General features: G+C 47.2%; 55 protein-coding genes, 2 tRNA genes and 1 pseudogene (2 of these 58 cut by a window edge). 13 read left to right on the top strand and 45 right to left on the bottom strand.

Features of this window, described 5'->3' with window-relative positions; all coding sequences use genetic code 11:
- Positions 1 to 86: the beginning of a DEAD/DEAH box helicase gene (locus EYC62_07475; protein TAH33139.1), read on the bottom strand. Its footprint begins 1,642 nt before the window's first position; 86 of the gene's 1,728 nt are visible here — the first part of the coding sequence; its start codon is at positions 84 to 86; the stop codon falls past the left edge of the window.
- A gap of 101 nt (positions 87 to 187) precedes the next feature.
- On the opposite strand from EYC62_07475, the gene EYC62_07470 reads away from it, so the two are divergent.
- The 3 genes from EYC62_07470 to EYC62_07460 all read left to right on the top strand — a co-directional run bounded on the left by EYC62_07470 (position 188) and on the right by EYC62_07460 (position 4,854).
- Entirely contained in the window at positions 188 to 898 is a 711-nt protein-coding gene (locus EYC62_07470) for an alpha/beta fold hydrolase (protein ID TAH33138.1), read from the top strand.
- Positions 899 to 1,008: 110 nt separating this feature from the next.
- Positions 1,009 to 4,209: a PAS domain S-box protein gene (locus EYC62_07465; GenBank protein TAH33137.1), complete on the top strand. Its 3,201-nt coding sequence runs from the start codon at positions 1,009 to 1,011 to the stop codon at positions 4,207 to 4,209.
- A 93-nt stretch (positions 4,210 to 4,302) separates the two neighbouring features.
- Positions 4,303 to 4,854, top strand: coding sequence for a carboxymuconolactone decarboxylase family protein (locus EYC62_07460; GenBank protein ID TAH33136.1), 552 nt, complete (start codon positions 4,303 to 4,305; stop codon positions 4,852 to 4,854).
- 54 nt (positions 4,855 to 4,908) lie between these two features.
- On the opposite strand, the gene EYC62_07455 is transcribed toward EYC62_07460, so the two are convergent.
- The 4 genes and pseudogenes from EYC62_07455 to EYC62_07440 form a co-directional block, all read right to left on the bottom strand.
- Complete coding sequence (locus EYC62_07455) at positions 4,909 to 5,397, bottom strand: hypothetical protein (protein ID TAH33135.1); 489 nt, start codon at positions 5,395 to 5,397, stop codon at positions 4,909 to 4,911.
- A gap of 1 nt (position 5,398) precedes the next feature.
- Positions 5,399 to 6,031 (bottom strand): hypothetical protein, encoded by a 633-nt coding sequence (locus EYC62_07450; protein ID TAH33134.1) that lies wholly within the window; start codon positions 6,029 to 6,031, stop codon positions 5,399 to 5,401.
- A complete protein-coding gene (locus EYC62_07445) occupies positions 6,024 to 6,713 on the bottom strand; it encodes a hypothetical protein (protein ID TAH33133.1) in 690 nt (229 codons plus the stop codon). Before EYC62_07445 ends, EYC62_07450 begins: the two co-directional genes overlap by 8 nt.
- A gap of 528 nt (positions 6,714 to 7,241) precedes the next feature.
- A pseudogene (locus EYC62_07440) lies at positions 7,242 to 7,421 on the bottom strand (helix-turn-helix domain-containing protein).
- A gap of 112 nt (positions 7,422 to 7,533) precedes the next feature.
- On the opposite strand from EYC62_07440, the gene EYC62_07435 reads away from it, so the two are divergent.
- Positions 7,534 to 8,151, top strand: a complete 618-nt coding sequence (locus EYC62_07435) for a helix-turn-helix transcriptional regulator (GenBank protein ID TAH33132.1) — start codon at positions 7,534 to 7,536, stop codon at positions 8,149 to 8,151.
- On the opposite strand, the gene EYC62_07430 is transcribed toward EYC62_07435, so the two are convergent.
- Positions 8,148 to 9,767 carry a hypothetical protein gene (locus tag EYC62_07430; GenBank protein ID TAH33131.1) on the bottom strand — a complete coding sequence of 540 codons (1,620 nt, stop codon included), beginning with the start codon at positions 9,765 to 9,767 and terminating at the stop codon, positions 8,148 to 8,150. The genes EYC62_07435 and EYC62_07430 overlap by 4 nt on opposite strands.
- Before the next feature lie 173 nt (positions 9,768 to 9,940).
- Here EYC62_07430 and EYC62_07425 point away from each other — a divergent pair, with 173 nt between their 5' ends.
- On the top strand, positions 9,941 to 10,672 hold the full coding sequence (locus EYC62_07425) for a J domain-containing protein (protein TAH33130.1): 732 nt from the start codon (positions 9,941 to 9,943) through the stop codon (positions 10,670 to 10,672).
- A gap of 83 nt (positions 10,673 to 10,755) precedes the next feature.
- Here the strand turns inward: EYC62_07425 and EYC62_07420 are convergent.
- The 12 genes from EYC62_07420 to EYC62_07365 form a co-directional block, all read right to left on the bottom strand.
- Positions 10,756 to 10,832, bottom strand: a tRNA-His gene (locus EYC62_07420).
- A 115-nt stretch (positions 10,833 to 10,947) separates the two neighbouring features.
- Entirely contained in the window at positions 10,948 to 11,970 is a 1,023-nt protein-coding gene (locus tag EYC62_07415) for a ribonucleotide-diphosphate reductase subunit beta (GenBank protein TAH33129.1), read from the bottom strand.
- A gap of 39 nt (positions 11,971 to 12,009) precedes the next feature.
- Positions 12,010 to 12,363, bottom strand: coding sequence for a DUF3192 domain-containing protein (locus tag EYC62_07410; protein TAH33128.1), 354 nt, complete (start codon positions 12,361 to 12,363; stop codon positions 12,010 to 12,012).
- 277 nt (positions 12,364 to 12,640) lie between these two features.
- Positions 12,641 to 14,590 carry a ribonucleoside-diphosphate reductase subunit alpha gene (locus EYC62_07405; protein ID TAH33127.1) on the bottom strand — a complete coding sequence of 650 codons (1,950 nt, stop codon included), beginning with the start codon at positions 14,588 to 14,590 and terminating at the stop codon, positions 12,641 to 12,643.
- 409 nt (positions 14,591 to 14,999) lie between these two features.
- Positions 15,000 to 16,163, bottom strand: coding sequence for a rod shape-determining protein RodA (gene rodA, locus EYC62_07400; GenBank protein ID TAH33126.1), 1,164 nt, complete (start codon positions 16,161 to 16,163; stop codon positions 15,000 to 15,002).
- A 54-nt stretch (positions 16,164 to 16,217) separates the two neighbouring features.
- Positions 16,218 to 16,850 carry a hypothetical protein gene (locus EYC62_07395; GenBank protein ID TAH33125.1) on the bottom strand — a complete coding sequence of 211 codons (633 nt, stop codon included), beginning with the start codon at positions 16,848 to 16,850 and terminating at the stop codon, positions 16,218 to 16,220.
- Positions 16,851 to 16,928: 78 nt separating this feature from the next.
- Entirely contained in the window at positions 16,929 to 18,866 is a 1,938-nt protein-coding gene (mrdA, locus tag EYC62_07390; protein ID TAH33124.1) for a penicillin-binding protein 2, read from the bottom strand.
- The gene (mreD, locus tag EYC62_07385; GenBank protein ID TAH33123.1) at positions 18,867 to 19,406 is read right to left on the bottom strand and encodes a rod shape-determining protein MreD; all 540 of its coding nucleotides are present in this window, start codon (positions 19,404 to 19,406) and stop codon (positions 18,867 to 18,869) included. It abuts the gene before it with no gap.
- A 38-nt stretch (positions 19,407 to 19,444) separates the two neighbouring features.
- Positions 19,445 to 20,314 (bottom strand): rod shape-determining protein MreC, encoded by an 870-nt coding sequence (gene mreC, locus EYC62_07380; protein ID TAH33122.1) that lies wholly within the window; start codon positions 20,312 to 20,314, stop codon positions 19,445 to 19,447.
- A 97-nt stretch (positions 20,315 to 20,411) separates the two neighbouring features.
- Positions 20,412 to 21,287 (bottom strand): amino acid ABC transporter substrate-binding protein, encoded by an 876-nt coding sequence (locus EYC62_07375; GenBank protein TAH33121.1) that lies wholly within the window; start codon positions 21,285 to 21,287, stop codon positions 20,412 to 20,414.
- 15 nt (positions 21,288 to 21,302) lie between these two features.
- Positions 21,303 to 22,343, bottom strand: coding sequence for a rod shape-determining protein (locus EYC62_07370; GenBank protein TAH33120.1), 1,041 nt, complete (start codon positions 22,341 to 22,343; stop codon positions 21,303 to 21,305).
- Positions 22,344 to 22,519: 176 nt separating this feature from the next.
- Positions 22,520 to 24,079 carry a 2-isopropylmalate synthase gene (locus EYC62_07365; protein TAH33119.1) on the bottom strand — a complete coding sequence of 520 codons (1,560 nt, stop codon included), beginning with the start codon at positions 24,077 to 24,079 and terminating at the stop codon, positions 22,520 to 22,522.
- 260 nt (positions 24,080 to 24,339) lie between these two features.
- Here EYC62_07365 and EYC62_07360 point away from each other — a divergent pair, with 260 nt between their 5' ends.
- The 4 genes from EYC62_07360 to EYC62_07345 all read left to right on the top strand — a co-directional run bounded on the left by EYC62_07360 (position 24,340) and on the right by EYC62_07345 (position 27,957).
- Positions 24,340 to 24,918 carry a hypothetical protein gene (locus EYC62_07360; protein TAH33118.1) on the top strand — a complete coding sequence of 193 codons (579 nt, stop codon included), beginning with the start codon at positions 24,340 to 24,342 and terminating at the stop codon, positions 24,916 to 24,918.
- Between the two features lie 143 nt (positions 24,919 to 25,061).
- Positions 25,062 to 26,723, top strand: coding sequence for a SulP family inorganic anion transporter (locus EYC62_07355; protein TAH33117.1), 1,662 nt, complete (start codon positions 25,062 to 25,064; stop codon positions 26,721 to 26,723).
- A 150-nt stretch (positions 26,724 to 26,873) separates the two neighbouring features.
- Complete coding sequence (locus EYC62_07350) at positions 26,874 to 27,434, top strand: response regulator (GenBank protein TAH33116.1); 561 nt, start codon at positions 26,874 to 26,876, stop codon at positions 27,432 to 27,434.
- A gap of 1 nt (position 27,435) precedes the next feature.
- Positions 27,436 to 27,957: a hypothetical protein gene (locus tag EYC62_07345; GenBank protein ID TAH33115.1), complete on the top strand. Its 522-nt coding sequence runs from the start codon at positions 27,436 to 27,438 to the stop codon at positions 27,955 to 27,957.
- On the opposite strand, the gene EYC62_07340 is transcribed toward EYC62_07345, so the two are convergent.
- The 5 genes from EYC62_07340 to EYC62_07320 form a co-directional block, all read right to left on the bottom strand.
- Positions 27,954 to 29,039: a PDZ domain-containing protein gene (locus EYC62_07340; protein TAH33114.1), complete on the bottom strand. Its 1,086-nt coding sequence runs from the start codon at positions 29,037 to 29,039 to the stop codon at positions 27,954 to 27,956. The two genes, EYC62_07345 and EYC62_07340, sit on opposite strands and share 4 nt — an antisense overlap.
- A gap of 112 nt (positions 29,040 to 29,151) precedes the next feature.
- On the bottom strand, positions 29,152 to 32,619 hold the full coding sequence (locus EYC62_07335) for a hypothetical protein (GenBank protein TAH33113.1): 3,468 nt from the start codon (positions 32,617 to 32,619) through the stop codon (positions 29,152 to 29,154).
- 60 nt (positions 32,620 to 32,679) lie between these two features.
- On the bottom strand, positions 32,680 to 33,447 hold the full coding sequence (locus tag EYC62_07330) for a hypothetical protein (protein ID TAH33112.1): 768 nt from the start codon (positions 33,445 to 33,447) through the stop codon (positions 32,680 to 32,682).
- A 358-nt stretch (positions 33,448 to 33,805) separates the two neighbouring features.
- Positions 33,806 to 33,880 (bottom strand) — tRNA-Lys (locus tag EYC62_07325).
- Between the two features lie 84 nt (positions 33,881 to 33,964).
- The gene (locus tag EYC62_07320; protein TAH33111.1) at positions 33,965 to 34,522 is read right to left on the bottom strand and encodes a ubiquinol-cytochrome C chaperone; all 558 of its coding nucleotides are present in this window, start codon (positions 34,520 to 34,522) and stop codon (positions 33,965 to 33,967) included.
- 167 nt (positions 34,523 to 34,689) lie between these two features.
- Between EYC62_07320 and EYC62_07315 the strand changes: the two genes are divergently transcribed.
- Positions 34,690 to 35,265 (top strand): outer membrane protein assembly factor BamE, encoded by a 576-nt coding sequence (locus EYC62_07315; GenBank protein ID TAH33110.1) that lies wholly within the window; start codon positions 34,690 to 34,692, stop codon positions 35,263 to 35,265.
- A 7-nt stretch (positions 35,266 to 35,272) separates the two neighbouring features.
- Here the strand turns inward: EYC62_07315 and EYC62_07310 are convergent, their stop codons facing one another.
- Positions 35,273 to 36,163 carry a hypothetical protein gene (locus EYC62_07310; GenBank protein ID TAH33109.1) on the bottom strand — a complete coding sequence of 297 codons (891 nt, stop codon included), beginning with the start codon at positions 36,161 to 36,163 and terminating at the stop codon, positions 35,273 to 35,275.
- A 118-nt stretch (positions 36,164 to 36,281) separates the two neighbouring features.
- A complete protein-coding gene (locus EYC62_07305; protein ID TAH33108.1) occupies positions 36,282 to 38,387 on the bottom strand; it encodes a sodium-translocating pyrophosphatase in 2,106 nt (701 codons plus the stop codon).
- Positions 38,388 to 38,600: 213 nt separating this feature from the next.
- Between EYC62_07305 and EYC62_07300 the strand changes: the two genes are divergently transcribed.
- Complete coding sequence (locus EYC62_07300; protein ID TAH33107.1) at positions 38,601 to 38,858, top strand: hypothetical protein; 258 nt, start codon at positions 38,601 to 38,603, stop codon at positions 38,856 to 38,858.
- 1 nt (position 38,859) lies between these two features.
- Here the strand turns inward: EYC62_07300 and EYC62_07295 are convergent, their stop codons facing one another.
- The 12 genes from EYC62_07295 to EYC62_07240 all read right to left on the bottom strand — a co-directional run bounded on the left by EYC62_07295 (position 38,860) and on the right by EYC62_07240 (position 48,609).
- Positions 38,860 to 39,393, bottom strand: a complete 534-nt coding sequence (locus EYC62_07295) for a hypothetical protein (GenBank protein TAH33106.1) — start codon at positions 39,391 to 39,393, stop codon at positions 38,860 to 38,862.
- The gene (gene thiL, locus EYC62_07290) at positions 39,394 to 40,362 is read right to left on the bottom strand and encodes a thiamine-phosphate kinase (GenBank protein TAH33105.1); all 969 of its coding nucleotides are present in this window, start codon (positions 40,360 to 40,362) and stop codon (positions 39,394 to 39,396) included.
- Between the two features lie 50 nt (positions 40,363 to 40,412).
- A complete protein-coding gene (nusB, locus tag EYC62_07285; protein TAH33104.1) occupies positions 40,413 to 40,901 on the bottom strand; it encodes a transcription antitermination factor NusB in 489 nt (162 codons plus the stop codon).
- A gap of 11 nt (positions 40,902 to 40,912) precedes the next feature.
- A complete protein-coding gene (gene ribH, locus EYC62_07280; GenBank protein TAH33103.1) occupies positions 40,913 to 41,368 on the bottom strand; it encodes a 6,7-dimethyl-8-ribityllumazine synthase in 456 nt (151 codons plus the stop codon).
- On the bottom strand, positions 41,365 to 42,516 hold the full coding sequence (ribB, locus tag EYC62_07275) for a 3,4-dihydroxy-2-butanone-4-phosphate synthase (GenBank protein ID TAH33102.1): 1,152 nt from the start codon (positions 42,514 to 42,516) through the stop codon (positions 41,365 to 41,367). The genes ribH and ribB overlap by 4 nt, the downstream gene beginning before the upstream one ends.
- Positions 42,517 to 43,110, bottom strand: coding sequence for a riboflavin synthase (locus tag EYC62_07270; GenBank protein ID TAH33101.1), 594 nt, complete (start codon positions 43,108 to 43,110; stop codon positions 42,517 to 42,519).
- A 125-nt stretch (positions 43,111 to 43,235) separates the two neighbouring features.
- Positions 43,236 to 44,336 carry a bifunctional diaminohydroxyphosphoribosylaminopyrimidine deaminase/5-amino-6-(5-phosphoribosylamino)uracil reductase RibD gene (ribD, locus tag EYC62_07265; protein TAH33100.1) on the bottom strand — a complete coding sequence of 367 codons (1,101 nt, stop codon included), beginning with the start codon at positions 44,334 to 44,336 and terminating at the stop codon, positions 43,236 to 43,238.
- Between the two features lie 154 nt (positions 44,337 to 44,490).
- On the bottom strand, positions 44,491 to 45,042 hold the full coding sequence (locus EYC62_07260) for a hypothetical protein (GenBank protein TAH33099.1): 552 nt from the start codon (positions 45,040 to 45,042) through the stop codon (positions 44,491 to 44,493).
- A gap of 136 nt (positions 45,043 to 45,178) precedes the next feature.
- Positions 45,179 to 45,634 (bottom strand): transcriptional repressor NrdR, encoded by a 456-nt coding sequence (nrdR, locus tag EYC62_07255; protein ID TAH33098.1) that lies wholly within the window; start codon positions 45,632 to 45,634, stop codon positions 45,179 to 45,181.
- A gap of 9 nt (positions 45,635 to 45,643) precedes the next feature.
- Positions 45,644 to 46,951, bottom strand: coding sequence for a serine hydroxymethyltransferase (locus EYC62_07250; protein TAH33097.1), 1,308 nt, complete (start codon positions 46,949 to 46,951; stop codon positions 45,644 to 45,646).
- Positions 46,952 to 46,976: 25 nt separating this feature from the next.
- Positions 46,977 to 47,423, bottom strand: coding sequence for a ribose 5-phosphate isomerase B (rpiB, locus tag EYC62_07245; GenBank protein TAH33096.1), 447 nt, complete (start codon positions 47,421 to 47,423; stop codon positions 46,977 to 46,979).
- 88 nt (positions 47,424 to 47,511) lie between these two features.
- Positions 47,512 to 48,609 (bottom strand): branched-chain amino acid ABC transporter substrate-binding protein, encoded by a 1,098-nt coding sequence (locus EYC62_07240; protein TAH33095.1) that lies wholly within the window; start codon positions 48,607 to 48,609, stop codon positions 47,512 to 47,514.
- Positions 48,610 to 48,728: 119 nt separating this feature from the next.
- Here EYC62_07240 and EYC62_07235 point away from each other — a divergent pair, with 119 nt between their 5' ends.
- The gene (locus EYC62_07235; protein TAH33094.1) at positions 48,729 to 49,667 is read left to right on the top strand and encodes a TerC family protein; all 939 of its coding nucleotides are present in this window, start codon (positions 48,729 to 48,731) and stop codon (positions 49,665 to 49,667) included.
- On the opposite strand, the gene EYC62_07230 is transcribed toward EYC62_07235, so the two are convergent.
- The 7 genes from EYC62_07230 to EYC62_07200 all read right to left on the bottom strand — a co-directional run bounded on the left by EYC62_07230 (position 49,668) and on the right by EYC62_07200 (position 55,439).
- A complete protein-coding gene (locus tag EYC62_07230) occupies positions 49,668 to 50,369 on the bottom strand; it encodes an ABC transporter ATP-binding protein (protein ID TAH33093.1) in 702 nt (233 codons plus the stop codon).
- Positions 50,362 to 51,156 carry an ATP-binding cassette domain-containing protein gene (locus tag EYC62_07225; GenBank protein TAH33092.1) on the bottom strand — a complete coding sequence of 265 codons (795 nt, stop codon included), beginning with the start codon at positions 51,154 to 51,156 and terminating at the stop codon, positions 50,362 to 50,364. The genes EYC62_07230 and EYC62_07225 overlap by 8 nt, the downstream gene beginning before the upstream one ends.
- Positions 51,153 to 52,418: a high-affinity branched-chain amino acid ABC transporter permease LivM gene (gene livM, locus EYC62_07220; protein TAH33091.1), complete on the bottom strand. Its 1,266-nt coding sequence runs from the start codon at positions 52,416 to 52,418 to the stop codon at positions 51,153 to 51,155. The genes EYC62_07225 and livM overlap by 4 nt, the downstream gene beginning before the upstream one ends.
- Before the next feature lie 2 nt (positions 52,419 to 52,420).
- The gene (locus EYC62_07215) at positions 52,421 to 53,332 is read right to left on the bottom strand and encodes a branched-chain amino acid ABC transporter permease LivH (GenBank protein TAH33090.1); all 912 of its coding nucleotides are present in this window, start codon (positions 53,330 to 53,332) and stop codon (positions 52,421 to 52,423) included.
- Between the two features lie 103 nt (positions 53,333 to 53,435).
- Positions 53,436 to 53,915 (bottom strand): MarR family transcriptional regulator, encoded by a 480-nt coding sequence (locus EYC62_07210; protein ID TAH33089.1) that lies wholly within the window; start codon positions 53,913 to 53,915, stop codon positions 53,436 to 53,438.
- A 164-nt stretch (positions 53,916 to 54,079) separates the two neighbouring features.
- Positions 54,080 to 54,550: an SsrA-binding protein SmpB gene (smpB, locus tag EYC62_07205; protein ID TAH33088.1), complete on the bottom strand. Its 471-nt coding sequence runs from the start codon at positions 54,548 to 54,550 to the stop codon at positions 54,080 to 54,082.
- Positions 54,525 to 55,439, bottom strand: coding sequence for a 4-hydroxy-tetrahydrodipicolinate synthase (locus tag EYC62_07200; protein ID TAH33087.1), 915 nt, complete (start codon positions 55,437 to 55,439; stop codon positions 54,525 to 54,527). The genes smpB and EYC62_07200 overlap by 26 nt, the downstream gene beginning before the upstream one ends.
- 48 nt (positions 55,440 to 55,487) lie before the next feature.
- Between EYC62_07200 and EYC62_07195 the strand changes: the two genes are divergently transcribed.
- Positions 55,488 to 57,473, top strand: coding sequence for a hypothetical protein (locus EYC62_07195; GenBank protein TAH33086.1), 1,986 nt, complete (start codon positions 55,488 to 55,490; stop codon positions 57,471 to 57,473).
- On the opposite strand, the gene EYC62_07190 is transcribed toward EYC62_07195, so the two are convergent.
- A protein-coding gene (locus EYC62_07190; protein TAH33085.1) for a PAS domain-containing sensor histidine kinase crosses the window boundary here: on the bottom strand, positions 57,470 to 57,671 show its end. Its footprint extends 1,328 nt past the window's final position; 202 of the gene's 1,530 nt are visible here — the last part of the coding sequence; its start codon lies off the right edge, out of view — the gene reads right to left on this strand; its stop codon occupies positions 57,470 to 57,472. The two genes, EYC62_07195 and EYC62_07190, sit on opposite strands and share 4 nt — an antisense overlap.

Genomic DNA, 57,671 nt, shown 5'->3' with positions numbered 1-57,671 from the left:
TCTTGAACAGGTGTCGGTGTGGTGTATCCGGATTCGGCCACGGCCTTTAAGACCGCATCACTTAAGCCCAAATTAGCAAATGGCATGAGATTCTAGTTTACAACTCGATATTGTTTTTATTAAGCTTGTCGAACTTATAAGGAAAATATGGCCGATTGTGAAGCCATAAAGCGTAAGGCGGGTTAAAATGACCAAAAACATATTGTTTATTCCGGGACTGCTGTGCGATCAGCGGCTGTTTGCCGCCCAAATCGCCCATTTAACGGATAAAGGCGCGAATTGCGTGGTGGCCGATATTACCGGTTTCGACCGTACGGTGTCGCTGGCGGAATCGGTTATTAAAAGAAACCTTTCTACCGCTACGAACTGGGCTGTGGTTGCCTTGTCCATGGGCGGGTATGTCGCGTTCGATTTATTGCGCTTAGCAAGCGATAAAATATCCCGTTTAGTATTAATGAACACTTCCGCCCGAGCCGATACGGACGAACAAAAACAAGTCCGTCAGGGATTGATAGAATTAGCCGATAAAGGCCAATTTAACGGGGTTACTCCGCGATTGTTGCCGCGCTTGCTGCATCCCCATAATTTATCCAATGACAAGCTAACCAGTTTGGTTAGAACTATGGCAGAAAGTGTTGGAAAAGAATCTTTTATTCGTCAGCAAACCGCCATTATGCATCGCCCGGATAACAGATCCTTGCTGCCCACCATCACCCAACCCACCATGATTATAGCCGGAGAAGGCGATATTATTACCCCGCCCGAAATCTTACGAGAAATCAGCGGGTCTATCAAAGGTGCTAAATACACCCAAATTCCAAATACTGGCCACTTGCCACCATTAGAATCACCATTACAAATCAATCATTTATTAGATGATTTTATCTTAAAAAGTTAATTTTATGCTGTGTTATTAATATGTTGACTCCATTTCGATATCCATTTAGAATACATATGGAATATTGTGTCCGAAACCTGCAAGGCCTGAATTAGGGTAGAGATACGCTTATGCTGGATGGACCATATAAAAATTATAACGATTTAGGAGCAAGGGTGACGGTCGCTACTTCAGGACCACTCAAAGCATTCGAAGGCATGTGCCAATTGGTGCGCGATCCAATTATGTTGGTCGCAACCGAAACACGCGCACCCTATACCCGCGCCCGGATCGTATCGGTAAATAAAGCCTGCGAAGATTTAATCAACTTTACCGCAGGCCGTTTATATAATCAGTCTTTGCATCAATTGATTGCCGATCTTGAAGATCCGGTCAACACCACCTGGCAAAATTACAATTTCGATTTGGAAGAGCCGTGGCAAGGCCCATTGATCCTTCGCACGCGCAGCAGCGCGACCATCGCTGTGGATGCCTCGGTCAGTAAATTAGGCCACGATCATGGCGAAAATTTCTTTACCTTGCGTTTTATCAAAAAGGACGGCAACACGGCTAAAAGCCAGAATGGCAATGGCAACGCGCTTGGCTCCCCCGCCCCAAATACCGGTTTGATTTTCGGCGATGTGCCGCCTGTAACCATTGCCCCGTCACAACCTTCATTGCCGTCCGTGCCGCAGTTGCCTTCCTTGCCGCCAGTATCCATAACCCCCGTTACCATTCCATTTGAACCTTTTGATCCTTTTGCCAGCAGCCCTTACCCTGCTGCACCTGCACCAGAACCAACACCAGCACCGGCGGCAATGGTAGATTCATTCGCATCGCTGCCGACTGACGCTGCCGAAGCGCCAACGAGTCCGCCAGCCCAAGAACTGGATGCCGAATCAAGCCAGAACGAAGATTATGCAAGACTGGAAGCCGTATTGCGATACACGCCAGCAGGAATTTTCCGCGTTGCCGTCACATCGGAAAAAGATTTTGTTTATATTTCCGCCAATCAAAAATACGAAGATATGGCTGGCCAAACTACCGATACTATTGCCGGCAGACGTCCCGAAGATATTATGCCCACCGGCCAAGCGCAGAATATCCGTAAATATTATGTTCAGTGTTTGGAAACGCGCAAATCGACCATTTTTGAAGAATATATGGATCTGCCGATCGGCAAACGCTGGTTCCAAACCACTTTGGTGCCATTGGCGGACGAAAGCGGCGATGTGGTTGAACTGGTTGGCGTGTCGTTCGATGTTACCGATCGCAAAACCACTGCCGATGCCTTGGCCGGAAAAATTTATCAGCAAGCCGCCATTGCGGAATTAAGCCAATTAGCCTTAACGCAATTGGATTTAAAAATCATGCTGGGCAAGGCGGTTGAAATTATTGCCAATGCCCTGAACGTGCCATTCTGTAAAATTCAAGAATACTCGTCCAATGAGCAAATGCTGATTTTACGCGCCGGTATCGGTTGGCAAGACGGTTTGGTTGGAACACATAAAAGTTCGATTTGGGACAATACCCAGGCCGCCGCTGCTTTAAAATCCCTGAATCCGGTAGTGATCGAAAATTACGACCAAGATCAGCGGTTTGCCATTTCTCCATTGCTTAGCGAACATCAAATTAAAAGCGGCGTGGCGGTGGTTATTTCCGGCCTGAATGGCCCATACGGCATTCTGAGCATTCATAGCGCCGAACCCGCTATTTACGATGAAGACGAAGTATATTTTCTACAGTCCGCGGCGGATACATTAGCCAGCGCGATTAAAAACAACCTTGCCGAACAGGCCTTGCGCGAGAGCGAACGACTAGTTTCCTCGATCCTGGAATCGACACAGATCGGCATTGGCGTCAGCGATCAAAGCGGCCGTTTTGTGCGTGTAAACCAGGCCTTCTGCAAAATTTTCGGCTATGAATCCAAAGATTTATTGGGCCGCGAATTTACGATTTTATTGCCATTCGCCGAACATCAGCGCGCCAGACAAATTTATGCTCAATTTATGAAGACCGGGGCCGAAATGCCCGGCGAAGGCACTTGTCTGCGCAAAGATGGCCGTCCAGTTGATGTGCAAATTACCGCCGGCCGATTGCAGCGCGCCGATGGCAGCATGTTGCGCGTGACTACGGTCGAGGATATCACCCAACGTAAAGTCATAGAAAACAGCCTTAAACTGTTCCAATTGGCGGCGTTGAATTCGCATGACGGCATCGTCATCACCGAACCAGGCCCAATCGATACGCCGGGCCCTAAAATTATTTTCTGCAATGCTGCCGCCAGCACCATTACCGGTTACGCACAGAACGATATTCTAGGCGCTACTTTGAAAATATTCCAAGGGCCGGAAACCGAAGATATTCGTTTCCGCGATATTCAATCGGCGATGCGTCAGCGCAAGACAGCCGATATTGAAATCATTCTGCACCGCAAGGATCAAACCCCATATTGGGCACAGGTCGGCGTTGTACCCGTGACCGATCAGCAAGGCCGCCACATGAACTGGCTGATTACTTTCCGCGATATCACCGAACGCAAGGAAAACGAACGTCTGCTGGAAGTCGCGCGCGAACAAGCCGTCACCGCCAGCGAAGCAAAGTCGGACTTCCTTGCCGGTATCAGCCATGAAATCAGAACGCCGTTAAATGCGATTATCGGTTTCGCCGACGTATTGCGCCGTGAAATTTTTGGACCATTGGGCCATGAACGGTATCGTTCTTATGCCGAAGATATCCATGATTCCGGCCGTCATTTATTGCAGTTGATTAATAACACGCTGGATTTGTCGAAAATCGAAGCGGGCGTTTTGGAATTGCATGAATCCGAGGTTCCAATCGATGCAGTTGTCCGATCGTCCGTCGCCTTGATGCGCGATTCGGCGCAAAACGGGCAGCTGACGATCAGTGTTGAACTGCCGGAAAAACCGCCGGTTGTGCGCGGCGATGAAACCAAGATCAAGCAAATCTTGCTTAATATGTTGTCAAACGCGATTAAATACACCCTGCCCGGCGGCAAAATTACCGTGCGTGCGTTTGTAGAACCGCGTGGCCTTGCGTTGCAAGTGCAGGATACCGGCGTTGGCATCCCAAAAGCGGAATTGCCCAAAGTCATGCAAAAATATATGCAAGCGTCGAACGAACAAAACAAACATACCACCGGTACCGGGCTTGGAATTCCTGTCACCAAATCTTTGATCGAGTTGCATCAAGGCATTTTGGACTTGAGCAGCGAAGAAGGCGTTGGCACGACGATTACCGCCGTATTCCCGAACGAAAGGCTGGTGGATTATCAATCCCGCCCCTTTCCCAGTCATAAATTAGCGTCGTAACAAAGACATATTATTTTTTTATATCTTTCCCTTGCCAGGGCCGGTTTAATCACTACATTACAATCATCTTTATCCCCAATTACGGAGAATCCTATGGCCCGTTTAAAATATAACGATCTCAATTCCGCTCCTGAAAAATCCAAACCGCATTTAGAAGCCACGCAGAAAAAATTGGGGTCGATTCCCAATATCTTTAAATCCATGGCAAATTCGCCCGCCGCGCTTGGAACTTATGGCGCAATCAACAACGCCTTGGCCGAATCGCAATTAACTCCGCAGATCAAGGAATCGATCGCCTTAATTATGGCGGAAACAAATTCTTGCCAATATTGCCTGTCGGCACATACATTGATTGGCGGCAAGGCCGGACTGAGTCCGGATGATATTGCATCGGCTCGCGAAGGCACCGCAACCGACCCAAAAACCAAAGCCATTCTAAAATTGGTGAAGTCGATTTTGGCCACTAAAGGTCACATCAGCGATGCTGAATTTAATGAAGCGAAATCGGCTGGCATTACCGATGGCGAATTCGCCGAGGTGTGCGCGGTGATTGGCTTGAACTATTTTACCAATTTGTTCAATTCGTTAAGCCAAAACGACGTTGATTTTCCAAAAGTCGAGTTACGCAACAAAAAAGCGGCTTAAATTATAAAGAGAAACAAAAAGCGCCCGTAAATGGGCGCTTTTTTATTGAGATTGTTATTTCGAGGGCGGTGGCGGTATGTTGGCCGGCATTGCTGACGGGGATTCCGCAGCAGCAGGTGGATTCTGCGGAATGATGACTGGCGGCGCCGTTTCTGGCTCTGCTGGAGGTTTTTGGCCAGAAGCAATCAACATTTTGCGAGCTACGCGTTTATTGATAAACTGCACATAGGGTGCTGGGATTTCATTATTGAATTGAATAATGGCCTTAATTTGTTTTGGTTCCGTGCCAGCTTTGTCAAAGGTACAAATAGCGATATCATTCACCCGTTTCCCGGTTGCATCCACAATCGAATATTCGACGGGGATTTGAATATCGGTGCTGGTTTCCGAAAATCCAACATCACCTATGGTCAATTTATTGGCTGGCAGAAACACGTCTTCGATCGCGATGCGGCACATTTTCTGTTCTGTTGTTAAGTTCTGTCCGCAGGCTGTTAAAAGCGATATAATAAAACACGCATAATAATGATATTGCCGCATCATCTTAATTTCCTGTGCCTATAATTACATAATAATATCGGTTAGCTTGATATTTAAAACAACCGTCCTGAGAAGATGGATCCCAATTAAATTGCGCCGTAAAAGTATCGCCATTGTTGACATTATCCACCGCAAAACTGGTGGCTACGAGGATATCATTGTCATTTACCGAACTCACCCGGTTCATGGATTCAATCATGGTACAAACATCAGAAGTTACGCTGGGTTTTAAAACAAAAACCCGCGTGGTGAATGTATTAAAAACAGCCGCATCCGCCATGGACCAGTAATTATAGCCATAAGCCCCGGTAGGATTACCAGAAAATATATTCGACGGTATTTTCTGCAGTCTTACTTTGGCCGCTACACACCTTTCGCCAGTACAAGTCGACCCATAATCAATGTCTCCAGTGCGGTATATTCTTTCCATATTTTTGATTGTTTCGCGGATATGCGCCCCGTGCGATTTAAGAGCAACAACGCTGGATTTGATGCGGTCTCTGTCTACGTAAGCCATTTGATTGCCGGTAGTTAATGATAATGCCGCGGATATGGCGGCTATCATAATAATCACCAGTAAAACCATACCCATAGCGAAGCCAGCTTGAGATGCGAAAACAAATCGGAATTTATTCATAAAAACTACCAATAACTAAAAAATACTGATAATCGGACGCATTGTATTTGATACATGCTTCTTTACGTGGAACCGGCAAATCCTGATCTGTGCTTTCAAATTTTAATTGATTACCCATACTAACCGTAACATCATTACGGTTTAAAATAGCTTGCTCCAAAGTCCGGCAGGCCTTTTCATTTATTTTATTAATAAACAAAACAATATCAATTTTTTCTGAAGTATCCGATGGTGAGCGCACACCATAAGCCAAATCCCACTTTTCCTTCACATTTGCAGGAACAAACATTTTCAGTGGAAGCAGCGTCCTGGTTGCTCCGCCATACAAACTATTATATGGGCACCGCCTGTCATCATCGGTCTTTTCGCAATTCGGCTCAGTCTGCTGCAAAGAGCCCCTAATTTCACGAATGCAGTTATTAAAATATAGCTCTGTGGCGCGTTGACCTTGATTAGCGCCATTATCGACAACCGTACAACTGGTTGCGATGCGTCTTATGCCGCCATATAAATCCGCCGCGCTGTTGCGAAAATTCATAACATCGATGCGGCCGATTTCATTGCCGCTGTCAAAATGTCCTGTGGTTTTGGCTATAAAAGAAGTAACGGCGGCAATTAAAAGAATTACCAACAATACCATTCCAATGGCAAAACCAGCATTCGCAGAAGTTTTTCTAGGCACAGTCATTCCTTTAGTTACAACACAACCGACTGGTTATGGCACAACCAAACCACCTGTTCAGTATACCGGATTATGTCCAAAAAAATGGCAAGATATTGCCGTTTTCGATCAAATTGCCCGAAATAGCGGTTAAAGCGGCACATACGCCTAAACCCAAGTCAATCAACCGCTTTTTCGGCTGGAATGGATCGGATTTAAGCAAGGATAATAAATTGACGGCTTGTTCAAATCCCTCAATACTTGATTCGCTTCTATTATTGCTTGCTTCATCGCCACCCTGCGGCCATCCAAAATTAAATTACCATTGGATTCAATTTCCAGGCGGCATTGCAAAGCCTGTTTGGCTTGCCACACTGGAAAGCTGATATTTTCATTTGCTGCAGCATGCATATACCAACCTTCTAAACCAAAATCCTGCAACTGCTGTTCATCGACAGAACGGACAAAGCCAGCGGAGAAATTGCAGTACATAAACCGTTTTTGTCGCCCCTTTTTTGCAATCACGGCTTGGGATACGCCGCCGGATATAAAATCTTCGCGGGTTACTTTACCGCCTGTGGCCTGGATAATCCGCAACAGTATTTCTTCCCTGGGCAACCGTTCGCCAAGCATATACCGGCGAATGGTCGCACTGCTGGATAGGCCCAATAACCGGGTAAATTCCGCGGGGCTTAGGTCGTTTTGCAATAAATAGTCGGCTAGTTTCATAAGCCGTATAGTACCCATTTTGGGTACTTTTTCCATTATCGTATCCAATATTCCTGTTGATAAGTATACAATTTGGGTATATATCCTGTGAAACATTGTGTAGGATCATTGTATGCAACAAACCAACCGTATCCGGAATTTGCGCCTGGCGCGCGGCTATTCGCTGCAGGATTTGGCCGAGAAAATCGGCACCAGCAAATCGCAAGTCGATAAATTGGAAAAAGGCGAGCGCCGGCTGACGCTCGATTGGATGCGCCGCCTGGCCGATGGGCTGGCTTGCACGATTACCGATATTATTGTTGCTGGCGATGCCCCCTCGTCCAAGGTTGCCAATATTCAATCGACGCCAAAGGATCTGCCTTTAATCGGCGGGGTCAAGGGCGGCATTCACGGATTTTTCTTTGATAATGGCCGGGTCAGCGATTTTGTCAATCGCCCGGCCAATTTGCTTGGCGTATCCAACGCATTCGCGGTTTATGCGATCGGCGACAGTATGGAGCCACGATTTTTCGCCGGTGAATTATTATATGTAAATCCTAACCGTCCGCTGTCTAAGGGATGTTTTGCGGTGATCGAATTGATGGACGGCCAAGGATTGGTTAAACAATTCCTGCGCCAGGACGATAAAACCATCACCCTGTATCAATTCAACCCCGCCAAGGAACTAACGCTAAAGAAACCCACGATCAAGAACGTATTCCGCGTCGTGGGCTCTAGCGAGCAGTTTTAGTTTGTCCGGGTATTAGCGATTTCCTGAACAAGCGCGGCTAACAAACGCACACCTGCGCCGGTTCCGCCTTTGTTATGGATGCCGGTGCCTTCAGGTTCGGCCACAGTTCCAGCAATATCAAAATGCAGATAATCATTACCCGGCAAAATACTGCGCGCAACATAGCAAGCGCCCAATGTCGCTCCTCCAAGTGGCCCTGCGCCGACATTGCGCATATCCGCATATGGCGAATCTAACTGCTTGTCCAATCGCGGGTGATACGGCAATTGCCATACATTTTCGCCAGATACTGCGCTTGCTCTTAATACTGCATCCCTCAATTCTGGATTCTTAGCCAAGAACCCAGTCGACGTGGCATTGCCTAGAGCATACATGCAGGCCCCCGTCAATGTTGCGGTTGAAATCAATTTTTTTGCATCCAATTCCCGTTGCGCAAAAGAAGAAATATCGAACAATACCAAACGTCCTTCCGCATCGGTATTTTCGATTTTCGAAGTTTTTCCTAGTTTATCTTTTTCTCCAGGCATATGCGTAATTATGCTGCCAAGTGGATAAGATTCGCCATCCATAGCATTTTCTACAATCCCCAACACGGCATGAAGATTTACTCTTGCTCCCAATAATGCCAACAACTGCATTGCACCCCATGTAGCACAAGCACCGCCTTTGTCTATTTGCATGGTTAACATACCGTCGGTGGGTTTCAGCGAGTGTCCACCCGTATCAAACACAACACCTTTACCCAACAATGCGATGCCTGATTCCGGTTGCCCGGGTGCGCCTTCATAACGCATTACAACAACGCGTGGTGGATTGGTGCGGCGGCTTCCTCTAGAAACAGCCAAAACACCGCCCATGCCATATTTATTAATCTCGTCTTCACCCATAACATCAGCGGATAAGGCAGGGTTACCCGCAGCCTGTATTTGTTTATTAACAGCAGCAACAAATTCCCCAGTGCCGAATAAATTTGCCGGTGTATCAACCCATTCCCTTACCGTCAAAACTGGACCCAAGGCCTTTGCAATATTTGCATATTCCGTTGTAGCAGATTCTGCAACGCTTACACCCGCTACCATGCGCACATCCAAGGTACATTTATTGCCCATGGCCTTTGCGCTTGCCTCATCGGTTTTAAATGTATACGCATGGGAGCGAAGCGCAAATCCCATAGCCAAATGCTGATACCGTTGTGCCAAGGATTCTGGCACATCTTGGTCGGCAAGAATAGTTACAGCGGTTGGATTTTGAGCCATAATTCCAGCAGCAATTTCACCGCCAATGCCTTCAATTTTAGCGACTAAGCCGCCAGTGCTATTGATATCCTTTTTATAATCATCTTCTTTTCCAACACCTACAAAAACGATGCGGTCTGCTTTCATTCCGGGCGGCGAATTCAACGTAAGCGACTGGCCAATTTTTCCTTTAAACTCATTTGCTTGAATAGCGTTGCCAATTTGCCCGTTAGTAACGGTATTTAATGCGCCAACTACCTCATTGGCAACACCTGAAGATTCTGGGACTAAAACAATTACGGTACCTGAAATATCAGTGTACTGATCTGAGTTGTTAGCTGCATTAATGGAAGAAAAACTGACTTTGGAAATCGTGGTCATAAAATTGGCCTTTCTGACAGGTTTCGAATAATGATACGGAAATATACGTTACGGAAATGTAATGTAAAGACGGAATTATCCCCTAAATCCCTTTTCTTTTTAATATTTTATTACCCATTCCTTAATCATTTTATGGCCTAATATTGGGATTGCTTGTAGGAAAAACCGCGCCTATGGCCTGGAATAAACCGTCTAAAAAGCCGAAAAAAATAAGCTTTATCAGCGAGGCTCCGCCCTATCCTTTGATCTGGCCGGATCATTGGCCACGGTTAAACGCTAAAGACCGCTTGCCGGCAAAAGATAACGTGACTCATTTCCTGGTGGCACGCGATTATATTCTGAACGAGTTAAAAGGTCTGCGCGCCAACAACATTTTGATTTCTTCCCATATTCCCGCAAAAAAGAATGGCGAGTTGTTCGTGGAATATTTGGACCGGAAACTGGACGATCCTGGCGTTGCGGTTTATTTTTTTGTCGGGCATCAGCCTTATGTCATGGCGTGCGATGGGTGGGAATATCCAAAAGACAATTTGCGCGCCATCGGCGTTACCATAGGCCACATCCGCGCTTGCGAGCGCACCGTGGCGCCATATTACCTGGATATTATGTTGTCGGCCTTTGCAATCCCAATACCAGAGGCCGCAGAAGAACAGGTTGCAGAACCGGAATCCATACGCCCTGCGTTTAAGACAAAAAATGTAAATCCGCGCGAATGGTGGACAGTATTAGGCGTTGGAGAAAACGCCAGTCTAACGGAAGTGGAAGCTTCGTTCCGCACGCTGGCCCGCGCCGCACACCCGGATTTAGGCGGCAGCGCCGAACAAATGAAATTGCTGACCCAGGCAGTTTCCTTTGCCCGCCAGGAATTGAAAAATAAAAAAACCGGATTTTTTACGATTCGGTAAAAGCCAACCATTATGGTTGCGGCCAGCCCTCCTACGCCAAGGCTTCGAAGGGCAATTTTCACTTAATATTTTACGGAGAAAATTGGGGCGACCGAGGGGACTCGAACCCCCGACATCTAGGACCACAACCTAGCGCTCTAACCAACTGAGCTACGGCCGCCATATCGGTCTATTATACAAAACCGAAGCTTGGGGTTATAGCAAAATCTACCATAAAATAAAAGGGTTTAGGCGCCTGGCCTAAACCCCATATTTCAAAGCCTATATTAACGAATTTAAGCCGCCTTATCGTCCGCGCCGGCGGGGATGTAATGCCCCGTCCCTGACCCGAATTCGTCGTCGAACGCGTCTTCCCAAGAACCGATGGTCGCGGCCTTGGAATATTCGGTGGCGCGGTTTTCAAAGAAATTGGTGTGTTCAATGGCGTTCAACATTTCATCCATCCATGGCAATGGATTTTTCGGAATGTTATAAATCGCCTGCAGACCCAATTGTTGCAACCGGCGGTCGCCGATCCAACGGATATAGTTTTTCACTTCTTGCGCGGTCAATCCTTCGACCCCGCCCATTTCAAACGCCAGATCAATAAACGCATCTTCGTGTTCGATGATGGTTTCGCAAGAATGGGTCAATTCTTTCTTCAGTTTTTCGGTCCAGATTTCCGGATTTTCCTGAATAAAGGTGCGGAACAAACGAATCACGTTAATGCAATGCAACGATTCGTCGCGCGCCGACCAAGATACGATTTGGCCCATGCCCTTCATTTTATTGAAGCGCGGGAAATTCAGCAAAATCGCAAACGAAGCGAATAATTGCAACCCTTCGGTAAAGGCGCCGAATACCGCCAATGTTTTGGCGATTTCTTCTTTTGAATCGACGGTGAAGTTTTGCATGTAATCGTATTTGTCCTTCATTTCCTTGTATTTCAGAAATGCGGAATATTCGACTTCGGGCATGCCGATCGTATCCAGCAAATGCGAATACGCGGCGATGTGCACGGTTTCAATGTTGGAAAACGCCGACAACATCATCAAAATTTCGGTTGGGCAAAATACGCGCGAATAATGCTTCATATAGCAATTGTTCACCTCGACGTCCGCCTGGGTAAAGAAACGGAAAATCTGGGTTAGCAGATTTTGTTCCGACGGAGTCAATTTCTTGCGCCAGTCTTTGACGTCATCCGCCAACGGAACTTCTTCCGGTAACCAGTGAATACGTTGCTGGGTCAACCAGGCTTCATAGGCCCATGGATAATGAAATGGCTTATAAACTGGATTTGGCGTTAATAGTCTGGACATATTTTATTTCTCCTTGCTCACGTTCTAAATCGTATACGCTTAATTTGTTTTAATTTTTATATCTGCATCTATTTTTTGTTTTATGGAATTATCATAATAACTACTTCCCCAACCACGTACTTTTCCATTTTCTAAATAAATAGGAGTATATTTATCCTGATCTACAGTAGCCCAATGATCAGTTTCATAAATAAAGTACTCTGATTTTCCATACAACTCTCTTTTATAAGGTTTACCCATCACCCTTAATACTTGTTCTTTAGTCATACCAATTTCTAATTCATTTAATTTAGCTCTTACATCATCACTTCTATTTTTTGCTGCAACTCCACATGCAGTTAAGGTTAGTAACACTACAAAAGAACAAATAAGGGAAATAATTCTTTTTTTCATTCTCAACCTCAAAATAAAAATAGATAAAACTTTACAAATGACTTAGTAAAACACTTTACTTGTCTACGTGTAGAATTCCTGATACATTTGCTATGCAAATGTATCAGGCAAAATACTCTCTATTTCATTAGAGTAACTGTTTTATCAATAATAGCAATTGCCCACTCGCCCCTATCCACAGACTTTGCCATGTTTTTGTAAAGATTCTAAAAGACAAAAAAACACCCGCCATTTTTGTAAATGACGGGCGCTTTTCTTAGAATATTATTTTACAGAATTACTGACAGGCCAAACATTCCTCGTAATTATTTGGCTGTGGTGCACGGTCATTGGCAACCGGGCGGTCGATGCGGATCTGATCGTCGTTGGCTGGTACAGGATCGACATTGTCGATCTGTTGTTTTGCTTTGGCTGCTTCTGCCAACGGGTCCCCCTGTAACTGACCAGCCGTAACTTCGGATTCCGCGCGCTGAATCGACAGCGAACGGCAATAGTACAATGATTTAACGCCACGCTTCCATGCCATGTAATGAATCTGGTGCAAATCGCGTTTATGAATATCCGCCGGGATAAAGATATTAAGCGATTGCGCCTGACATACATAAGGTGTCCGGTCGGCCGCCAAATCGATCAGCCAGCGTTGATCCAATTCAAAGGCTGTTTTAAAAACCAATTTTTCATGATCGGTCAAGAAATCCAAATGTTGCACCGATCCGCCACGCAAAGTGACCGAAGACCAGGTTTCGTCGTCATTCTTGCCGTACTGCTCCAGAACTTTTTCCAGATAGATATTACCGACGCGGAAAGAGCCCGACAAAGTTTTATGCGTGAACACATTCGCCGCAATCGGTTCGATTCCAGGGCTGGCGCCGCCGCAAATGATCGAGATCGATGCGGTTGGAGCAATCGCGATTTTATTGGAAAAACGTTCCATAATGCCAAAATCGGCCGCATCCGGGCACGCACCGCGTTCTTCGGCCAGAACCTGGCTGGCGGCATCGCATTGCGTTTTAATGTGCGAGAACATTTTGCGATTCCAAACTTTGGCCATCACGCTTTCGATTGGAATGTTGTTCTGTTGCAGGAAAGAATGCAGGCCCATCACGCCCAAACCAACCGAACGTTCGCGAGTTGCGGAATATTTGGCGCGCGCCATGGAATCCGGCGCCTTGTCGATGAAGTCTTGTAAAACATTGTCCAGGAATCGCATCACGTCTTCGATAAATAACGGATGATCTTTCCATTGGTGGAAATATTCCAAGTTCAGGGATGATAGACAGCAAACGGCGGTGCGTTCCTTGCCATGCAGATCCTTGCCGGTCGGCAGCGTAATTTCACTGCACAAATTAGACGTTTTTACGCTTAGACCGGCCAGTTTATGATGTTCCGGAATCGCACGATTGACGTGATCGATAAACACAATATACGGCTCGCCGGTTTCAACACGGGCAGTCAGGATGCGAATCCACAGATGCCGCGCGGAAACAATACGAATGACTGCTTTGTCTTTTGGACTTAACAGCGCCCAATCGGCATCTTTTTCCACGGCGCGCATGAACGCGTCCGTGATCAGAATGCCATGATGCAGATTCAATGCTTTGCGGTTTGGATCGCCACCGGTTGGACGGCGCAATTCGATAAATTCTTCGATTTCCGGATGATCGATTGGCAAATAGGATGCCGCCGATCCGCGGCGCAAGCTGCCTTGTGAAATGGCCAGCGACAAAGAATCTTGAACGCGAATGAATGGCACAATGCCGGATGTTTTGCCGTTCGCGCCGACTTTTTCGCCGATCGAACGCAAGTTGCCCCAATAACTGCCAATGCCGCCGCCACGCGCGGCCAGCCATACGTTTTCATTCCACAAATCGACGATGCCGTTCAAACTGTCGGTGGCTTCGTTCAAAAAGCAGGAAATCGGCAAACCGCGATTGGTGCCGCCATTCGACAGAATTGGCGTTGCGGGCATAAACCACAATTTCGAGATATAGTCATATAAGCGTTGCGCATGCGCCTGGTCATCGCCGTAATAGCTGGCAACGCGCGCAAATAAATCCTGATAAGATTCCCCCGGCAACAGATAGCGATCGTCCAAGGTCGCCTTGCCAAACCCGGTTAAAAACGCATCGCGGCTGTGATCGACATTGACTGGTGCACCGGATTTGACCTGTACCGCATTATCTAACATTGGACCGAACTCCCTGGTTTTTTTGTCGGGCTTGGGCATTGGATCAGGGATTAAAGGTGGCTATGATCGCCGCGAACACCGATAAAACCTAATTCCCACGCTTGGCCCAAAGTTATGCACATCTGTGGATAATATTGTGTGGATAAACACAATATCTTGGGTGGAGGAACTTAGTATCTACTAAATATAGTTAACCAACTTCCCCTGTATGCGCAAGGTCAATTTAGACAAAATTATGACTTTTTTATTTTTCTGCGTCATTTTATACCGCACAAAAGTATCTTAATTATCAATTATATATATAAAATGTTTTTATATAATATATTTAAATTGAAAATAAGAATTAAATTAGAAATACTTGACTAAACTGATTTCCATAATCTAGCACAGCATTTTTTACGTTCAAGTTTTGTTCTGTGGAACTGTGCAAGATTTTGGGGATAAGCAATTACCCCGTCCCGCGCAACGGAATACGAACGTCGCGATGGACATCTAGCCCTAGTAGCAGACCGAATCCAATCATAACCGTCAATAAAGACGTACCGCCGTAGGATAAAGGTGGGATTGGCACGCCAACGACCGGCAACAATCCCATAATCATCCCGACATTAATGAATAAATATAAGAATAGGTTCATCGACAACCCAACCGCGACCAATCGCGCAAATTGGCTGGTGGCGTTGGTTGCCACCAAATATCCATAGGCAATTAAAAATACATACAGCCCCAAAACAACCAGTCCACCGATCAATCCAAATTCTTCGCCAAATACGGTAAAAATAAAATCGGTTTGCATTTCTGGAAGAAAGTTCAAATGGCTTTGCGTGCCTTGCAAATATCCTTTTCCTAAAATCCCCCCCGATCCCAAAGCGATTTTGGACTGCATCGTATGGTAACCGCTGCCCAGCGGATCGGCTTCGGGATTCATAAACGCAACAACACGTTGTTTTTGGTAATCATGCATAAAGTTCCAGACAACCGGGATGGCAATCAAAGCCAGCGTTACGCCAATGACAATGATGCGCGTGCGCAAACCCGCCAATATAGTCACTGTCGCCGCGCAAAATAACAATATCGCGGCGGTGCCAAGATTGGGCTGATGCAATACCAACGCGACCGGCATTAACGTTAAAATGGCGGGGACAATCAATACTTTCCAGCTTTGCATTTGTTCGGCGCTAACCGTGTGATAGTAACGGGCTAAAGTTAAAATAAGGCATATTTTCATTAACTCAGACGGCTGCAATTGAAAGAACCCAAAATCGATCCAGCGCTGTGCGCCCATTCCAACAGACCCCATAATCTCTACCGCCACAAGCAACAGCAAACATCCCGTATACAAAACCGGCGCATAATGCAGCCACCAACGCCCGTCCAGCATCGAAATAAAAAACATCAGGCCAAGGAATAATAAGAAGCGGATAGCATGCTTGCCTGCCCAGGGTTCGAATGATCCGCCCCCGGCTGAATATAAAGACAGCACCCCGATCAATGCCAGAATCATGATGACCGCAACCACAATCATATTTAGGCGCTGAAATTTTTCCGCCAAATTAAGGTCGGAATGCAGGCGCGGCAAAAAAGTATCTTTGAAATCGTCCCAGAAACGCATGATAAATTCCTTGTTTCAGATATTAGAGATCTGACGTTCCAAGCGCAAGCAAGCCTATCGTTTTGCCAAACGTTTTCCTACGAAAACGAACATATCCCTGGCCGCGTCGACAACTTGTTCCTGATAAAGCTTGTTAAGCCTTGCGATAGCGCAAACTTCCTGTCCAAATTCAGCCCATTTCAAGTGCGTTTGCTGGCCATATCCGGCAAAAAACCTGGCGCCCCTTTCCGCGTTAACCGGCAATCTTTTTTGCAATGCTTTATAAATAAACTGGCCGCCCAGTGTCGATCCTTCGAGCACATATAAGCTGCCCAATATTTGTTCCCATGTTTCCAATGGCGGCAAGGATGGCTTGGCTTTACCTGTTCTATCTATGGCAATACGGCCTATTTTAAAATGTTCTAAATCTTTCATAAGCCATTCGGTTTTCCAACGTCCATCCATGGATATCGGCAAGTCCATACCGCGCAAAACATCCTCGAACGGCGCGTAAATTCCGTAAAGACTAAGCAATAGGCTTTGATACCCCCCCATATTCATAGCCGATTTTAAATTAAAGGCTTTTTCAACGGCGCGATGCTCCAAAGCGGTTTCTTCGCGCAACCGGGCCATAATAGTAATTGGTACGGCTATTTGTTTGTTCGTTTTTGCTAAAGAGCTGGTTGAATTAGTGGCTAAAGGATTCATGACGGACCTCGTTGGTTGAACAAGGCCAGGGTAAGAATCTTATTATGGAATATCAAACCGAACTGTCTTAAATTATAATTATTCCAAATTTAAAACTTGTGCTTTTACGTCTGGCGTGGACGATTTTTCTTTCGTTGTCTCAGGCTTGTTTTCTGCGGTTTCCGGTTGCGGTTGCTGCGGCAATAAACGCTGTTGTGCCAACAGCAATAAATCCCGCGCAATCGGGGCGGCCACGGCGGATCCGCCGCCGCCATGTTCAACAACCACTGCCGCAACAAATTTCGGCGCACTGACCGGAGCAAAGCCAATGAACAAAGCATGATCCCTATCTTTCCAAGGACGATCTTCGTTTTTGGTAACTCCCCTCGCCCGTTCGGCCATAGAAATCCGTTTTACCTGGGCCGTTCCGGTTTTACCGCCCATTTCCATGCCTTCGACCGTAATCCGCGCGCCATGGGCCGTGCCATTTCCGGCATTGACGACTTGATTCATCGCTTCTTTCAAAAATGCCAAATTGTTTTTATTGAACCGTAAAATCCGATCCAACAGACCTTCTTTATCCTGCACTTGATCCAGTTCTGGCAAAGCGCGGATGTGCGGCGTGATTTGCCTGCCGCCATTGACCACATGCGCCGCCATCACGGCCAATTGCAGCGGCGTTGTCAAAACATAGCCTTGTCCGATACCGGCGACCAAAGTTTCCCCCTTATGCCAACCGGCCTTGAATCTGGCTTGTTTCCACCGCCGGTCCGGTATCAATCCCGATTTTTCGCCGGGAATATCTACGCCGGTTTCCTTGGCTAACCCAATTTTACGGGCCGTTTCGGCCAAACGATCCACGCCCAATTTCATCGCCACATCATAAAAATAAACGTCGCAGGATTCGCGAATTGCGCCTGTCAAATCCAATGTTCCATGCCCGCCTTTTTTCCAACAATGAAATTGCGCACTGCCCAATGACGTAGAACCATCGCAATATACCCTATAGCCGGGGTCAATCGTGCCATACTCCAATGCCGATAATGCCGTTACAATTTTATACGTCGATCCCGGCGCATACAGGCCAGCGATCGCCTTATTGGTCAGTGGCGCTCGCGCATTATTGAGCAATTCTTCCCAATCTTTGATTGAAATGCCGTTATTGAATAAATTCGGATTGAATCCCGGCGCCGAAGCAAGCGCAATAATGCCACCGGTATTCGCGTCCATTACCACCGCCGATCCGCTTTGACCCGTCAGACGTTCCATAGCCAATTTCTGAACTTCAATATCCAATGTCAAGTCCATGCTCTCGCCGGGGTGGCCATCCACTTTTTCCAATTCACGAATAATCCGGCCATAGGCGTTGACTTCCATTTGGCTAGATCCGGCTTCTCCGCGCAAAGATTTTTCATATTGTTTTTCGATGCCTTTTTTACCGACCCGCAATTGCGGCGTGCGTAAAATAGGGTCATTGCCAAAAATATTCTTGCTCAATTCATACTCAGATACCGGACCGACATAGCCCAGTACATGTGATGTTACTTCTTCATATGGATAGAACCGGCTTTGGCCGACTTCGATACTGGCTCCAGGCAGATCCAAATTATTCAATTGCAATTTGGCCACCACATCCCATTTCAGATTATCGCGCACCAAAATTGGGTCAAATGCCTTGCGTTTTTCCATTTCATTGAAAATACGGTCGATCTCATTCGGCGTTAAATCCAGAATTTCGGAAAGATAATCCAATGTGGTTTGATTGCGATCGGACTTTTCCGGGATAAAATTCAGGCGGAAATTACGGGCATTCTCGGCCAAAACTACGCCATTGCGGTCTTTAATAATTCCTCGCGGCGGGATAATCAGCTGCAAATTAATCCGGTTTTCTTCGGATAATACGGTATACCGCTCGCCTTCGATCACTTGCAAATAATACAATCGCGCCGCAAGCGCCGCGACGATAGCGCCCTGCCCTACGCCGAATAAAAAGGCGCGGCGGGAAAACTGGCGTTGGCGTTCGTAATCGCGGCTCATTTATCGGATTCTCGGCGCGGTTAAATTTACTACCCCGCGATGCAATCGCAGTAAAATTGCAAACATGGCTGGGAACAGTAAATTAGTGGAAATAATTTTAACCGTCAAAACCGCCAGGTTTGCATGATAGCCGAAAAACAAAAAGGCGATTATGTAAATCATCGAAATATAAACCGTACTGGTCATCGCAAAACTAAGGGCGATGAAATCAAAATTACGAGCGAAAATATATTGGCGAAACTGTGAAATGGCATACAGCAAAACAAGATTGGTTACCGCATGAATGCCCAGCGGAATCGACAGCAGCATATCCTGCCAAAGTCCCAATAGAAAAAATACGCTGTACTGGCAAATCTCAGGACGCAGAATAATCCAAATGAACATAACCATCAGCACGAAATTTGGCATGATCACGTGCACGTTCAATACCGGCCATGGCACGGCCATGATAATGGATATGAATAGGCTGAAAATTAAAAACATCAGCCATGGATAAAATTGGTCCGAATGCCGGAAAAAGGAAAGCTTGCTGGAAGGCATAAAAGGAAATTAGACGGAAGATCGCCACAGGTAAAGGACTAATGCGCCTTAACCGTTTTGGACAATTCTTCAATCATGCTGGCAAGGCCAAAGTCCGCCACTTGGACATAACGTAAACTGGCTAGATCCGCATTTGGAATAACGCTGAATTCGGTGCCGTTCCATCGCGCCACTTTGCCTACGGGGATACCGGCTGGCAGCCCACCGCCCTTGCCGGATGTTAAAACATCGTCGCCCGGATTAACCGACTGCGGCTGGCCGATATACAGCAATTCGATCACATCCGAATTATCGCCGCTTAATATGCCTTGCTGCGACGAAGGCCCAGCGATAACCGGAATTTTTGACGCAAAATCAGTGATCAAAATAACCCGCGAGGCATCATCGGCCACGTCTTGCACCCGGCCGATAAAATTGCCTTCGGCCAAAACCGCCTGGCCTTTTTTAATATTTTGATTGCGACCACCATTGATAATCAAACTACGGACCAAGCCATTACTGGTATCGGAAATGATTCTGGCGGTGATGAATTTGACGGGTTTTTCCGGCACGACCTGCAACATACGGCGCAATTGCGCATTTTCATCCGTCAATTTTTCAGCCAACTGTTCCGTGGTCTTCAATTGGCGATTTTCTTCCGTCAGCCGCGCATTTTCGGAACGCAGACTGGAAATATCAGTAAGATTGGTAACAGTTTCGGAAATTCCTTGGGTCACGCTGGATGTAAACGACAAAACCGGATTGATGGTATCCATAAATAAAACCCGGAATCCGGCATAGGAATTGGGCGCGCCCATTTGCACCGACAGCATAATCAGACATAATAGTGTCAGAGCAAAAAACGTCACACGCGGCCAATAGGACACGCGCGTTGCGGAAAATAAACGCAGGCGTTTTTGGATTTTCATAGTTTTTAATTTTAGTCAGAAAAACGTAAATAATCAATGAATTAGGAAAAATACTGCAACTTTTCTAACCAAAAGGCGGGTTTAGCGTGACAGGAAACTACTTATTCCTGCCCACGGCGTTTTGGGGTGGGTTCATATCCGCATCATATTTCTTTGCATACTGGCGAACAATTTTCTCGATAACACCATCATTAGTTAACTGCAAAATCGATATATTGATTAGGTCACGCAACTTATATTCGCCTAACCGAACTGCCAGGGATTCGCCATAAACCCGTACCATACCGACTCCTTCTACAAGACGAATCTTACCAGGATTAGTCTTGGCAAAGTCGTTTACCAATCCTTTGTCCGAGAAAAATATATCGGCTTTATTAGAAGCCAACTGAAGCATCAATTCACTGCCAGAAGAAATAGAAGGTAAAAGCACTGGTGTTGCGTTTGGCAATTTTTCTAATGCCATATCGGCACTATAATCACCGTCGATACCAACAACACGAATAGATGAATTATTAGCCTTACCGAGATCTCCATCGAACCTGGTATCATCTGCCCGTGCAAACGCGAAAACGTCGCTATAAAATGTTGGATTAGTAAAGGTCATGGCGCGACCGCGGCCAGGACTAACCCAAATCGACGCACACATAACATCAAATTTGTCTGCTTCCAGCGCTGCCGCTGCATCGCCTACGCCTACCTCTGCCGCTGCCCACTCAATTTTTAAGCCAAGATTTTTCCCTATAGCTTCCATAATATCGTAATTAATACCGGACAATTTTCCGGTATTAGGATCTTTGGTGATATAGGGTGGCCAAGTAAAATAACCGCAACGAATAGTTTTAGTTGCAGCAACACGCTGAAACACGGCTTCATTGACAGAACTGGTCCCATGATGCACGGGATTTTGCGCCGCCTGCATTAGAAACCAAGAAATAATTACCGCTGCAGCCAACGTCAAAAGGTACGGACGCATTTAATACTCCACTGATTAGTATGCGCTGAACAATACGCTGCGCAAAGTCCGCATTTCCTCAAGACAACGGCCGGTCCCGCGCGCAACGCAGGTTAGCGGGTCTTCGGCAATCGATACCGGCAAACCGGTCGCCCGGCGTAGAACCAGATCGAGGTTAGATAGCAACGCGCCACCGCCGGTCAATACAATACCTTTGTCGACGATATCCGCGGCCAATTCCGGCGCAGTTTGCTCCAGCGCTACTTTCACGGCTTCGATAATGCTGGATACCGGTTCGGCCAACGCCTCGGCAATTTGGCGTTCGGTGATACGCATTTCGCGCGGCACGCCCAGAACCAAATCGCGGCCCTTGATTTCCATCACGCGGCCGTCGCCTTGTGCCGGTGGGCAAGCGGAACCAATTTCCTTTTTAATTTTCTCGGCACTGGATTCACCGACCAATAGGTTTTGTGTGCGGCGCAGATAAGCGATAATCGCTTCGTCCATTTTATCGCCGCCAACGCGCACCGAACGCGCGTATACAATACCGCCAAGCGATAGAACTGCAACTTCGGTTGTGCCGCCGCCAATGTCAACAACCATAGATCCTGTTGCTTCGGTCACCGGCAGACCGGCGCCAATCGCCGCAGCCATAGGTTCTTCGATCAGGAATACGCGGCGCGCACCGGCCGATTCCGCCGATTCTTGAATCGCGCGGCGCTCCACCGCGGTCGACCCCGATGGAACGCAGATGATAATTTGCGGACTGGTGAAGGTGCGGCGATTATGAACTTTACGAATGAATTCTTTGATCATGTCTTCGGCCACATCGAAATCGGCGATAACGCCATCGCGCAACGGGCGAATAGCGTGGATATTTCCAGGCGTTCTGCCCAACATCAATTTGGCTTCGTTGCCGACCGCAAGCACTTGGCGCTTGCCTTTGTTGTCGTTGATCGCAACAACAGACGGTTCGTTCAAAACGATTCCGCGGTTACGCACGTAAACCAAAGTGTTGGCGGTTCCCAAATCGATCGCCATGTCGGACGACATAATGCCTTTCAAGCCTGCAAACATATTTTCTGCCTTTTAACTGTAGATAGTTTCGGTGGTTCGGATGAATTTCAGAGAGTCCGTAATTTAATCGTTTTTACAGGCTTTTGTCATCAGAATTGTGCAAATATAGTACGCCTTTATGGCCATCCAAAGGCAGGCCATCTGTGGATATTTCGAATCAGTTCCTTTTGGGGGAATTAATTGACAGTCGGCGCCTTGCCGGACAATTTGGCTATAATCCGGTTAAGCGCATTGACATAAGCATAGGCGCAAGCCAGTAGAGTGTCGTTCGATACCCCCACCCCGTTCATATTGATGCCTTGGTATTTCAGCCTAACACTGGCCTGAGCCTGGGAATCGACCCCTTCGGTAACAGCCTTAATCGAAAAGGAATCGAATTCGGCCGAAAACTCACTGAATGCCAAATCGATTGCTGCAAAGGTAGCTTCGAGACTGCCGCCGGCGGACATTTGCCCAGTCCGTTTTTTGCCGTTGACCAATAATTCCACCCGCGCCATTGGCATACTGTCGGTGCCGGTAACCAATTGCAGGCTTTTTAAAACGACGGCTTCGTGTTCGCGGACAATGTCGCCCTGCAACAAAGCTAGCAAATCAGAGTCGTAAATATGGCGTTTTTTGTCGGCCAGATCTTTGAACCGCGCAAATGCCTCGACCAAGGCGTTATCGCCAAGTTCGTAACCCAATTCCTTGATCCGCGCCTTGAACGCATTACGGCCGGACAATTTGCCCAATGGTAATTCCGAACGGCTAAGGCCGATCGATTCCGGCGTCATAATTTCGTATGTTTGCGCGTTTTTCAACATGCCGTCTTGGTGAATGCCGGATTCATGCGCGAATGCATTGCGGCCAACGATCGCCTTGTTGTATTGCACATGGTACCCTGTCACGCCCGACACCATTTTCGACGCCTGGGTAATCATTTCAGATTTAATATTAGTTTTAAAAGGCAACCGGTCGCCGCGTGTCTTAATCGCCATCACGATTTCTTCTAGCGCTGCATTCCCCGCCCGTTCGCCCAAACCGTTGATAGTGCATTCCACTTGGCGCGCCCCGGCCTCGATGCCGGACAAAGAATTCGCTACCGCCAACCCCAAATCATTGTGGCAGTGCGTGGAAATAATCGCCTTATCGATATTCGGCACTTTGTTTTTAATCAAACGGATCAATTCGCCATATTCGCCGACGACGTGATAACCGACCGTGTCGGGAATATTGACCGTTTTTGCGCCGCTAGCAATCGCCGTTTCCACACAACGCAGCAAGAAATCGTGATCGGAACGGCAAGCATCTTCCGCGCTCCATTCCACATTGTCGCAAAGTTTTCGGGCATAAGATACGGAATCGCGCACGGCTTCTAATACCTGATCCGGCGTCATGTTCAATTTATGTTGCATGTGTACCGGCGATGTTGCGATAAAGGTATGAATCCGAGGCTGGACGGCGTACTGCAACGCTTCGGCGGCGCGATCAATATCTTTTTTCTGCGCTCGCGCCAGACTGCAAACAACCGCCTTCTTAATGGTTTTTGCAACCGCGTCCACCGCGGCGAAATCCCCATTGCTGGACACCGCAAATCCGGCCTCGATAATATCGACGCCCATTTCTTCAAGCAATTGCGCGATACGCACCTTATCATCCAAATTCATTGCCGCGCCTGGCGATTGTTCACCATCGCGCAAAGTCGTATCAAAAATAAAAATGCGGTTAGAGTCAGTCACGATTACCTCAACACTAATTGTATATTTTCATCATAGCGCAAAAAGATTAGGTGTCAGTGAATTATGCATTAACAGGGATAATAAATCTGTGGACGTCGTTCTGAATTATGCCGCAAGTGAAATGATATAATGTGATAACAATCAAAATCATCTAAATAATAACTTGAATTTAAGCCTAGAAATTATTGATAAATAGTAATAATTTATTAACCAATTCACTGTATCTTAATCGGATCTGTCTGCAAAACCTATAGTTCTAACTGATTCAGGGGATTCGAATGAAACCGATTATATTTGCTTTGACCATTGCTATTCTTGCGATTGCACAACCTAGCTTTGCCATCGATACCGACATTCAGGATACGAGACTGCGCTCCGCCGAACATTTAGAACGGGTTTTGCCGGTCGAATGGCTGGCCGACAGCATGATTAACGATCATGCACGCCAAGTATTGCCTGTCAATTACCAAACGCTGTGCGATTATATCAAAGCCAATATCGACTGGGATTCCATTCGTAAAAGCAACATCCATACATTAGCCAGCCGGTTTACCACCGATGAATTGGATACATGGGCCGGGGAAACATTCACCCGTTACAATATTCGCTTTGGTGTCATGACACGCGTATTGTTGCCAGAAACCAGAGCATTGATCCGCACAGCGATCGATAAAGCGACCTGGGATTTTGAAATGACCCAGCAGCACACATATCCGGGATTCAGTCTGAATCGCCAGTCATTCATGGAATATCAGGCTAGAAACGGCATTTATTATGCGCCAGTACAATATTACTGGTCTTCGAACTGGTCGGCTCCAACGTATCAAACCTGGTATTATAGCCGTTCGGTACAATAAGATTATTGAGTGCTACTAGAGAAAAGGGGCCCAACTTAGCGGCCCCTTTTTTTTCACGACCGGAAAAACGCACCATCGGTCTTTTTAAAGCGTTATAGACAGCAAAGCTTGAATAACAAGGGTCAAAAGCTTTAGCATGGCCTATGTCTTCCTTTACGCAAAACTCCCACGCCACTATCGGCCAGCCAATTTTCTATAATCTGCATTTCGGCAATCTGAAAGGCGATTTATATGGCGGCCTGACGACGGCTGTGGTGGCATTGCCTTTATCCCTAGCATTTGGCATTGCATCGGGCCTTGGCGCAAGTGCCGGACTATATTGCGCGATTTTTCTTGGTTTTTTTGCAGCTTTGTTCGGAGGCTCTCCCGCGCAAGTATCCGGTCCAAACGGCCCAATGACCGTGTTGATGGCCTCGGTCGTTGCCCAGTTCCCAGACCGCCCGGAAATGTGTTTCGCGGCAGTGATATTGGCGGGAGTCTTTCAAATTCTAAGCGGCGGACTGCGTCTTGGAAAATATATATCCCTTGTTCCCTATCCCGTCATTTCCGGATTTATGAGCGGCGTTGGCATTATCATTATAACGTTACAATTAGCGACTTTAACCGGCCATACCAGTTTCGCCGATTTGCCTAAAGTAATTCGCATGATGCCGGAATATTGGTCCGACCCAAACTGGCACGCGGTTATTTTAGGATTGATTAGTTTAAGCCTGGTATTATTAACACCAAAGAAGATAGCCGATATTGTTCCACCCCCCTTAATTGCCTTGATATTCGGAACTTTGTTAGGAGTTTTTTTATGGCCGTTGGCGCCGCAAATCGGTGAAATTCCTACCGGTTTCCCCGCCATGCATTTGCCGGAAATTGGATGGCACGATTTGTACATTTTGGCGATTCCCGCCCTGATGCTGGCTTGCCTTAGCAATTTAGACAGTCTGATGACCGCAACCGTTGCCGACAGCATGATCCGCATTTATCACAAACCGGATAAAGAATTAATTGGCCAAGGCATCGGCAATATCATTTCCGGCCTATTCGGCGGGCTTGCCGGATCTGGCGCCACTATGCGCACGGGCGTCAATATACGGGCCGGTGGCCGCACGCCTATTTCCGGCGCTTTCCATGCTCTAATTTTATTGGCTTTGGTTTTAGGTCTTGCCCCGCTGGCTTCCCACATTCCGCATGCCGTATTGGCCGGAATATTATTGAAAGTCGGTTACGATATTATTGATTGGCATTATATCAAAAAATTCAAATCCGCTCCTCGATTCAAAATATTTTTAATGCTGCTAGTCGTTGTTTTGACCGTTACTGTGGATCTGATTACCGCCGTGCTTGCCGGTGTCGTTTTAGCCGCTTTAAATTTGGTAAAATCCCTTGCCGATGCCCAATTGGAATTGATACAGCCAGTCGATTTCCATGCGCTAGACGAACAATTGGCCCCGGACACCAAGCAATTGCTGCAAAAACACAGGAACCATATCGTTTTATATCACTTTCAAGGACCATTGAGTTTCGGCGCCGCCAGTGGAATGGCGCAGCGCTTGGGAAAATTCGATGAATTTCATGCCGTGTTTTTAGATATGAGCCAAGTTTATTTTGTCGATACGTCTTCTGGGCTGGCAATCGAAGATATCATTGCCCAGATTCAGTCCAAGAATAAGAAAGTATTTTTAATCGGATTGCAGCCGCCTGTGTTACGGACTTTTAGACAAATAGGAATAATGAAATTATTAAATACCGAATTTGTTGCCAATACGCTAAATCAAGCGTTGCAACGCTATGATCAAACAGCTAGCGTCTAAATTCGGTTCTTTATTAAGGATTCTGTGTATATCCCAGAGAAATAGGCGGTTTACAATATTGTAAAATGGATATTGCTTGGCATTTAAGCCGTTTTCCTATAAACACCTATTAGTACTAAGGTTTTTTATTTTGTTATGTTTTAATTACTCATGAATACCGCCAAACAAAAATCTCCGCATCACTATAAACTGGAAAATCTGCAAATTCTCGTTGTGGACGATAGCCGTTCAATGCGCAGCTTAGTTATTGAAATCCTGAGAGAATTAGGGGTCGGCAGGGTCAATTATGCTCCGGACGGGGCAAGCGCCATGAAAATGATAGACCCGCAATCCAACCGCAGCAGCGGTTTTGAAGAGACCTTTAGTTTCGATATTATTATTTCCGATTGGATGATGGAACCAGTTTCCGGCATTGAACTGCTGAAATGGATCCGCGCCCATAAAGTAGAAAGTATCCGTTACACTCCTTTCATAATGTTGACCGGATACAGCGATCAAAAACGGATTTTCGAAGCGCGGGATGCCGGTATCACCGAATTTCTGGCAAAACCAATTTCCGTAAAAAGCCTGACCGAACATTTGCTGACAGTCATCGACCGCCCCCGTAAATTCATTATTAGCGAGAAATTCATGGGACCTGACCGCCGCAGGCGGGTTGCCCCTATTGATTTCCCCGACCGGCGCACAACCGCGAAAAAGGACGGAGAATAAAATGGCCAATATTCCATCCGATCCAAAGAAAAGAAAATCCCGCGAAGTCATTTTGCCAAACAAGTTGCGCGAAAAAGTTGGCGGTATGCCGGGTAAATTAGGCAGTATCGACCCGGATATTATCAGCCGCGCTGAAAAGAAAGTCGAAGAGATATCAAAAAGCTATACCGAAAGCGCCAGTGATGAACTGGCTGAATTGCAGGAAGCTTTTGTTCAGTGTTCCGGTGCGGAAGGCGACGCCCAAGCCCCTTACATCCGTAAGATTAACCGCCTTGTTCACGAATTGCGCGGCCAGGGATCCAGCTTTGGCTATCCTCTTTTGACTGAATTCGCCACGTTCTTATTTGACTTTACCGATGGCTTGAAAACCGCAAGCAAACCGCAACTGGAGATTATCAAAGCGCATATTGATACGATGCAAATTGTCGTTATACAAAAAATCAATGGCGACGGCGGCACCGTGGGCCAGCAATTAAAACAAACGCTAAAAGTCGCTATCGAACGTTATTCCAAAAAATCCTAGAATCTCAAATTCTTATCGGGTTCCAGCTTGCGTTTGGATGACAGTTTCGATTCGATTTCTTTTACCGTCGATTCCAAAGCCAAAAACCGTTCCGGTGTCGCTGGATGGCTGGATGTGTGGCTGTCTTTGATAGACGCCGGGCTTTCAATCGCCATGCGGCGCCAGAAATTTGGCGCATCTTCGATATCATATCCGCCGCGCGCGGTTAAGTATAATCCCACATAATCAGCTTCCCGTTCGAAATCCTGGCTATAGGCGCTGGCGGCCAAACCGCTAAACATTCCCTGAGTATTAACCCCGCCGGCCGCCGCCAAAATATCCAGCAACAGTCCGCCGGCAGCATTGGTTTTCTTGGAATCAATATGATGGTTTAAATTATGGCCAAGCTCGTGGCCCATAACCACGGCCAGTTCATCATCCTCGTTCGCGAAACGCATCATGCCTTTGGTAAAAACAATACCTTTTCCGTCGGCAAACGCGTTGATGACATCTTTATTGTCGATTGCCACATAAAAATCGCACGCCAAAACCGGAGAGACGCTTTTGGTTATGGATTTGCCATCGCGGTTAATGGCCAAAGTTAACGGTTTTTTATGGGCAAAAGAATCGTCAGCGGCTTTTTTCATATCGTCAAGCAATTCGGCTGAATTGGTCTGCGCGCTGACGGTTTGGCCGTTTAAAGACACGATTTGATCGCCACGCCGCAATCCCGCTTCCGCTGCAGGTGTGCCGGATGGAACGCCGGTGATCACCGCGCCATCATTATTCATTTCTAAAACACGTTTTAACGCCGCTTTGGTTGGTTCTTTCATGTGGGCCGTGCCGGCGATCAGAGCGCCTATGCTGGGCCGGGTGCGGCCATCGCGTCCACACCAATCCGCGTTAGCACGCAAAATCGGAAATCCGACACGGTTCAGCCGTTCATATTGTTTCAAATTCTCCTCAACCGCCAATTCATATTGTTTCTGCCGCTCCGCATCGATCAAACCCCGGTCAATCGAAGCCCCCGGCCCCGTCATGGTCGGCGCGGCGCAAGCGGCAAGACCCAGCAATAATACAGAAACAACAAAAAGACGTTTCATAATACACCTTTGATTCAAAATCGGACGAAGACATAAAAAAAGAGCCTGGCTATTTCTAGCAAGGCTCTGATTAAAGTTATAGTCTATTTATGGTTAATTTATGGAGTCTATCTTAATTTCTTGTATGCACTCTCATTAAACGGTCAAACATAGGACCGGCAATGAATACGCCATACGGGGAAGATGCTTTGGATACCACAGCATCTTCAACGACCGCTTTATGAACAATACCATCGCCATAATCAATGCCAACAACCATTTCACTTGGGGTCGCCGATGTATTAACAGCAACTAACGATGTTGCAACCGGCATTGCAACGGCTTGATCATTCAAAACCACGCCTCCCAACCCTGCGGCTAAGGTTAATGCTGTTACAGCTACAACACCAGGGCCGTTAGGTCCACTCACCGAACTTTGCGGAGCTACCATTTCAATACCGACATCCTTCAAGCTTTTCAAAGCACTGTCGACTTTGGCGGAGTTCGGATGATCAGGCAACAAGCCTTCTACAGCGGTTTTTAATTCCGCAATCGGCCCACCGATATTTTCGCTGCCTTTTCCATAACCGGCTGTTTGCGTAAGTGTTGTATTTGCATCCACAAACTTTTGGGTACCGTTGTAGTCTTCCATTAAGCTGCCTACAGCACTTCTTAAAGCGACATACTGATTAAATTGCTGCTCTGTCATATCAATTTCATCAGTTTTGGCTGAGTCAACCGGCGCAACTGAATTATCCGCTGACACTGGTTTAGGCACCAATTTATCTTTGGTATTAGGATCGCTCCACATTAAACCATGTGTGTCCGGATCAATATTATGCTTCCGTAAAACTTCTGCCAGTCTGTAACGTTCTGTGGCCAATTCGTCCAATCGAAGATAGTTCTCAGTCTCTAACTGGGCAATTCTTTCGTTCAGCTTAGACCTATTTCTTAACCAGCCCAAACCTAATAAACCACTGAGTATGCCAAAACCAACGGCCAATATCCTGGCCAATCCCGAACTTTCTGGTGTCTTATTAGCATCTGGCGTTTGGGCAACTGTTGCGGCTGGAACAGAAGCGTCATTATTCTTCACACCTTCATCAGCCGCCACAACATTTGTTGGCTTAGAATCAACAGCTGTAGCGCTATTGCCGGCATCAGGATTTGTGATAACCAAAGGTTGTTGTCCGGATCCGTCTGGATTGTTAATAATTACAGTTCCAGAATTTACAGCAGTAATACCGTCTGGGTTGGTAATTACTGGAAGAGGAACTTGCGAAACGCCATCGCTCGATGATTGTGCGGCGCCTGCTGCAACTGGACCTGGAGCAGTATTCTTGCTTGCTTGCGCCGAAGGCAGTCCAAACACATTTAAATTGGAGCCAGAATCGCCCATGTCGCCAGTCACACTCCAGCCATTAGGAAGATCTACCGTAGCAACTGCTTGAGGCGCTGGATTTGATGTCGAAACAGGCGATAAACAATCCAACTGAGATTGCACACTTTGCGCCGCCAACCGCAACACACTGACATTGCCGCGCAAATCCTGGGTTTGAATGAAGACAGCATCATCATAAATAGAAATTACTTGTGCAACCGCCAATTCGAAGTGTGAAGCCGTATTGTTGGCATCATAACGGTTAAACACATCCACCATTGTGATTGCAGAAGCTTTTGCACTTTGCAATATCTGCGCCTGCTCTTCTGCTGGAACGGATGTTACCTGCAACAACGATGCACCAGTCGAAGATAACTCTTCTAAATTGGTGGTATCAGATTCCAGTTTCTGCACAACACCGTCATTATTAATAACATAAACGGAATTGTTATAAGTGTGCAGAATGGAATAATCCATGTCGCCACTGGCAAATGCCAATGCAAAATTCAGCATATCTGGATTGATATCGCTCGAAGCCGTTACAGTTGCTCCTGGTACTGTGTTAGAATTACTTGTCGCTGTATTTACCGAAGGAACACTTATCGTCTCAGTCACGGCGCTTGGTGTAGCAGCATTAGAAGCCGAAACATTGCTTAAAGCATTCATGGCTTCCGGGCTGATCGTGGATACACCAGTGTCTACGGCAGGATCATTCACAGAATCGGCATTAGCTGCCGCTGGCACCGAAACTGGGGCCGTGGCTGGCGCTGGGGTCGCGGTCGGAGTCATCGCTGCAACTACAGAAGAAGCAGTCATATGCGACTGATTTACCTGAGCAATCGTGGTCACAGAGGTTTGTGCGCCCTTTAAGGCCGTAATAAAGGCATTAATATCGCCTTTGCCGCCGTGAGTATTGTCGCCGGACAAAACCAGATTATTCACTTCGATAGTATTCGGCGTACCGTCCACCTTTACAACTTCCAAGGTATACAGAAAACCATCGCCCTTATCATCCGATTGCGTGAAACCATCGCCGGTTTTTGCTTCTGCGATCGCTTCTGGGTTATCAACTTGCTGCAACGCCCCGGTCAATACCTGGCTAGCGGATTGCAATACCGTATTGGCTTCCGCCCCGGACAATAAGCGATAGCTCATCGCATTCGAATTGCCGAAAGAACCTTGCGGGAAATAAGCCGAAGCTTGATTGTTGGCGTTTTGCGCAAATTGTTCCGCCAAAGCCGCTTTGTTAACGGTTACTTCTACTACTTGCTTGCTGGCTGGGAAAATCACCAAAGGATTTCCTTGCGCCGGCATCAACAGAAAACCAGCATCGCCTTGTTCTACATGCAGTACGGTAGCGGAGTTCACTTCCACGACACTAGTAGCAACAGACGGTGTTGACGTAGGATTCGAAGCCACTGCCGTATTAGCAGCGGCATTGTTATTGGCATCTGCCACAACAGTATTCGCAGCCGCTTGAGTTGCGCCGGTTTCATTTGCCGGTTTCCAACCCATCATACGGGCAACTTGTTCTGGCGTAGACACCGATGTCGTCGCAGCCGGTTGAGTGGCCACATTATTGTTTTCTACCGGCGAGGTAGCAGCAACAGGAGCCGTGTTGGTTGTTGTGACAGCCGGATTAGCCGCAGCCAATTTTGCCTGTTCAGCCAAAGCTACACGCGCGGTCGCTTTCGATAATTCATTCGCCGCACTTTCAGCCGCCGAAGAATTCGCAAATGGCCGGGTTAATCCCACGCCTTCAACCATCGAAGTGCCGGCAATAGTTTTGCCTTGAACAAATTCAAAGGTGTAAATATTGGCCGGATCAACTTGCTTTAATGATGCCGCTGCATCAACAGCAGCCTGACCGGATAAAACTTGAAACCCAACATCAAAAGAATTATTGCCGTTATCGCTATCGACCGCGAAGAAACCGTTATCGCCTTGTTTGCCTTGGGCCATTTCTTTGGCCAAGGCATCGGCGGTTACATTGAACGTACCGATATTGCCGCCGACATAACCAAGCGCCTGACCATCGGCGGTAAAACCGATATAGGCTTGATCTTCGCCATTAAATTTTGGCGCATTGTCGTTATCGACTACGGTTGTAACGACCGCTGGTTGTTGCGGGGCCGCATCTTGTTGCGCCATGGCTGGGGCTGTTGCGCCGCCAACTGCCACTGCTAAACCGGCCAATAACCCTCTTAATTTAATTGCCATCTGAAAGCTCCATAAATAGCAAAATATTTGTTATTATTTTTTAAACCTAGAATCCCAAGCTTAAGCTCTAGCGTCGCGCTGTCTCGTAGCAGCTACAAAGAAAGATTGTGTATTTCCGCTATAGGAAAGAGGAGCGGGTTCACGTCCGTCATTTGTTCCCGTCATTGGTTTTGGTGGCAGTAAACGTTCTTTAGCCGCCTTAACTTGATCTGGGGTGGAAAATGGGCCCGGGTTGGTAAAGGTAACGATCTTCGAATCATCATTGGCAGACAAGTTGTCAATAATTACACGGCCCTTTACATTGCCGACATCGAATACAAACGCTTCTACACCAACAGAATTATCCGTGCTTATGGACACTCTGTTTAAAAGACGAGATTTAGCTGCTTCGGCTTCAGCGCCAGTAACTGGGGTCAACGAAAATTGAATCTCACGATTGGTCGAAAAAAGGTGACGCGCTTTGGTGGCTGCATATGCGCCTGCAAGCGCATTGTATTGGGTTTCGTTAATAGTTCCAGTTAACACCACATCCGCTTTTTGCACTGGGCTGTATACTATGGCATCAACGGTATAAAAACCCGAATTAGGCTGGCCACGCACCGGACCAACAGTCGCGAATCCATTATCTTGCAAAGCCGGTCTGGAAGGATTTAAATCGGTAACCTGACCGAGTGTATTAAGAACACCGGATCTTGGGGCTGCATAAGAAACTTTTGGGGCTCCTGCCTGCTCTTCTGTTTTAGGCGCAGAAGAACATCCACCCAACATCGCTGCCGCCGCGAATACCGCTGCCGCACCAGTAACTACTTTATAATTCGAATTAGCCATGACCCTTTTCCTCCATTTAAGACTATTAACTTTTGCCCTGTAATTTTTTTGTGCCAATTTTTACCATTTAGCACTGGGGAAAATTTATATCTTAAAAAGAACAGTTAGGCAACAAAAAACTCTATAAAAATAAGGCCCTATAAAAAATTGTATCTTTATTAGTCATGATAGTGGAGATGGGAAATATTATAATAGGAAATATAAAAAACGCCAAAAATGCCCATAAATAATGGATAAAGAGAGGTGTGTTATAGGGGGGCTTGCCAGCCGTAGCCTTTGCCCGATCAGTCCGTCTTCGCTCGTGCCGAGCTACGCCGGACAACCCTAGGACTTAATATTTGTTTTGATGGGCGTAGGGTGGTGAGCGCGGAGGGGGTCGAACCCTCGACCCTCTGATTAAAAGTCAGATGCTCTACCGCTGAGCTACGCACTCACACTATTTTGCCTGTTGCGGTACGGCAAAACGAAGCGCCCTATTTAGCCGAAAACTCTATCCAACGCAATAGGATAAACAGATTTAGGCTAATTTCTGGGGAAATGGCTGAAATTGGGCGGTCCCATCCCAAAAATCGGCGGAATTAAAGGCTTTTAAATGGGCCAACTGAGCCTGTAAATACAAGGCAAGCTTCTCAACAGATGCCCGGTTCACCGTCTTATCGTCGCGATAAACATTTTTTAGCAATGCTCCAATCAAAGCCTCGTTATTGCCAGTCTGCAAAGCTTCGGCATAGGCATGACAACGCCCATTGAAAGCCAGCATCATTGCCTTGATACGGCGGGGCACGCCCAAATCTCCCGCACCCATTTCGCGTAAATTGCGATCCATGTCCCAAAACAATGTATCAAACAATTTTTGCTGTAAGTCGGCACTGTTACGGTCGGAAAATTTTTGGGTGGCGTGGATAATTATAAATAAATGCAAAACGATCAAATCAAAACGGCCATCCACCGTATCTGGCACTTGGCATTCGGAATATAGATATTCGTTCCGTGCCTGATCGACGGATTTACAGTAAAGATCGAATGCGGCGTCGCGCAATTGCCGCTGACGTTTAGTAATAGCTATGGAAAACATAATCCAGTAGTAATCAGAAATTGGTAATTAGTAAATAGGGTTAAATACTTCCTAATCATAACTTAACAATTGTCAGTACTGGGTTTGGTAAAAACAATATTTTTAAATTCCTCCCCCTTTGGGGGAGGTTAGGTGGGGGTAAGGTCTTTTTGTAATCGCTGCGGTCAATGTTTGCACCGCCAGGCCTAACCCTCCCCTTACCCCTCCCAAAGGGAGGGGAATTATTTTTTTCAAATGGACAAAGTACCCGATTGCCTTGCCTTTCGAAATCGTCTATCCCTACACCAATGCATTCAAAAATTCTTTTCCTATTCGCTTTGTTTGTTATCTTATCCTTGGCCGCCTGCGCGACCAACGTAGATGACCGCGGCGTAATGGTTGATCCCGATAAAATCAAGCAAATTGAAATCGGAAAATCCTCGATCACCGATGTTTCTTCTGTTCTTGGTAGCCCCGGCGCCACCAGTACCTTTGGCGATTTAACTTGGTATTACATCAGCCAGAAGACCGAAACCTGGGCGTTTCGCAAACCAAAAATCAAGCAACAGAATATTGTCATCGTCCATTTTGACAAGGGCGGTATCGTCCAGGCTATCGATTACAAAGATCTAAACGATGCCGATTTCGTCAAAACCGTTGATCAAACCACCCCGTCTTCTGAAAGCCAGCTGACAATCATGCAACAAATGTTGGGCAATATCGGCCGTTTCAGCGGCCGCGAGGGTGTCAATAACGGCAAATAACTGCGGTTTATTTTGAAGCGCGGCCACCGGCATAAGTTCCAATCGCCGCATTTGCTTTTTGGGCCAGCGCATCAAATCTTAATTCCATAACGTCACCTATAAGCCCATAGGCTTTATCCGGCTCCATTAAGCCCCCCATACTTGGCAAATGAGCAAGACTAAATCCCAATGTGTCCGCTTGTTGCAGCATAAATCTGGCTAAATTTTTATGGTCCGGTTTTTTGGGATCATAAAAACGGCTATATATGAAATCGAGCGTGGCGATATCCGGTTTGCGATCTTTTATATTATGAACGATTGTCTTCATTTGATCCGAAGGAATTTTTTCCAAAGGATCAATCAACCGATAATCTGTATCCGCATGCTCGATCTGTAACTGATCCAAAGATTTTGGTAAAATAGTCGTAAAGCAAGAAGGTTTTGCAAAATTAGTTTCGGCATAACATCCTGACAAACAGCCGCGAATTGTATAAACAAGTGTCATTCTCAGCACATCTTGGATAACGGCTTTAACATTTTCATCGGATTGCCCTTGCACAAGAACGGAATAATCGGTCTGCGCTGTATACAATAACCATTTTATTTTTTTAACCGTCTTATGCGCATCCGTATCGGAGAATCCTTGCGTATTGTCTTTAAATAGCAATAACAACGCAAATCGGTCTTTGGCGTATTCAATGCAAGCCGCTTTTAATTTACCATATTTTTCAGACCCGATTTGAACTGGATCGACAGGCTTTAATCCCGAAAATCCGTCATCCGTATAAGACAGCAGATTGCCCAGTTCTTGCAAACGGCTTAATGTGGCGTCTTGTTGCACCGCTTCCCAAAATTTTTGGACTTGTTGCAGCGCAGCCGTTCGCCTTCCCTCTTCTATTGCTTGCAAGTCTAAATTCACAATACTTACCCTGCCTTTGTTTTAAAATAACAAATAATATCTTTTTGGTAAACAATTTTAAGGCAATAAAAAAGGCGGCTATTAAAGCCGCCTTTTCATTTCGCAAATCGCAGATAGCTTATGCAGCCAAAGCGGCCAGCATCAACAATGCCACGATATTGATGATTTTAATCATCGGATTAACGGCTGGACCTGCCGTATCCTTGTACGGATCGCCGACAGTGTCGCCGGTTACGGCCGCCTTGTGGGCATCCGAACCTTTACCGCCATGATTGCCATCTTCGATATATTTCTTGGCGTTATCCCATGCGCCGCCGCCCGAGGTCATCGAGATAGCGACGAACAAGCCGGTTACGATCGTACCCATCAGCAATGCGCCGACGGTTGCAAACGCTTGTTCCTGACCGGCGAAGCTGTTAACCGCGTTATAAACCACAACTGGCGCCAATACCGGCAACAGCGATGGAACGATCATTTCGCGGATTGCCGATTTGGTCAACATGTCAACCGCGCGGCCATAATCCGGCTTGGTTTTGCCTTGCATGATGCCTGGCATTTCCTTGAACTGACGGCGAACTTCGACCACAACCGAACCGGCTGCTCGGCCAACCGCCATCATCGACATTGCGCCGAACAAATACGGCAACATGCCGCCAATGAACAAACCGATCACGACATACGGGTTTTCCAAAGTGAAGTTCACTTGCATGCCACCAAAGAAATGCTTGATGTCTTGGGTATAAGCCGCAAACAGAACCAGCGCCGCCAAACCGGCCGAGCCGATGGCGTAACCTTTGGTTACCGCTTTGGTGGTGTTGCCAACCGCATCCAAAGCATCGGTGGTCACGCGCACGTCTTTTGGCAAGCCCGACATTTCGGCAATACCGCCAGCGTTATCCGTTACCGGGCCATAAGCATCCAAGGCGACGATCATACCGGCCAAAGCCAACATGGTGGTCGCAGCGATCGAAACGCCGAACAAACCGGCGTTCAGATAGGATGTAATAATACCGGCGGCAATAACGATCACTGGGAACGCGGTCGCTTCCATCGAAACGGCCAAGCCTTGAATCACGTTAGTGCCGTGCCCCGTGGTCGATGCTTGCGCGATCGATTTCACCGGACGGTATTCTTTGGCGGTGTAATATTCGGTAATCCAAACCATCAAACCGGTGACCAGCAAACCGATGAACGAACAGCTGATCAGGTTTTTCACTTGGATTTGGGTGCCGTCGGCCATCATCAACTGGCTGTCCAGTCCGCCGAACATTTGGTTGGTGAACCAATAAATCGCAATTGCCGACAAAATGCCGGTTGCGACCAAACCTTTGTACAAGGCTTTCATGATATTGTTATCTTTGCCCAAACGCACGAACACGGTACCGATCACCGATGCGATAATACATACCGCGCCGATTACCAATGGGTACAGCATCATGGTCGATTGCAAATCAACGCCGAACGAAATCGTCGCCAACAACATGGTTGCAACCACGGTAACGGCATAGGTTTCGAACAAATCAGCCGCCATGCCGGCACAATCGCCGACGTTATCGCCAACGTTGTCGGCAATCACGGCTGGGTTTCTTGGATCATCTTCCGGAATCCCGGCTTCGACTTTACCGACCAAATCCGCGCCTACGTCCGCGCCTTTGGTGAAAATACCGCCGCCCAAGCGCGCGAAGATCGAAATCAACGACGATCCAAACGACAAGGCCACCAGCGCATCGATAATGGTACGGGTTTTAACATCCGAAGCTGGCAGGTTATATTTCAAGTAAAAATAATAGGAAGCAACGCCCAGCAAGCCCAAACCAACCACCAACAAACCGGTGATTGCGCCCGCGCGGAATGCCACATTCAATGCGGTGGCGAGGCCTTTTTTGGCCGCTTCTGCGGTGCGTACGTTCGCGCGCACCGATACGTGCATGCCGATGAATCCTGCAGCGGCCGAGCATACAGCGCCGATGGCAAAGCCGATCGCCACATAGGTGCCTAGCAAATAGGCCAGAATCACGCCAATGACGATGCCGACCATCGCGATGGTGCGGTATTGGCGGTTCAAATAAGCCAGCGCGCCTTCATGGATGGCAGCGGCAACAGTCCGCATGCGGTCATCCGTTACTGGCAAGCCAACGATCGAACGGGTGACAATGGCGCCATACAGCACCGCCATCACGCCGCAAAAAATAACCAGCCATTCTAAATTAGCTGCATTCAACATAGTATCTTCCTTTCGTATTTTTTATTTGGATCAGACTTGGGAATTAAATCTAAATTCTTATTAACCTTCAATAACTTGGTTTAAAAAACAAGCGGATGTTATGCCAGAAATAGACCTTTATATCAAGCCTGGAGGCGTTAAGATATGTATCCAAAAAGGGATTTACGAAAAGCCTTATTAATCTTATATTTTACTGATAGGTAGGACAAAAAAATGAAAAATAAGTTTTACAAGGTCATTTCAGATGCTGCCGCCATGCAAACCGGGCAAGTGGTGGCCATGAATCCAGCTGTACCTGGTTACAGCGCCCAGGTGGCTGCGGTTACTTTCGTCCAGCAAGTTAATACTGGCGATCACACCGTTCCCGTTGGGATGGTTGAGCTTGACTCTGCCGATTCCCCCATGGGTACGGTACTGTCCCCGCAAGCTATTGAAGCCCTTGTACTGGCGGCGATGACTCGCGCGGCTTAAATTATTTTTTCGGAACGGTATAAAATTCAGGCAAGTTTCGTCCGGCGGTGGATTTAATCAAAACTGATTTTACGTGGCCTTGGCCAACAGTTTTGTCCGCAACCTTTAACAATCTATCTTTAATAAAGTCATAATCTTTGAGCAACGCGCCTTTTTGCGACGATCCAATCACATGCAATTCTTCGACCATGGCCGACCGCAAAATTTCAATTCTTTGCAACACGAACCTGTATTCTTCCATATCCGGCATTTCAAGAACCAAAATATAGTTCATATGCCGCACGGGTACGCCGCGATAAATCGCGACGACATTCATTTGTTTCAATTCGATATAGGGGCCTTTTAACGACGGGCTGCCGGGATCGCCTTCGATAATGTTCTTTTTACTTTCGGCGACGGGCGCTTTTTCACCGCCGCCCTCGCCGCCTTCTGCACCGGCTTCAGCCGCGGCTTCTTCCGCCCAAACCAATGCCGGTTTTGCGGCAATAACGGCCAGCAGTAATATCAAACCTAGTATTTTTAAATGACGATTCATTTAATGTTCGTATCCTAATTTGATGGGCTGAATCTTTTGCCCTTGCCCATTAAAAATTCGATATTCTTTTTCCACTGTAATCTCGCCGATTGCCTGAACAGGAATATTCAAACTGTTTGCAATTTCTTGTACCTGTTTTTGCACAGATACGGGAGACGTAAAGACAATTTCATAATCGTCGCCCATACCGGCCAGTGACTCTAATGGTACGTTAAAATGATTAATAAAATCTTGTGCCTGCGGCGAGACTGGCATTTGTTTTAGATATAATTTACCCCCTGTACCCGATGCGTCCAAAATATGCCGTAAATCCGCCATTAATCCATCGGAAACGTCGATAGCGGCGTTGACCGCCCCCGCCTCGCGCAGTTTTTCAATCAGGCCCAAACGCGGTTGAGGTAATAAATACCGTTGCATCAATTCCGGCGGCACATTCATTTTTTTGCGTTTTAAATACAGCACCGCGCCGGCATCGCCGATAGTTCCGGTTGTAAAAACAATATCGCCCGGCTTCGCGCCGCCGCGCAATATTCGCCGCCCGTTAGGAATTAATCCATATGCAGCAATAGAAATTGTCAATTGATCGCCGGATGTTGTGTCACCACCAAGCAGCGAAATCCCAAATTGTTTCTGGTCTTTTTCTAGGCCTTTGGCGAATTGCGCCAGCCAGGAATCGTTCACGCCTTCCCATCGGTTCAACGGCAAAACCAAACCCAGGCTGTACGCCAATGGCCTCGCGCCCTTAGCGGCTAAATCCGACAGATTGACACGCAGCGATTTTTGCGCGATCAGGCCAGGATCATCATCGCCGAAAAAATGCACATCTTCTAGCAGCAGATCTTTGGTAACAACCAATTCCTGCCCGGCAGGCACCGTCAAATATCCCGCATCGTCGCGCAACTCCAGCGCGCCCGTAAAATCACGGGTTAAAGGGCGGAAATATTTATCAATAAGGGAGAATTCTTTCATGAATCACGCCCAAACAATATGGCGTGATCGGCCGATAAAGTCAAAAATGGCTACTTCACGCTTTTGGTTGGTTCGCGCAAATGTCCGGCAATTTTATCCAGGATACCGTTGACGAATCCGGGTTCGGAACCATCATAAAAATCGGCGGTCAGCGATACATATTCGCTAATGCTGACCTTTGGCGGGATATCGGTGCGGCACCATAATTCGTATACGGCGCAACGTAAAATAGCGTGTAGCAACGGATCGATGCGTTTAATCGTCCAGCCTTCAGCCAAATTCGATTCGATCATCTTATCGATATCGACCAATCGCGCACTGGCGCCTAGCATCAGATCGTTGAACAATTCGCGGTCCAGATCGCTCAATGAAATGTCTTCCATTGTTTGTTTAAAATTATGCGACTGAAATTGTTCCACGACATCCCCTGCAACCATTCCGGTTACGGTTTGTTGGTACATGGCTTGCACCGCGGCCAGACGCGATAAGGTGCGTTTTTTAGGAGATTCGGTCATATTTTGTTTCAATGCAAAAGTCATATTAAGAACTATTAATTGCTAACTTTTAATTTAGCAGATGGAGCTTGAAAACCCGCTTTCAATTCCATCATCCGTAAACAGGCCGCCGCAGCGCGGCCGCCGTAATTTTCGCCATCCACCCGGGCTCTGGCCCAGGCTTGTTCATCATTATACGCGGTAATCAATCCAAAACCGATGGGCAATTGCCGTTCCACCGATAAATTTTGAATCGCGCGCGCGGCTTCGTTGCAAACCAGTTCAAAATGATTGGTTTCGCCTTTAATCACGCATCCAAGCGCAAGATAACCATCATATTTTCCGGTCTGCGCGGCCATGGCAATGGCCGGCGCCAATTCGAACGAGCCCGGCAACGAAATACGGTCAAATTGGATAGCGCTTTTTTTTAAAACGTCCGCCGCCGCGTCGAACATCATATCGGCGATGTCGGCATAAAAACGCGCTTCGACGATTAAAACCCGCTTACTCATGCCTGGCCTGTTTCAATTGGAATCTGATCGGTGATTTCGATATCATAGCCTTCCAGCGCCTTAAGCGATTTTGGATGATTGGTTAGCAGGGTCATTTTTTTGATGCCCAGATCCTTGATAATCTGCGCGCCGATGCCATAAGTGCGCAGAGTTTGCGCGCTGTTTTGATGCGGCGTGTGTGGGCCCAACATATAATCTTGGTCGCGCAGCAATACCAGCGCGCCACAACCAACATCGGAAATTTTCTGCATCGCGGTTTGCAATAATCCGCCGCGGCCTTCGTTCAAACTGCCGAACAAATCATCGAATACATCGAAACGATGCACGCGAACATGCACCGATTCGCCTTGCGCTTGCGCCTTGGTAATATCGCCTTTTTGCAGAACATAATGTTCTGCGTTCGAAATTTTATTGCGATAAGTAATCAATTCAAATTCGCCGCCATACAGGCTGACGATTTTGTTTTTGTTCAAACGTTCAACCAATGATTCGGTGCGCAAGCGATAGGAAATTAAATCCGCAATTGATCCCAATTTCAAATCATGCTGCGCGGCGAATCCAACCAGATCCGGCAAACGCGCCATACTGCCATCGTCGTTCAAAATTTCGCATAAAACACCGGCGGGATGAAACCCGGCCAAACGCGCCAAATCCACGGTGGCTTCGGTATGGCCAGCGCGAACCAACACGCCGCCATCCTTGGCGACCAGCGGGAAAATATGCCCTGGCGTTACGATATCGTCGCGGCATTTCGCGGGATCACAAGCAACCTGAATTGTATGCGCCCGGTCGGCGGACGAGATGCCGGTCGTGACGCCTTCGCGCGCTTCGATAGAAACGGTGAATGCGGTTGAATCTTCGCCAACATTGTGTTTGGGCATCATCGGCAAGCCCAGATCGCGCACGCGGCCGGATGTAATTGGCAAACAAATTAACCCACGGCCGAACTTGGTCATGAAATTGATCGCCTCTGGCGTGATGGTCTGCGCTGGGATAATCAAATCGCCTTCGTTCTCGCGGTCTTCGTCATCGACGATTACGACCATTTTGCCGCGTTTCAAATCGGTCAAAATTTCATCAATCGAATGCAAACGAATCGCGGGTTCATCCGATTTAACAACATGCAGATTGGCTTTTGGTTTGTTCATTTACGCGGCCTTATGATTTAAAATTCTTTCGACATAACGGGCGATCATATCGACTTCGACGTTTACTTTGCCGCCAACCGCCAAGTGCCGGAAATCGGTCACTTGCCATGTATGCGGGATGATGTTCACATCGAATTCATTGCCCCGGACTTCGTTAATGGTCAGGGATATTCCATTGACCGTTACCGACCCCTTAAACACGATATATTTTGCCAGATTCGCGGGGATTTGCATAGTCACCTTGTGCGATGCGCCAACCGGCATAATTGCCTTTATTTCCGCGATTCCATCCACATGGCCATAAACCAAATGCCCATTAATGGAATCGCCTAAGCGCAAAGAGGTTTCTAAATTCAGCGCCCCGCCCTGTGCCCAATATTGCACCGTGGTGCGATCAATCGTTTCCTTGGATGCTTCGATAAAAAAACTATCGGCGGTTTTTTTGGTCACGGTCAGGCACACGCCGGAACAAGCGATAGAATCGCCAATTTTAATTTTTTCCATCGGCAATTTGGTCGCAATTTCGATCTCCCAATCCGCTTGTTTGCGGATTTGGCGAATCTGACCCAAATCGGTGATAATGCCGGAAAACATGTTTTACCTTTTTTTGTTATCCTCCCCTTGAGGGAGGGTCAAAGACGCGAAGCGGCTTTGGGGTGGGGTCAAGTTCTGTGGCCTAACCCCACCCCAAAAATGCTAACGCATTTTTGCGCCCTCCCTCAAGGGGAGGGCAGCTTTTTATATAGACTCAATTCATCGCAAGGAAACCTTTTAACCGAATCCAGCGCATAATCAAGGAAATAAGGCTGCGGCTCCAACCCTAAATCCTGCACGTTAAACCGGGCTTTTGCTCCGGCCGCTAAATGATTGCGATACCAATAAATCCGGTCTGCCAAGCCATTTCCCATGGTTGATTTCGCAACTTCGAACCCGCCTTCCACCAATACCCGTGTAATCCCCGCATCGCGGTATAATTGCACCAAAATCCAAGCTAACTCCATGGAATCGGATTCCAAAATATCCACCCCTGCTTCACGCAGAGACTTTATTTTCGTCGAATCTTTGGATACCGTGACAATTAAGGTCTTATAGTCATGCGCGGTTTTGACGATATTACTTTCGGGTGGCAAACGTAATTGGGAATCTATAATCACCCGCACTGGCGAGCGATGTTTATATCCCGGCAAACGCACATTTAGCATCGGATCATCCGCCAACACCGTGCCAATACCCACCAATATCGCATCATATTGCGCGCGCAGAAAATGCGTGTGATCCCGCGCCGTTTGCGATGTAATCCACCGCCGCCCCAATGTGGACGTATCCAAAAATCCATTTCTGGTCGTTGCCAATTTTAACGTCACCAGCGGCATGCCAGTTCTTACTGCTTTAAAAAATCCGGCGTGAATATTGCTGGCTTCTGCTTCGCCAACACCAACCACGACTTCAATACCAGCTTGCTTCAATCGCGCAATCCCCTGCCCAACCACGCGTGGATCGGGATCGACCGCTGCGATCACTACGCGTTTAATTCCCGATGCAATTAACGCATCGACACAAGGCGGCGTTTTGCCGTGATGCGAACAAGGCTCCAATGTGACATAGGCGGTTGCGCCTTGCGCCGCAGCGCCAGCCTTAGCCAAGGCAATCGTTTCCGCATGCGGCCTACCGCCAGGCGCCGTCGCCCCGCGTCCGACGATTTGATTATCGCGCGCAATCACGCACCCAACGCAGGGATTCGGCCATGTATGGCCTAAGTTGGAAAGGCTTAGATTTAAAGCAACTTCCATATATTGCAAGTCAGCCGGGCGAATTGGCATTTGCTAATTTGTTGAATATTCGATCTGTTTATTGAGAATGTAAGAATATAATTTAAAACAAAATGAGCATATCTACAATATGCAGGCGAAAAGTGAAATCCAGGCGTTTCACTCCGAACAAATTGCAGATTAAATTAATCAAATAAAATCGCGCTTATCGTAACATACAACGTGGCAAGGTACGCAGAAAACGCAAATTTATATCCCCTACCGGCAGCGCCATACTTACAGCCGAAGTCATTGGTCTATGCTGATGATTTAAGATGCTAATAGCCGATTCTTGTTCAAATTCGCTTAGTGTTAAATATTTTCCATCCGATTTAAATCCAGCTTGTAAAGCTTGGGTTGCCAACACTTGAATTACTTCTTCACGCGTACCCATCCTCCATCCGCCATCATCATTGTGTGGATTGTTCAATTGGATAACGGAAGTTTGTTTACTACCCAAATATCCATATTGACGCTCCATAGTTTGCATAATTTGAATTGCCTTGCCCCAGCAAACAAGCTCTGGGTAATCATCAGGCATAATAAACATGGGCGCATACGTCGCCGGGGATATACCCGCGTAAACGGTATTATCAGGAGCGACATCACCGGGGTTTCGCTGCTTCGAATCTAGCCAACGCGTGATGGTAAAATTTTCAACCCAACATCTTTGAGAAGACAGGAAAGTTTCGATAACAGGCGTCGTTATAGCAGTCATAATCCACATCCTCCGGCAAAAAAATATTTTATTTTTAATGGATATGTTTTATCCCTTTTAAACTCTTATGTCAAGAATTCAAAATTGGCGATTGAGTATATGATCCTTGATAAAAATTAGACTATGCAGTACAGCCTTATTCATCCGTACCCAATTTTCCGACAAAATCGCGGAAATCGGTGGCTTCGCGGAAATTACGGTAAACGCTGGCGTACCGCACATAGGCGACTTGATCCAAATTCGCCAATGCGTCCATCACCATTTCGCCGACCGATTCCGCCGGGATTTCAGATTCGCCCAGGCTTTCCAAACGGCGAACGATCGAATTGATCACCCGTTCGATACGTTCCAATTCCACCGGGCGTTTGCGCAAGGCGATGGAAAAAGACGCCGCCAGCTTTTCACGGTCGAAGGGTTCGCGGCGGCCATTTTTCTTGACCACCACCAATTCGCGCAATTGCACCCGTTCAAACGTGGTAAAACGCGCGCCGCAATTTTCGCAAATACGGCGGCGGCGTATCGTCGCGTTGTCATCGGACGGGCGCGAGTCTTTTACCTGGGTATCGTTATGGCCGCAAAATGGGCAACGCATGAAAAATCCTTAGACCAGATCTGGATAGATCGGGAAAGATTTGCATAAGGCTTTGACTTTGGCCAGCACTTCTTTTTCGACCTTGCTATTATCCTCAGGATTTTTGGACAGGCCATCCAACACATCGGCGATCCAGGTGCCAATCATCTGGAATTCTTTGACGCCAAAACCGCGGGTGGTGCCGGCGGCCGAGCCAATGCGAATACCCGATGTTACCATCGCTTTTTGCGGATCGTTCGGAATCATGTTCTTATTGCAGGTAATCCCGGCATGTTCTAGAGACGCATCCGCCGCTTTGCCAGTCAGGTTTTTTGGCCGTAAATCGATCAAGGCCAAATGCGAATCGGTACCGCCCGATACCACCGCCAAACCACGCTGCACCAATACATCGGCCATGGCGCGGCAATTATCGATGACTTGCTGGGCATAGATTTTAAATGATGGTTGTAACGCCTCTTTAAAACAGACCGCCTTGGCCGCAATCACATGCATCAATGGGCCGCCTTGCAATCCGGGGAAAACGGCCGAATTAATCTTTTTAGCGATTTCTTCGTCATTCGACAAAATCACGCCGCCCCGCGGACCGCGCAAGGTCTTGTGCGTTGTCGACGTCACCACATGCGCATGCGGCACTGGCGATGGATAAGCGCCACCGGCAACAAGACCGGCAAAATGGGCCATATCGACCATCAACATCGCGCCGACAGAATCGGCAATTGCGCGGAATTTGGCAAAATCGATAACCCGGCCATAAGCAGAACCGCCGGCGATAATCAATTTTGGCTTATGTTCTTTGGCCAAGGATTCAACCTGATTGTAATCGATCAGGCCTTGGTTATTCACGCCATAGGCAATAGGGCGGAACCATTTGCCGGATTGATTGACGGGAGACCCGTGGGTTAAATGTCCGCCTTCGGCCAAGGACATAGCCAGAAATGTATCGCCCGGCTGTAAAAAGGCCATAAACACGGCCTGGTTGGCTTGCGCCCCGGAATGGGGTTGCACGTTGGCGAATTTACAATTAAACAAGCGCGTTACGCGTTCGATGGCCAAGGTTTCCACCTGGTCCGTAAATTCCTGACCGCCGTAATAGCGTTTATACGGCAAGCCTTCGGAATATTTGTTGGTAAATACTGTGTAATAGGCTTGCAGAACTGCTTTCGATACAATGTTTTCAGATGCGATCAGTTCAATCAGGTCTTGCTGGCGTTTTAATTCGCCCATAGCGGTGGCGAATACTTCCGGATCCGCATCCACCAAATTTTGAGTGAAGAATTTGTCATTATTATCTAATTTTTTAGCGCCTATAGCAGTCATTATTAATCCTTTAGTTTAAGAAACTTTAACACCCAATTGCCATTTTATTAACTCGGCTGGCGTGGCGGCCACCTTCAAATTCTGTATTCAAAAAATCCCGCATAATCAATTTTGCTTCTTCAACACCCGTCACACGGCCACCCAGGCACAGGATATTTGCATCATTATGCTTGCGTGCCATATCCGCATCCCAAGTGTTACGACACAAAGCCGCCCGCACATGGGGTAATTTATTGGCGGTGATGGCCATGCCCTGCCCCGATCCACAAATCAAAAGACCGGTTTTAAATTGGCCTGCATTTACTGCCTTGGCCACGGGCGTGGCAAAATCCGGGTAATCCACCGAATCAATACTGTTAGTGCCAAAATCCTCGACATGATAGCCAAGGCCAGTCAATTCAGCCTTTAGGGCTTCCTTCATATCGAATCCGGCATGATCTGAACCAATGGCAATGGATTTATTTGCGGTCATGTGTGTTAAATAGCAGATCTAACACGCATTTCCAAGGGCCTAGACCACCCTAGATTCTGTTGATATCTATGTGCCCAAGATTTAAGCTTTATGACCCGTTGGCAGCGTAGACGTATTTGCCGCCTTTCCACTCGTATACGACATAGCCTGGCGCGTTTACATCGCCTTTTGCGCCAAAAGACAATGGGCCCATGACGGTATCAAACTTGCCGTTATGCAGTATTTTCAACAGATCATTGGAATTCCAGGATCCTGCTTTTTGTGCAGCCTGCGCCAAAACTTGCATCGTGGCATAAGTATAGAGGGTATAGCCTTCTGGATCGATGCCTGCTTTTTTGAATCGTTCCACCACCGGCGCTGCCGAGGGCATGGTACGCGGATCGGGGCTAAAGGTCATCAGCGTACCCGCGCCAGAATCGCCCGTAATGGCCCAAAATTCTTTGGTTGCCAACGCATCGCCACCCATCAATTTCAAATTCATCGCCTGATCTTTGGCTTGGCGGACGATCAACCCGGCCTCTTGATGGTAGCCGCCAAAAAATACGATTTCAATTTGCGCGGCCTTCATTTTAGAAATTAGCGCCGAATAATCCTTTTCGCCTGGCGTAATAGCTTCGTACATCGCAGGGGTAATTTTCTTGGTAGCCAAAACGCGTTTTACTTCATCGGCCAATCCTTTGCCATAGGCGCTGCGATCATGCACGATGGCGACTTTGGCGGATCCATAATTTTTGGCGATATATTCTGCGCCAATCAGCCCTTGCTGATCGTCGCGGCCGCATAAACGAAACACATTACCCAGGCCGCGTTCGGTAAAAAGCGGATTCGAAGAACCCGGTGAGACCATCACAATATTTTCCTCGGCATAAACCTCGGATGCTGGAATAGACGACCCCGAGCAGAAATGTCCTATCACGGCAGCGATTTTTTTCGACACCAATTGATTCGCAACCGCAACCGCTTGTTTAGGATCGCAAGCATCATCGCCATAAGCCAAAGCGATTTTTTGACCCAACACGCCGCCCTTGGCATTGATATCGGAAACGGCCATATCCGCGCCGCGTTTGAACTGTTCACCAAAACTGGCCATCTGCCCGGTGAACGGCCCCGCAATGCCCAATACGGTGTCGGCAAAAGCTGGCGTAGCGAATACAAGAAAAACAAGGGCTAGGATTATTCTGCGCATGGGAAAACTCCATTCTGATAATATCTCTATATCAATAAATTATCCTTATGTCATTGACAAATGACCGATGGGCTTTATTAATCAACCGTATCATTTTACCTCGCGATTAAGGAAAAAATATGGAAATCGGTTTGACATTTTGGTTGGGCTTTATGGCCTTTATATTGATTATGCTGGCGCTCGACCTTGGTATTTTCCATAAAACCGCGCACGTGGTTACTTTCCGCGAAGCCTGCACGTGGAGCGCGATCTGGATCGCCCTTGCCCTGTTGTTTAATTACGGGATTTATGAATTTGCCGGCGAAAAGACCGCACTGGAATTTTTAACCGGTTATTTAATTGAATATTCGCTGTCGATCGACAATGTCTTTGTCTTTGTGCTGATATTCGCGTTTTTTGGCGTGCCTGCGGAATTGCAGAACCGTGTATTAATCCTGGGCATCGCCCTCGCCCTGGTATTGCGTCTTTTGTTGATTTTTGCCGGCGTGGCCCTGATCGAACAATTTGCCTGGGTCATTTATATCTTCGGCGCGTTCTTGATTGTAACCGGCATAAAAATGCTGGTCGCATCCGATAAACCAAAGGACTTAAACCAAAATCCGGTTTTAAAAATTGCCCGTAAAACATTTCAATTCACCGACGGATATGTTGGCCAACAATATTTCGTAATGCAGGGCAACAAGCGTATTGCAACGCCGCTATTGTTGGTATTTATAATGGTGGCAATTACCGACGTTATTTTCGCCGTTGATTCCATCCCGGCAATTCTGGCCATTACGCACGATTCGTTCATTGTGTTCACCAGCAACGCATTTGCGATTCTGGGCCTGCGCAGCATGTTCTTTATGCTGGCTGGACTTGTTACCGCTTTCCGTTATTTAAAAACCGGTCTTGCATTCGTATTAATGTTTATTGGCGTTAAAATGATTATCGGCCATTCGATTTATCATATCGAAACGTTCCATTCCTTGATGGTGGTCATTACGATTCTGGCGGTTTCAATCCTGGCTTCGGTGATAGCCAATAAACGTGATCAAGTACGTCATGGGCCGCAATAATTACCCCGCTAAATAAGCGGCGCGCACGCTGGGATTGGCCAGCAATTCTGCGCCTGTCCCGGCAAGAGTAATGGCACCACTCATCATCACATAGCCACGATGAGCAAGGCGCAACGCTTGATTGGCGTTTTGTTCCACCAATAAAATGGTCATGCCTTTTTTATTTAAGTCTTCAATAGTTTTAAAGATCTGCTGAATAATAATAGGCGCCAGGCCAAGCGAAGGTTCATCCAATAACAGCAATCTTGGTCTTCCCATCAATGCGCGCGCAATCGCCAGCATTTGCTGTTCCCCGCCGGATAAAGTGCCGCCATTTTGTTTTAACCGTTCGCGCAAACGCGGAAACATGGTCAACACATATTCCAAATCTTGTTCATAATGGGTTCCGCCAATCGCGGTCGTCCCTAAATCCAAATTTTCCAATACCGTCATTTTTGGAAAAATCCGGCGGCCCTCCGGAACGATGGCAATACCGAGGGATGCAATATCGGATGTCGGAACATGAGTAATATCGCGGTCCATAAACCGGATGTGGCCGCGTTCAGCACGCGGGTTATTGAATAGAGATTTTAACAATGTCGATTTGCCTGCGCCATTCGATCCGATCAGCGTGACAATCTCACCCTGCTTGACCGACAGCGACAATCCCTTCAACGCGTGGATTTTGCGGTAATAAACATGCAGATGTTCAATTTCAAGCATGCTCTTCCCCTAAATAAGCGCGAATGACATTCGGATCATTCTGCACTTTTTTTGCATCGCCTTCGCTGATTTTTTTGCCGTAATCCAACACCACGATATGATCGGATATCTGCATCACAACGCGCATGTCATGTTCGATCAACAATACTGTAGTTTGATAGTCTCTGCGAATTTTCAGCAGCAACTGATTCAATTCATTCGTTTCCTTGGGATTCAATCCGGCGGCGGGTTCATCCAAACAAATAATGCGCGGCGAAGTGCACATCGCCCGAGCGATTTCCAACCGGCGCTGCGCGCCGTATGGCAGGCCGCTCGCAAAAATATCGGCAAATTCCAGCAATCCAACCATTTCCAGCCAATGTTTGGCGCGATCTAACGCTTGTTTTTCCGCGCGGCGATAAGATGGCAATCCCAACAATCCCTTGATACAAAAACCGGATGCATGCATTAAATCATTATGTTGGGCAACCAACAGATTTTCCAACACCGTCATGTGTGGAAATAGGCGAATATTTTGAAACGTCCGCGCAATACCGGCCTTGCGAACGATATCGTATCCCGGCATCGCATGAATCGCATGGCGTCCATTGTTGTTAGTCGCGGTTATTTCGCCCAATGTGGGCTTATAGAATCCGGTGATGCAATTAAATACCGTGGTTTTTCCCGCGCCATTTGGTCCAATGATCGATGTAATAGAATTTTCTTTAACATTGAAAGTCAGGCTGTCGACCGCGGTCAAACCGCCGAATTTCATGGTCAAACTTTCAACGCTTAGAATCGCGGTCATTTCTGTCCCCCGATTTCAATTGACGGCGTGCGATCCGCAAACAGTCCGCGCGGACGCCATAACATAATCAGCACCATAACCGCGCCAAAAAACAACATGCGGAAATCGGCAAATTCGCGGCCCAATTCCGGCAGTAAAACTAAAAACATCGCGGCCATCACAATGCCAATCTGGCTGCCGGCGCCAGCCAACACGACAATTGCCACAATGATCGCAGTTTCCGAGAAACTGAAACTTTCCGGGCTGATGAACCCTTGGCGCGTGGCAAAAAACGCGCCGGCTATTCCCGCCAGCAACGCGCCAATCGCATAGGCGGATAATTTAATGCTGGCCGGATTTATACCAAGCGCCTTGCAGGCAATCTCATCTTGTTTTATCGCTTCCCACGCCCGGCCCAATGGCAAACGCCGCAAGCGCATAGCCACAAAATTGGTCAGCAAAGCCAGAATCAGAATCAGGAAATAAAGATAAATCAAGCGATGTTCGGTGTTATATTCCAAATTAAAAAATTGATGGAATGTTTGAGTGCCTTCCGGAGCCTCGCGTGCAAATATCAGACCAAAGAAATTTGGCCGCGGAATGCCAGTCACGCCATTGGGGCCATGGGTAAAATTCTGCCAATTGATCAGAATAATCCGCAAAATCTCGCCAAATCCCAACGTAACGATCGCCAAATAATCTCCTCGCAACCGCAATACCGGTCCGCCAATCAACAGACTGAATAACACGGCGGCAATCGCGGATATCGGCAAACATTGCCAAAATGACAGACCCAAATATTCCGCGCACAGCGCATAGGCATAAGCACCGATGGCATAGAATGCGACATAGCCAAGGTCGAGCAATCCCGCCAAGCCAACCACAATATTAAGCCCCCACCCCAGCATGATATAAATCAAAATGGTGGTGGCAAGATCAATCACATACCGGTCGGCAAATGGCAGAAATGGCAAAACTACTGCGCCAATGACGGCGAGCAGCCCGACCCACAATCCATTGCTTTGAATTTTTTGAATGGCAATTTTGACCGCATCAGAAGATGCATGGCGGCGGCCCATATATTGCCCGGTGATTGCCGCCAGATAAGTCAGCGCAAACGCAGCGAATACCGATTGCCACACCCAATCAAATCGCGTCATCAATATCAAGCCAGCATCCGATTCTTCCAATTTAAATCCGATAATTGGCAACGCCAGCAAAAACATGACGCCAGCGGCAATCAAAGACTGGCGAATCGGCGTTTTGAAATTGAGCGTTTGCATGGCTACACTTTCTCCACTTCCGGCTTGCCGAAAAATCCGGTTGGCTTGATCAATAAGACGATAATCAAAGTTGCAAACACGGCGACATCTTTATATTCAATACTGAAATAAGCAGACAATAATGATTCAATCAGGCCAATCACAATACCGCCCAATACCGCTCCAGGCAAAGATCCAATGCCGCCCAATACCGCCGCGGTAAACGCCTTTACGCCAGCAAGAAAACCAATATAAAAATCAATCACGCCGTAATATAACGTCACCATCGTGCCCGCAATCGCCGCAAGCCCAGCGCCCATAATAAAGGTGATTGCAATGGTCCGGTCCACCGAAATACCCAGCATCGCCGCCATGGTGGCATCTTGTTCCACCGCGCGCTGCCTTTTGCCCAGTGTGGTGCTGCGTATCGCCCGATTGAACAGATACAGCAATACTGCGGTCATCCCCATAATCAGCAATTGGATATAGCTGATGGATACGGTGAATTCATCGCTTTGCAATAATTGGATCGTTCCATTTAACTGTGGCGGCAATGTTTTTACCCGCGCGCCTTGCATCACTTGCACATAATTTTGCAGGAACATCGACATGCCGATAGCGGAGATCAACGGAGCCAAGCGGAATGAACCACGAAGTCGTTTATACGCCACCCGTTCCACCGCGAATCCATAGCAAGCCGTAAAAAATATCGAGCAAATCAACACGATCAGCAGCAGCACCGCAAACGAAGCGATCATGGGACTGAAAAATAAAAAACTGACAAGCGCGATAAAGGCGCCAATCATATAAATATCGCCATGCGCGAAATTGATCATGCCTATAATGCCATACACCATCGTATAGCCGATGGCGATCAGCGCATAAATAGAACCTAGCGTTAAGCCGTTTATAAGCTGCTGGAGAAAATATTCCATAGAACACCTATGTACCCCAGCTTTTAGTCCCTGAAAAGTGATTATAAGAAAACCCCAACAAAAAAGGCGCCCAAAGGCGCCTTTTATATACTACGTAGGCGATTTATGCGGCGGTTGGGGCGCTGGCACCGGCCAACAGAACGCGCGCTGGCTGTGTCCAGAATTGCTCCATCTTGCGCAAAATTCCAGTCAACGTTTTGAATTCTTCCGGAGTCAATTTCGATTTTGTCAGCAAAGCCGAATGGCGATCGAACATGCCATGGATGCGCTGGCACAAAGCCAAACCTTTATCGGTTAGACGAATCATGATCGACCGGCGGTCATGATGCGAGCGTTCTTGGATCAAATAGCCATTTTCGACCATTTTTTTAACGTTATAGGAAACGTTGGAACCAAGATAATAGCCGCGCTCGATCAAATCGCCTACGGTCATTTCGTCCTGGCCGATATTAAATAGAATCATGGCTTGAATATTGTTGATGTCGGCGATTTTCGCGCGCTCTAATTCATTCTTCAGCACTTCCAGAAACTGCCTGTGTAAACGCTCCACCAGCTGGATTGTATCGAGATAATTCTGTTTCAAAGGACCCTCGTTGGATTATTTGGACCATTTAATTCACCTATAAATTAGCTCAAATTGTTTAATTCCCGATTAACAAGTCGACGAAACGACTACAACGGCGTGAGGCAGTTTTTTTCTTTAATAAAGCGTTAACTTTTGCCCATATATGGGCGTGCAAGGACAAACTAATAGCTTTTTTTCATGGCGCGGGATTTTTCCCGGTCCCATTCGCGTTGCTTAATAGTTTCGCGCTTATCTTCCTTGCGTTTGCCCTTGGCAAGGCCCAGCAAACATTTCGCGATACCGCGTTTATTGAAAAATAAACTTAGCGGCACAAGGGTAATTCCATCGCGGCGGATAGAACCGATTAATTTCTGATACTCGCGCTTATTCACCAATAACTGCCGATCACGTTTCGGTTCGTGGTTGAACCGATTGGCGGGTTTGTATTCTGGAATATGCAAATTGAACAAATATAGCGTATCGCCTTTTTGATCGGCATAAGAATCCGAAAGACTGGCGCCGCCTTCGCGAAGCGATTTCACTTCGGTTCCAAGCAAAACTAGCCCCGCTTCGATTGTATCAATAATCGAATAGTCGTACCGCGCACGGCGATTTTCAACAATTGTTTTAGACGTTCGCGGTTCTTTGGACATTCGACTTATTTATTTTAATACCGGCTTTTTCAAGCGCAGTTTCAACTTTGGTTTTGTTGACGGCGGCAATTGGCGTAGCCAAAGGCAACCGTAAATTTTCTAAACACAGCCCCATCAAAGCCGACGCATATTTAACCGGACCCGGGCTGGTTTCACAGAACATCGCATCATGCACTGGCACCAAACGATCATTTAACGCCATGAATGTAGCCAGATCTTTATTTTTCCAAGCCTTGTAAAGATCGACGCATAATTCCGGCGCGATATTCGATGTTACCGACACGCATCCAACGCCGCCTTGGGCCAGGAATGGCGCAATCATGCCATCGTCGCCCGTCAATTGACAAAATTGCGGACTGGTCGCCGTGCGGGTTTTGACTACGCGATTCACATCCCCACTACATTCCTTGATGCCAATAATGCGAGGCAATTTCGCAAGGCGCGCGATAGTATCGACGTTAATATCGACCACACTGCGTCCCGGCACGTTATACAAAAGAATCGGAATATTGGTTGCGTCATGCACGGCCTTGTAATGCTGATACAAACCTTCTTGTGTTGGCTTGTTATAATAAGGCGCCGCGATCAAAGCCGCTTTGCAACCCAATTTCTGCACCAATTGGGTGCATTCAATGGTAGTTTTCGTATTGTTTGTACCAGCCCCGCCGATAACCGGAATCCGGCTTGCGGCCGTTTTTACAGCCAGGGTTAAAACCTGTTCATATTCTTCATCGGACAAGGTTGGAGTTTCGCCGGTGGTTCCACAAGCCACAATCGCACTGATTCCGGCCTTGACTTGCCTTTCAATAAGTTGTTGATAAGCTTTCTCATCAACTTTCCCATCGGCTGTAAATGGAGTAATCAGAGCGGTAATATAACCTTCAAACATGGAACACCTGTTAGGTTGTTTCGGACCTCCCGAATATCGCATTATTCAATGACCAGATACAATAAAAAATTATACCAATGGACCAAGATGTTAGGGGTTGTTATTGGCCTTTTACTTGCAGGTCCTGTACCCGCATTTGCACAAGATCCCATCAGCGACGAGCCTTCGCGCAATTTCAGCCTGCCCTCCCATGTTCTAAGCTATATCCGGTCATCCAACTGGGAATCGGCCTTTCGTACCGTTATGCCAATCGGCGATCCATTATTATATAAGTATACATATTGGCGATACCTAAAAGACAATGCTACCCAGCCAACATTCGAGCAATTAAACCAGTTTATGATCAGCAATCCGGCTTGGCCCGGCATGCGCGGCATTCAAGGCAAGGCGGAATACCAATTGCCGACAGAATGGAATCAGGATCAAATCATTTCCTGGTTCGATCATAATCCCCCCGTCGGATTAGAAGGTAAAAAACGTTTGGCCGAAGCCTATCTAGCCAAAGGACAAGAAGACCGCGCAAAACCCCTGCTTCAGGATTATTGGCGCAATGCGATAATCGACTTAGGCACCCAAGCTAAGTTTTATGACAAGTATCGCACCTACTTGTCGCAAACCGATAATATCTGGCGGCTGAATACTTTTATTGAAAATAAAAATTATTTGATGGCGCGCGCTTTTGGCAAATTTATTGGCCGCGGTTTCCCTGCCCTGGCCGAAGCGCAAATCGCCTATGCGCAGGAAAAGAAAAATGCCAGCGCTCTTTACAATAAAGTCCCTGATTCCTTGCGTGGCACGCCGGGATTGATGCTGGCCGTTGTGCGTTCCAAACGCGATCAGGACAAAACCATGCAGGCGATCGATTTCCTGTCCCGCCAACCGAAAGATCATAATAATACTATCGAAGCCTGGTGGGATGAACGGCAAATTTTGGCACGGCGTTTAATTAAATCCAAAGATTATCAAACAGCCTATAATATAACGGTTAAACATGGCCTAAGCGAAGGCGTATCGTTTGTCGAAGCGGAATTTCTAGCCGGCTGGCTGGCATTGCAAAAATTAAATCGCCCGGATCTTGCCTATAAACACTTCAAAAATATTTATGAAAAACCGCCATCGCAAATTGCCCTCGCCCGCGCTTGTTACTGGCTGGCGAAAGTATATGAAAAAACCAAAGATGCCGAATACGCGAAAACCTGGTTTGGATATGCCAGCAAGTTTCCGGTAACTTTTTACGGTCAAATAGCCCGTCAACATTTAGGCGAAGAAGGCCAGTCGTTCGATTTGCCTGGCCTGGTAAGGGTAAGTCCACAAGCCCAACAGGATTTCGACAAAAACGATCTTGTCCGCGTAGTAAGGCTTTTATATCTAAACAGCGAATATGATTCGGCCGATGCATTTATTCAGCAAATATTCGAAAATTCCAACAACCCCGAACAAATGACCATGCTGATCAATCTCGCCAACGACATAAACCGTCGCGATTTGGCGGTTATGATTTCCCGGCAGTCCCGATTGAAGAATATCAACATTATCAAGCCCGGATTCCCTATTATCGCCTTAGCCGGCAATCAGGACGAGCCGGAGGATGCGCTGGTACACGCCATTATCCGCCAGGAAAGCAGTTTCGATCCCAAAGCCAAGAGTATCGCGGGCGCGATGGGACTTATGCAATTGATGCCGGTTGTCGCCAAAAATCTAGCCAAGCAATTGCACATTACCTTTAAGCCGCAATGGCTGATTGATCGGCCGGAATTCAACGTCACATTGGGCCGGCTGTTGTTGCAAAGCAAATTGGCTACATTTGATAAAAATTATACTCTGGCGATTGCGGCCTATAATGCTGGCCCTTCTCGGGTGAATGGCTGGATTCAAGATTATGGCGATCCGCGCAAAGGCGAAATTGATTTGGTGGATTGGATCGAATTAATTCCATTCAGCGAAACGCGCGGTTATGTTCACCGGGTTCTGGAAAATTTAGTTGTGTACCGTTATTTATTGAACGGGCCAAAGAAAATGGCGCTTTTAAATTAAGGCCGCTTTACTTCGGCGATCGACACGATTTCGGCGCTGCCGGGTTGCTGCTTGTTTTGCGAACGCGATGCCGGGAAATGAATAAAGGCCTTAGTTCCCCTGCCCAAAGCGCTTTCCAGTTTAAATGTGCCGCCATGCAATTCCACCAGCGATTTTACAAGTGGCAAACCAAGACCGGTGCCAGGGTGACGCCGCGTA

The organism is Alphaproteobacteria bacterium (assembly GCA_004295055.1).
In the GTDB taxonomy this organism is placed as follows: domain Bacteria; phylum Pseudomonadota; class Alphaproteobacteria; order SHNJ01; family SHNJ01; genus SHNJ01.
The sequence above is the reverse complement of the archived record's forward strand: the minus strand, read 5'-3'. Positions and strand labels throughout refer to the sequence as shown.

What these genes read in the sequence shown, in the direction of transcription:
- EYC62_07195 (TAH33086.1), top strand. Translation starts at nt 55,488, where the DNA reads ATGACCAGATACAATAAAAAATTATACCAATGGACCAAGATGTTAGGG.
- EYC62_07375 (TAH33121.1), bottom strand. Translation starts at nt 21,287, where the DNA reads ATGCGTCCGTACCTTTTGACGTTGGCTGCAGCGGTAATTATTTCTTGG.
- EYC62_07415 (TAH33129.1), bottom strand. Translation starts at nt 11,970, where the DNA reads ATGTCCAGACTATTAACGCCAAATCCAGTTTATAAGCCATTTCATTAT.
- EYC62_07240 (TAH33095.1), bottom strand. Translation starts at nt 48,609, where the DNA reads ATGCGCAGAATAATCCTAGCCCTTGTTTTTCTTGTATTCGCTACGCCA.
- EYC62_07340 (TAH33114.1), bottom strand. Translation starts at nt 29,039, where the DNA reads ATGAAACGTCTTTTTGTTGTTTCTGTATTATTGCTGGGTCTTGCCGCT.
- EYC62_07315 (TAH33110.1), top strand. Translation starts at nt 34,690, where the DNA reads ATGTTTGCACCGCCAGGCCTAACCCTCCCCTTACCCCTCCCAAAGGGA.
- EYC62_07350 (TAH33116.1), top strand. Translation starts at nt 26,874, where the DNA reads ATGAATACCGCCAAACAAAAATCTCCGCATCACTATAAACTGGAAAAT.
- EYC62_07270 (TAH33101.1), bottom strand. Translation starts at nt 43,110, where the DNA reads ATGTTTTCCGGCATTATCACCGATTTGGGTCAGATTCGCCAAATCCGC.
- EYC62_07250 (TAH33097.1), bottom strand. Translation starts at nt 46,951, where the DNA reads ATGACTGCTATAGGCGCTAAAAAATTAGATAATAATGACAAATTCTTC.
- smpB (TAH33088.1), bottom strand. Translation starts at nt 54,550, where the DNA reads ATGTCCAAAGAACCGCGAACGTCTAAAACAATTGTTGAAAATCGCCGT.
- EYC62_07360 (TAH33118.1), top strand. Translation starts at nt 24,340, where the DNA reads ATGAAACCGATTATATTTGCTTTGACCATTGCTATTCTTGCGATTGCA.
- EYC62_07200 (TAH33087.1), bottom strand. Translation starts at nt 55,439, where the DNA reads ATGTTTGAAGGTTATATTACCGCTCTGATTACTCCATTTACAGCCGAT.
- EYC62_07395 (TAH33125.1), bottom strand. Translation starts at nt 16,850, where the DNA reads ATGAATCCTTTAGCCACTAATTCAACCAGCTCTTTAGCAAAAACGAAC.
- livM (TAH33091.1), bottom strand. Translation starts at nt 52,418, where the DNA reads ATGCAAACGCTCAATTTCAAAACGCCGATTCGCCAGTCTTTGATTGCC.
- EYC62_07450 (TAH33134.1), bottom strand. Translation starts at nt 6,031, where the DNA reads ATGAATAAATTCCGATTTGTTTTCGCATCTCAAGCTGGCTTCGCTATG.
- ribD (TAH33100.1), bottom strand. Translation starts at nt 44,336, where the DNA reads ATGCCAATTCGCCCGGCTGACTTGCAATATATGGAAGTTGCTTTAAAT.
- nrdR (TAH33098.1), bottom strand. Translation starts at nt 45,634, where the DNA reads ATGCGTTGCCCATTTTGCGGCCATAACGATACCCAGGTAAAAGACTCG.
- EYC62_07215 (TAH33090.1), bottom strand. Translation starts at nt 53,332, where the DNA reads ATGGAATATTTTCTCCAGCAGCTTATAAACGGCTTAACGCTAGGTTCT.
- EYC62_07455 (TAH33135.1), bottom strand. Translation starts at nt 5,397, where the DNA reads ATGATGCGGCAATATCATTATTATGCGTGTTTTATTATATCGCTTTTA.
- EYC62_07230 (TAH33093.1), bottom strand. Translation starts at nt 50,369, where the DNA reads ATGCTTGAAATTGAACATCTGCATGTTTATTACCGCAAAATCCACGCG.
- rodA (TAH33126.1), bottom strand. Translation starts at nt 16,163, where the DNA reads ATGCGTTTCTGGGACGATTTCAAAGATACTTTTTTGCCGCGCCTGCAT.
- EYC62_07300 (TAH33107.1), top strand. Translation starts at nt 38,601, where the DNA reads ATGAAAAATAAGTTTTACAAGGTCATTTCAGATGCTGCCGCCATGCAA.
- EYC62_07470 (TAH33138.1), top strand. Translation starts at nt 188, where the DNA reads ATGACCAAAAACATATTGTTTATTCCGGGACTGCTGTGCGATCAGCGG.
- EYC62_07330 (TAH33112.1), bottom strand. Translation starts at nt 33,447, where the DNA reads ATGGCTAATTCGAATTATAAAGTAGTTACTGGTGCGGCAGCGGTATTC.
- EYC62_07465 (TAH33137.1), top strand. Translation starts at nt 1,009, where the DNA reads ATGCTGGATGGACCATATAAAAATTATAACGATTTAGGAGCAAGGGTG.
- EYC62_07235 (TAH33094.1), top strand. Translation starts at nt 48,729, where the DNA reads ATGGAAATCGGTTTGACATTTTGGTTGGGCTTTATGGCCTTTATATTG.
- EYC62_07305 (TAH33108.1), bottom strand. Translation starts at nt 38,387, where the DNA reads ATGTTGAATGCAGCTAATTTAGAATGGCTGGTTATTTTTTGCGGCGTG.
- EYC62_07335 (TAH33113.1), bottom strand. Translation starts at nt 32,619, where the DNA reads ATGGCAATTAAATTAAGAGGGTTATTGGCCGGTTTAGCAGTGGCAGTT.
- ribH (TAH33103.1), bottom strand. Translation starts at nt 41,368, where the DNA reads ATGAGTAAGCGGGTTTTAATCGTCGAAGCGCGTTTTTATGCCGACATC.
- EYC62_07320 (TAH33111.1), bottom strand. Translation starts at nt 34,522, where the DNA reads ATGTTTTCCATAGCTATTACTAAACGTCAGCGGCAATTGCGCGACGCC.
- EYC62_07430 (TAH33131.1), bottom strand. Translation starts at nt 9,767, where the DNA reads ATGACCACGATTTCCAAAGTCAGTTTTTCTTCCATTAATGCAGCTAAC.
- EYC62_07405 (TAH33127.1), bottom strand. Translation starts at nt 14,590, where the DNA reads ATGCCCAAGCCCGACAAAAAAACCAGGGAGTTCGGTCCAATGTTAGAT.
- EYC62_07435 (TAH33132.1), top strand. Translation starts at nt 7,534, where the DNA reads ATGCAACAAACCAACCGTATCCGGAATTTGCGCCTGGCGCGCGGCTAT.
- mreD (TAH33123.1), bottom strand. Translation starts at nt 19,406, where the DNA reads ATGCCTTCCAGCAAGCTTTCCTTTTTCCGGCATTCGGACCAATTTTAT.
- EYC62_07345 (TAH33115.1), top strand. Translation starts at nt 27,436, where the DNA reads ATGGCCAATATTCCATCCGATCCAAAGAAAAGAAAATCCCGCGAAGTC.
- ribB (TAH33102.1), bottom strand. Translation starts at nt 42,516, where the DNA reads ATGAACAAACCAAAAGCCAATCTGCATGTTGTTAAATCGGATGAACCC.
- EYC62_07370 (TAH33120.1), bottom strand. Translation starts at nt 22,343, where the DNA reads ATGTTTGCAGGCTTGAAAGGCATTATGTCGTCCGACATGGCGATCGAT.
- nusB (TAH33104.1), bottom strand. Translation starts at nt 40,901, where the DNA reads ATGACTTTTGCATTGAAACAAAATATGACCGAATCTCCTAAAAAACGC.
- EYC62_07260 (TAH33099.1), bottom strand. Translation starts at nt 45,042, where the DNA reads ATGACTGCTATAACGACGCCTGTTATCGAAACTTTCCTGTCTTCTCAA.
- EYC62_07425 (TAH33130.1), top strand. Translation starts at nt 9,941, where the DNA reads ATGGCCTGGAATAAACCGTCTAAAAAGCCGAAAAAAATAAGCTTTATC.
- EYC62_07355 (TAH33117.1), top strand. Translation starts at nt 25,062, where the DNA reads ATGTCTTCCTTTACGCAAAACTCCCACGCCACTATCGGCCAGCCAATT.
- rpiB (TAH33096.1), bottom strand. Translation starts at nt 47,423, where the DNA reads ATGACCGCAAATAAATCCATTGCCATTGGTTCAGATCATGCCGGATTC.
- mrdA (TAH33124.1), bottom strand. Translation starts at nt 18,866, where the DNA reads ATGAGCCGCGATTACGAACGCCAACGCCAGTTTTCCCGCCGCGCCTTT.
- EYC62_07295 (TAH33106.1), bottom strand. Translation starts at nt 39,393, where the DNA reads ATGAATCGTCATTTAAAAATACTAGGTTTGATATTACTGCTGGCCGTT.
- thiL (TAH33105.1), bottom strand. Translation starts at nt 40,362, where the DNA reads ATGAAAGAATTCTCCCTTATTGATAAATATTTCCGCCCTTTAACCCGT.
- EYC62_07460 (TAH33136.1), top strand. Translation starts at nt 4,303, where the DNA reads ATGGCCCGTTTAAAATATAACGATCTCAATTCCGCTCCTGAAAAATCC.
- EYC62_07410 (TAH33128.1), bottom strand. Translation starts at nt 12,363, where the DNA reads ATGAAAAAAAGAATTATTTCCCTTATTTGTTCTTTTGTAGTGTTACTA.
- mreC (TAH33122.1), bottom strand. Translation starts at nt 20,314, where the DNA reads ATGAAAATCCAAAAACGCCTGCGTTTATTTTCCGCAACGCGCGTGTCC.
- EYC62_07225 (TAH33092.1), bottom strand. Translation starts at nt 51,156, where the DNA reads ATGACCGCGATTCTAAGCGTTGAAAGTTTGACCATGAAATTCGGCGGT.